Annotated in this window: 51 protein-coding genes (2 of these 51 only partly in view); 11 read left to right on the top strand and 40 right to left on the bottom strand. The window is 48.8% G+C overall.

What is annotated here, in order from left to right; all coding sequences use genetic code 11:
• The 7 genes from pfkA to HP570_RS09080 all read right to left on the bottom strand — a co-directional run.
• Positions 1 to 30, bottom strand: partial view of a 6-phosphofructokinase gene (gene pfkA, locus HP570_RS09050; protein ID WP_012685109.1) — the start only. Its footprint begins 930 nt before the window's first position; 30 of the gene's 960 nt are visible here — the first part of the coding sequence; its start codon is at positions 28 to 30; the stop codon falls past the left edge of the window.
• A gap of 221 nt (positions 31 to 251) precedes the next feature.
• Positions 252 to 1,208 (bottom strand): acetyl-CoA carboxylase carboxyltransferase subunit alpha, encoded by a 957-nt coding sequence (locus HP570_RS09055; RefSeq protein WP_173625513.1) that lies wholly within the window; start codon positions 1,206 to 1,208, stop codon positions 252 to 254.
• Complete coding sequence (gene accD, locus HP570_RS09060) at positions 1,175 to 2,119, bottom strand: acetyl-CoA carboxylase, carboxyltransferase subunit beta (RefSeq protein ID WP_173625514.1); 945 nt, start codon at positions 2,117 to 2,119, stop codon at positions 1,175 to 1,177. Before accD ends, HP570_RS09055 begins: the two co-directional genes overlap by 34 nt.
• 19 nt (positions 2,120 to 2,138) lie before the next feature.
• Entirely contained in the window at positions 2,139 to 2,321 is a 183-nt protein-coding gene (locus HP570_RS09065) for a hypothetical protein (RefSeq protein ID WP_012685106.1), read from the bottom strand.
• A gap of 81 nt (positions 2,322 to 2,402) precedes the next feature.
• Positions 2,403 to 3,074, bottom strand: coding sequence for a FadR/GntR family transcriptional regulator (locus HP570_RS09070; RefSeq protein WP_012685105.1), 672 nt, complete (start codon positions 3,072 to 3,074; stop codon positions 2,403 to 2,405).
• A 105-nt stretch (positions 3,075 to 3,179) separates the two neighbouring features.
• Positions 3,180 to 4,424 (bottom strand): NADP-dependent malic enzyme, encoded by a 1,245-nt coding sequence (ystJ, locus tag HP570_RS09075; protein ID WP_012685104.1) that lies wholly within the window; start codon positions 4,422 to 4,424, stop codon positions 3,180 to 3,182.
• A gap of 168 nt (positions 4,425 to 4,592) precedes the next feature.
• Entirely contained in the window at positions 4,593 to 8,021 is a 3,429-nt protein-coding gene (locus HP570_RS09080; RefSeq protein WP_173625515.1) for a DNA polymerase III subunit alpha, read from the bottom strand.
• Between the two features lie 169 nt (positions 8,022 to 8,190).
• Here HP570_RS09080 and HP570_RS09085 point away from each other — a divergent pair, with 169 nt between their 5' ends.
• Positions 8,191 to 8,502, top strand: a complete 312-nt coding sequence (locus tag HP570_RS09085; RefSeq protein ID WP_012685102.1) for a YtpI family protein — start codon at positions 8,191 to 8,193, stop codon at positions 8,500 to 8,502.
• 219 nt (positions 8,503 to 8,721) lie between these two features.
• Here HP570_RS09085 and HP570_RS09090 read toward each other — a convergent pair whose 3' ends face one another.
• Both HP570_RS09090 and HP570_RS09095 read right to left on the bottom strand, forming a co-directional pair.
• Complete coding sequence (locus HP570_RS09090) at positions 8,722 to 9,351, bottom strand: DUF2087 domain-containing protein (protein WP_064202471.1); 630 nt, start codon at positions 9,349 to 9,351, stop codon at positions 8,722 to 8,724.
• Positions 9,352 to 9,547: 196 nt separating this feature from the next.
• Complete coding sequence (locus HP570_RS09095; RefSeq protein ID WP_173625516.1) at positions 9,548 to 10,405, bottom strand: helix-turn-helix domain-containing protein; 858 nt, start codon at positions 10,403 to 10,405, stop codon at positions 9,548 to 9,550.
• 124 nt (positions 10,406 to 10,529) lie between these two features.
• On the opposite strand from HP570_RS09095, the gene HP570_RS09100 reads away from it, so the two are divergent.
• Positions 10,530 to 11,819: an MFS transporter gene (locus HP570_RS09100; RefSeq protein ID WP_173625517.1), complete on the top strand. Its 1,290-nt coding sequence runs from the start codon at positions 10,530 to 10,532 to the stop codon at positions 11,817 to 11,819.
• A 48-nt stretch (positions 11,820 to 11,867) separates the two neighbouring features.
• Here the strand turns inward: HP570_RS09100 and HP570_RS09105 are convergent, their stop codons facing one another.
• On the bottom strand, positions 11,868 to 13,178 hold the full coding sequence (locus HP570_RS09105) for a DRTGG domain-containing protein (RefSeq protein WP_012685098.1): 1,311 nt from the start codon (positions 13,176 to 13,178) through the stop codon (positions 11,868 to 11,870).
• Between the two features lie 214 nt (positions 13,179 to 13,392).
• Positions 13,393 to 14,550 carry a DUF445 domain-containing protein gene (locus HP570_RS09110; RefSeq protein ID WP_173625518.1) on the bottom strand — a complete coding sequence of 386 codons (1,158 nt, stop codon included), beginning with the start codon at positions 14,548 to 14,550 and terminating at the stop codon, positions 13,393 to 13,395.
• A 91-nt stretch (positions 14,551 to 14,641) separates the two neighbouring features.
• On the opposite strand from HP570_RS09110, the gene HP570_RS09115 reads away from it, so the two are divergent.
• The 5 genes from HP570_RS09115 (at position 14,642) to HP570_RS09135 (ending at position 21,092) form a co-directional block, all read left to right on the top strand.
• Positions 14,642 to 16,087, top strand: coding sequence for a YheC/YheD family endospore coat-associated protein (locus HP570_RS09115; protein WP_012685096.1), 1,446 nt, complete (start codon positions 14,642 to 14,644; stop codon positions 16,085 to 16,087).
• Between the two features lie 5 nt (positions 16,088 to 16,092).
• Positions 16,093 to 17,181, top strand: a complete 1,089-nt coding sequence (locus HP570_RS09120) for a YheC/YheD family endospore coat-associated protein (protein ID WP_012685095.1) — start codon at positions 16,093 to 16,095, stop codon at positions 17,179 to 17,181.
• A 3-nt stretch (positions 17,182 to 17,184) separates the two neighbouring features.
• A complete protein-coding gene (locus HP570_RS09125; RefSeq protein WP_012685094.1) occupies positions 17,185 to 18,561 on the top strand; it encodes a YheC/YheD family endospore coat-associated protein in 1,377 nt (458 codons plus the stop codon).
• Between the two features lie 41 nt (positions 18,562 to 18,602).
• Positions 18,603 to 19,910 carry a YheC/YheD family endospore coat-associated protein gene (locus tag HP570_RS09130; RefSeq protein WP_012685093.1) on the top strand — a complete coding sequence of 436 codons (1,308 nt, stop codon included), beginning with the start codon at positions 18,603 to 18,605 and terminating at the stop codon, positions 19,908 to 19,910.
• 336 nt (positions 19,911 to 20,246) lie between these two features.
• Positions 20,247 to 21,092, top strand: coding sequence for a hypothetical protein (locus HP570_RS09135; protein WP_173625519.1), 846 nt, complete (start codon positions 20,247 to 20,249; stop codon positions 21,090 to 21,092).
• Positions 21,093 to 21,149: 57 nt separating this feature from the next.
• Here HP570_RS09135 and HP570_RS09140 read toward each other — a convergent pair whose 3' ends face one another.
• From HP570_RS09140 to HP570_RS09190, 11 genes are read right to left on the bottom strand one after another with little or no spacing between them, the layout of a single operon-like run.
• Entirely contained in the window at positions 21,150 to 21,656 is a 507-nt protein-coding gene (locus HP570_RS09140) for a hypothetical protein (RefSeq protein WP_173625520.1), read from the bottom strand.
• Between the two features lie 58 nt (positions 21,657 to 21,714).
• Complete coding sequence (locus tag HP570_RS09145) at positions 21,715 to 23,394, bottom strand: hypothetical protein (protein ID WP_173625521.1); 1,680 nt, start codon at positions 23,392 to 23,394, stop codon at positions 21,715 to 21,717.
• Between the two features lie 3 nt (positions 23,395 to 23,397).
• Positions 23,398 to 24,264 carry a hypothetical protein gene (locus tag HP570_RS09150; RefSeq protein ID WP_231850571.1) on the bottom strand — a complete coding sequence of 289 codons (867 nt, stop codon included), beginning with the start codon at positions 24,262 to 24,264 and terminating at the stop codon, positions 23,398 to 23,400.
• A 47-nt stretch (positions 24,265 to 24,311) separates the two neighbouring features.
• Positions 24,312 to 25,334, bottom strand: a complete 1,023-nt coding sequence (gene glmU / locus HP570_RS09155) for a bifunctional UDP-N-acetylglucosamine diphosphorylase/glucosamine-1-phosphate N-acetyltransferase GlmU (RefSeq protein WP_012685088.1) — start codon at positions 25,332 to 25,334, stop codon at positions 24,312 to 24,314.
• Positions 25,331 to 25,537, bottom strand: a complete 207-nt coding sequence (locus tag HP570_RS09160) for a hypothetical protein (protein ID WP_012685087.1) — start codon at positions 25,535 to 25,537, stop codon at positions 25,331 to 25,333. The genes glmU and HP570_RS09160 overlap by 4 nt, the downstream gene beginning before the upstream one ends.
• A 55-nt stretch (positions 25,538 to 25,592) precedes the next feature.
• Positions 25,593 to 27,425, bottom strand: coding sequence for a glutamine--fructose-6-phosphate transaminase (isomerizing) (gene glmS / locus HP570_RS09165; RefSeq protein ID WP_173625522.1), 1,833 nt, complete (start codon positions 27,423 to 27,425; stop codon positions 25,593 to 25,595).
• A gap of 44 nt (positions 27,426 to 27,469) precedes the next feature.
• Positions 27,470 to 28,831, bottom strand: a complete 1,362-nt coding sequence (locus tag HP570_RS09170; RefSeq protein WP_012685085.1) for a nucleotide sugar dehydrogenase — start codon at positions 28,829 to 28,831, stop codon at positions 27,470 to 27,472.
• Between the two features lie 30 nt (positions 28,832 to 28,861).
• Positions 28,862 to 29,653, bottom strand: coding sequence for a response regulator transcription factor (locus HP570_RS09175; RefSeq protein WP_012685084.1), 792 nt, complete (start codon positions 29,651 to 29,653; stop codon positions 28,862 to 28,864).
• Entirely contained in the window at positions 29,650 to 31,092 is a 1,443-nt protein-coding gene (locus HP570_RS09180; RefSeq protein WP_142495342.1) for a glycosyltransferase family 2 protein, read from the bottom strand. Before HP570_RS09180 ends, HP570_RS09175 begins: the two co-directional genes overlap by 4 nt.
• Before the next feature lie 17 nt (positions 31,093 to 31,109).
• Positions 31,110 to 32,294: a HEAT repeat domain-containing protein gene (locus tag HP570_RS09185; protein WP_173625523.1), complete on the bottom strand. Its 1,185-nt coding sequence runs from the start codon at positions 32,292 to 32,294 to the stop codon at positions 31,110 to 31,112.
• A gap of 21 nt (positions 32,295 to 32,315) precedes the next feature.
• Positions 32,316 to 34,538, bottom strand: a complete 2,223-nt coding sequence (locus tag HP570_RS09190) for a hypothetical protein (protein ID WP_173625524.1) — start codon at positions 34,536 to 34,538, stop codon at positions 32,316 to 32,318.
• Positions 34,539 to 34,937: 399 nt separating this feature from the next.
• Between HP570_RS09190 and HP570_RS09195 the strand changes: the two genes are divergently transcribed.
• Complete coding sequence (locus HP570_RS09195; protein ID WP_173625525.1) at positions 34,938 to 35,852, top strand: NAD(P)/FAD-dependent oxidoreductase; 915 nt, start codon at positions 34,938 to 34,940, stop codon at positions 35,850 to 35,852.
• A gap of 108 nt (positions 35,853 to 35,960) precedes the next feature.
• On the opposite strand, the gene HP570_RS09200 is transcribed toward HP570_RS09195, so the two are convergent.
• The 3 genes from HP570_RS09200 to HP570_RS09210 are packed head-to-tail and all read right to left on the bottom strand — an operon-like array spanning position 35,961 to position 37,755.
• Positions 35,961 to 36,515: a peroxiredoxin gene (locus HP570_RS09200; RefSeq protein ID WP_173606856.1), complete on the bottom strand. Its 555-nt coding sequence runs from the start codon at positions 36,513 to 36,515 to the stop codon at positions 35,961 to 35,963.
• A gap of 45 nt (positions 36,516 to 36,560) precedes the next feature.
• Positions 36,561 to 36,809: a glutaredoxin family protein gene (locus HP570_RS09205; protein WP_012685077.1), complete on the bottom strand. Its 249-nt coding sequence runs from the start codon at positions 36,807 to 36,809 to the stop codon at positions 36,561 to 36,563.
• A 22-nt stretch (positions 36,810 to 36,831) separates the two neighbouring features.
• Positions 36,832 to 37,755 (bottom strand): NAD(P)/FAD-dependent oxidoreductase, encoded by a 924-nt coding sequence (locus tag HP570_RS09210; protein ID WP_173625526.1) that lies wholly within the window; start codon positions 37,753 to 37,755, stop codon positions 36,832 to 36,834.
• Between the two features lie 336 nt (positions 37,756 to 38,091).
• On the opposite strand from HP570_RS09210, the gene nhaC reads away from it, so the two are divergent.
• Complete coding sequence (nhaC, locus tag HP570_RS09215) at positions 38,092 to 39,444, top strand: Na+/H+ antiporter NhaC (protein ID WP_142495337.1); 1,353 nt, start codon at positions 38,092 to 38,094, stop codon at positions 39,442 to 39,444.
• On the opposite strand, the gene HP570_RS09220 is transcribed toward nhaC, so the two are convergent.
• The 9 genes from HP570_RS09220 to HP570_RS09260 all read right to left on the bottom strand — a co-directional run bounded on the left by HP570_RS09220 (position 39,441) and on the right by HP570_RS09260 (position 48,630).
• Positions 39,441 to 40,655 carry a sensor domain-containing diguanylate cyclase gene (locus tag HP570_RS09220; protein ID WP_173625527.1) on the bottom strand — a complete coding sequence of 405 codons (1,215 nt, stop codon included), beginning with the start codon at positions 40,653 to 40,655 and terminating at the stop codon, positions 39,441 to 39,443. The two genes, nhaC and HP570_RS09220, sit on opposite strands and share 4 nt — an antisense overlap.
• 27 nt (positions 40,656 to 40,682) lie before the next feature.
• A complete protein-coding gene (locus tag HP570_RS09225) occupies positions 40,683 to 40,997 on the bottom strand; it encodes a DUF3870 domain-containing protein (protein ID WP_007725309.1) in 315 nt (104 codons plus the stop codon).
• A 12-nt stretch (positions 40,998 to 41,009) separates the two neighbouring features.
• On the bottom strand, positions 41,010 to 42,422 hold the full coding sequence (locus HP570_RS09230) for an ATP-binding protein (protein ID WP_064202492.1): 1,413 nt from the start codon (positions 42,420 to 42,422) through the stop codon (positions 41,010 to 41,012).
• A 127-nt stretch (positions 42,423 to 42,549) separates the two neighbouring features.
• Positions 42,550 to 43,533 carry an N-acetylglucosamine kinase gene (locus HP570_RS09235; RefSeq protein ID WP_173625528.1) on the bottom strand — a complete coding sequence of 328 codons (984 nt, stop codon included), beginning with the start codon at positions 43,531 to 43,533 and terminating at the stop codon, positions 42,550 to 42,552.
• Positions 43,520 to 44,344: a carbohydrate ABC transporter permease gene (locus HP570_RS09240; RefSeq protein WP_173625529.1), complete on the bottom strand. Its 825-nt coding sequence runs from the start codon at positions 44,342 to 44,344 to the stop codon at positions 43,520 to 43,522. Before HP570_RS09240 ends, HP570_RS09235 begins: the two co-directional genes overlap by 14 nt.
• Positions 44,345 to 44,377: 33 nt before the next feature.
• Positions 44,378 to 45,271 (bottom strand): carbohydrate ABC transporter permease, encoded by an 894-nt coding sequence (locus HP570_RS09245; protein ID WP_087345079.1) that lies wholly within the window; start codon positions 45,269 to 45,271, stop codon positions 44,378 to 44,380.
• Between the two features lie 137 nt (positions 45,272 to 45,408).
• Positions 45,409 to 46,692, bottom strand: coding sequence for an ABC transporter substrate-binding protein (locus tag HP570_RS09250; RefSeq protein ID WP_173625530.1), 1,284 nt, complete (start codon positions 46,690 to 46,692; stop codon positions 45,409 to 45,411).
• A gap of 25 nt (positions 46,693 to 46,717) precedes the next feature.
• The gene (locus HP570_RS09255; RefSeq protein ID WP_173625531.1) at positions 46,718 to 47,755 is read right to left on the bottom strand and encodes a serine hydrolase domain-containing protein; all 1,038 of its coding nucleotides are present in this window, start codon (positions 47,753 to 47,755) and stop codon (positions 46,718 to 46,720) included.
• A gap of 17 nt (positions 47,756 to 47,772) precedes the next feature.
• Entirely contained in the window at positions 47,773 to 48,630 is an 858-nt protein-coding gene (locus tag HP570_RS09260) for a MurR/RpiR family transcriptional regulator (RefSeq protein WP_472301154.1), read from the bottom strand.
• A 218-nt stretch (positions 48,631 to 48,848) separates the two neighbouring features.
• Between HP570_RS09260 and HP570_RS09265 the strand changes: the two genes are divergently transcribed.
• A complete protein-coding gene (locus HP570_RS09265; RefSeq protein ID WP_173625532.1) occupies positions 48,849 to 50,141 on the top strand; it encodes an amidohydrolase in 1,293 nt (430 codons plus the stop codon).
• Between the two features lie 12 nt (positions 50,142 to 50,153).
• Here the strand turns inward: HP570_RS09265 and HP570_RS09270 are convergent, their stop codons facing one another.
• The 3 genes from HP570_RS09270 to HP570_RS09280 all read right to left on the bottom strand — a co-directional run bounded on the left by HP570_RS09270 (position 50,154) and on the right by HP570_RS09280 (position 52,832).
• Positions 50,154 to 50,612, bottom strand: coding sequence for a TspO/MBR family protein (locus HP570_RS09270; protein ID WP_173625533.1), 459 nt, complete (start codon positions 50,610 to 50,612; stop codon positions 50,154 to 50,156).
• 1,193 nt (positions 50,613 to 51,805) lie between these two features.
• Positions 51,806 to 52,501: a metal-dependent hydrolase gene (locus tag HP570_RS09275; RefSeq protein ID WP_173625534.1), complete on the bottom strand. Its 696-nt coding sequence runs from the start codon at positions 52,499 to 52,501 to the stop codon at positions 51,806 to 51,808.
• 133 nt (positions 52,502 to 52,634) lie between these two features.
• Positions 52,635 to 52,832: a hypothetical protein gene (locus tag HP570_RS09280; protein WP_041749292.1), complete on the bottom strand. Its 198-nt coding sequence runs from the start codon at positions 52,830 to 52,832 to the stop codon at positions 52,635 to 52,637.
• 273 nt (positions 52,833 to 53,105) lie between these two features.
• On the opposite strand from HP570_RS09280, the gene HP570_RS09285 reads away from it, so the two are divergent.
• Entirely contained in the window at positions 53,106 to 53,705 is a 600-nt protein-coding gene (locus HP570_RS09285; protein ID WP_173625535.1) for a MerR family transcriptional regulator, read from the top strand.
• Between the two features lie 75 nt (positions 53,706 to 53,780).
• Here the strand turns inward: HP570_RS09285 and HP570_RS09290 are convergent, their stop codons facing one another.
• The 3 genes from HP570_RS09290 to HP570_RS09300 all read right to left on the bottom strand — a co-directional run.
• Positions 53,781 to 55,847 carry an alkaline phosphatase family protein gene (locus HP570_RS09290; protein WP_173625536.1) on the bottom strand — a complete coding sequence of 689 codons (2,067 nt, stop codon included), beginning with the start codon at positions 55,845 to 55,847 and terminating at the stop codon, positions 53,781 to 53,783.
• 354 nt (positions 55,848 to 56,201) lie between these two features.
• Positions 56,202 to 57,389 carry a M20 family metallopeptidase gene (locus tag HP570_RS09295; protein ID WP_012685059.1) on the bottom strand — a complete coding sequence of 396 codons (1,188 nt, stop codon included), beginning with the start codon at positions 57,387 to 57,389 and terminating at the stop codon, positions 56,202 to 56,204.
• Positions 57,390 to 57,439: 50 nt separating this feature from the next.
• Positions 57,440 to 57,671, bottom strand: partial view of a Zn-dependent hydrolase gene (locus HP570_RS09300; protein WP_173625537.1) — the final stretch only. Its footprint extends 992 nt past the window's final position; only the last 232 of its 1,224 coding nucleotides appear in the window; its start codon lies beyond the right edge, outside the window — the gene reads right to left on this strand; its stop codon occupies positions 57,440 to 57,442.

Consider the following 57,671-nt stretch of genomic DNA (forward strand, 5'->3'; position numbering starts at 1 on the left):
ACCGCTAGTGAGAACTGCAAGTTTCCGCATGGAATCCACCTCTCCAATCGTATCGTCTTTAGCATGTCATTTAACGGAAACAGTATGTACCATACTTTGTATGAAACATGCTGTATCACTCAAATCCTCATATCTGTTATACACTCAAAAGATATGTGCCATACTTTTTGAAAGCTCTGATAACTCTTTCATTCGACTTCGATTGTAGCAGATTTTCCTCAGAGAAAAAAGAAAAAAACGCCCCCTGTTTCTTACAGGGAGGCGAATTGTCCGATCTGTTTAAACTTCTCGTAACGTTCCTGTATCAATTCATCTGGAGTTAAACGGCCCAGCTGTTCTAGTTGTTCCGCGATGACCGCCTTGACCATTCCTGCCTGCGCGATCAAATCACGATGGGCTCCTCCGAATGGTTCATCAATAATTCCGTCAATGACTCCTAATTCCAACAAATCAGGTGCCGTAATTTTCATCGTCTCCGCTGCACGCATACCCAAGCTGGAATCTCTCCAGAGAATCGCTGCTGCACTCTCTGGTGCAATCACGGAGTAATAGGAATTCTCCAACATATAGATACGGTTACCTACGCTGATCGCCAAGGCTCCACCGCTTCCGCCTTCCCCGATGACGATACAAATAATTGGCACGCCAAATGTCGCCATTTCACGCAGATTGCGGGCAATCGCTTCGCTCTGACCGCGCTCTTCTGCCGCTTTTCCAGGATATGCCCCTGATGTATTAATAAAGCAGATGATCGGGCGACCGAATTTATCCGCCTGCTGCATAATGCGCAATGCCTTCCGGTAGCCTTCAGGATGAGCCATCCCGAAATTACGCTTGATGTTGTCTTTTGTGTCTTTCCCTTTTTGGTGACCGATGACCGTAACCGTACGTCCATCCAGCTTGGCAATTCCACCCACAATCGAATGGTCGTCTCCGAACAGACGGTCTCCATGAACCTCGATAAAATCAGTAAAAAGTAGTTGTATATAGTCCAAAGTCGTTGGCCGTTCCGGATGACGAGCCAGCTGTACGCGTTGCCATGGAGTCAAATTGCCGTAGATTTGCGCAGCAAGCTCTTTTGATTTTTGTTCAAGACGCTGTACTTCTTCAGAGAAATCAATTCCCTTTTCTTCAGTAAAACGGCGCAATTCCTTAATCTTATCTTGTAATTCTACTAATGGCTTTTCAAAGGAGAGCTCGCCTGCCATGTTTCTACTCCTTCCCGAGACGTGTGCATCTCTACCAGTTTGGACAGCGTATTTCGCATGTCCTTACGGTGTACCACCATATCGAGCTGCCCGTTTTTTAACAAGAATTCCGCTGTTTGGAAGTCTTTTGGCAACTCCTGACGGATCGTTTGCTCAATGACTCGACGCCCAGCAAAACCGATCATAGCACCTGGTTCTGCAATATTGTAATCTCCCAACGAAGAAAAGCTGGCTGATACCCCACCATATGTAGGATTCGTCATGACCGAGACAAACAGTAAGCGTTCGCGATCCAATCGAGACAACGCTGCGCTGGTTTTCGCCATTTGCATCAGGCTCAATACGCCCTCTTGCATGCGTGCTCCACCAGATGCACTAAACAGAATGAAAGGCAAACGCCGTTCGATCGCTTGCTCAATTGCACGCGTGATTTTTTCCCCGACGACCGAGCCCATGCTCGCCATACGGAAACGAGAATCCATGACCCCAATCACAATGCGGTTCCCACCTAGGAAACCTTCGCCTGTAATGATCGCCTCGTTCAAATTGGTGTTGGCCATATCTTGCTCCAGTTTTTCCAAATAACCAGGAAAACCGAGTGGATTGGCTGTTATCAAATTGGCATCAAATTCTTCTTTCAGAACCCCATCATCCAGAAGCGCTTGCAGGCGCTCAGGAGCGGACATGGAATAATGGAACTGGCAGCCTTTGCAGACGCGCAAGTTCTTCTCCAAATCCTTCGAGTAGTGAATCGTCCCACAATGTGGGCATTTATTCATCAATCCCTCAGGGACTTCCTTTTCTTTCGTACCCGCTTCCTTGCTCATGTCGGTGGAAGCAGGGACACGTGCTAGTGTCTCAGAAGGAACTGTAGCGAATTTGCGCTTTTTCCCAAAAAGATCTTTAAGCACAGGTAACCCACCTTTCTCTTCAGTGAAGGATCGTGCCGAGTACATCCCGGACTTCGTTTAGTTCGCTCTCAGGCACGAGAATCTCGTATTGCTTGGAGACCTTGCCTTCGCGAATTTTTACCAAAAATCCTTCATCTGTCAAACGTTGCTGTATCCGTTCTGCAATTCTAGCGCTAGGAGCGATGTAGATGACCGTCCACATGCTGGCTTCCTCCTCAATCGTCCAATACAGGTCTGCATCATCATATCACAGCGCCAGCGCCCCTCGCAAATTAGGGGAAAACTATAGCTTACTGTTCTCCAAATGCTTTTTCATTCTCTCTAATGCCACGTTTACATCGCCTTCGCGAATGGCTTCCATAATCTGTCGATGCTCTACGAGTGCTGCACTCGCTCTACCTTCGCGCGACAGTGATTCAATACGAATACTGTTGCTGTACTCAACCAAAGGCGTCCAGATGCGATGCAGAATCGAGTTACGGCTGGAGCGACATATGACACGATGAAACTGATAGTCTTCCTCCGCAGGTACCTCGCCTCTTGCTACTCTTTCCTCTGCAATGGCCAGGATGCGTTCCATTTCATCAAAATGCTTGTCAGTCGCCCGTCTACAGGCTAGGCGGACAGCATCCAGCTCTAGCATTCGCCGCATTTCGATCAAGTCCTTCTTGGTTTTCGTATCCCGTAGGATAAAAAAGCCAAGAATATCGATCAGCCGATTGTGTCGGTAATGCTTGAGGAAGGTGCCTTCCCCGCGACGCGTCTCAATGAGTCCGAGCAGCTCCAGAGCCCGAAGAGCCTCGCGTACAGAGGAACGTCCTGCTCCCAGTTGCTCGGACAGCTCCCGCTCAGACGGCAGCTTGTCCCCGGGCCGCAAGTTTTGCTCCTGAATGATTTCATGAAGTTGCAGGAGAATTCCTTCGTAAACCTTTCGATCTTGAGAAGAGTCGAGCACGATTTTCCTCCTTACTCGTACCTTCAACGAGGAGCACCCTCCACGTTTGTAAAATACCTACGTTTTTTCGCGGAGGGTGTCATCGGTGCCTCGATAAAGAGTATTTTACGCTTCTTGGTAAGAGATAGCTGTCAATTTCATCGTTTTTTGTTTTACTTCTTCCGGATCAACTGTGATGCGAGCAACACCCGTTTCCATCGCTGCTTTTGCTACTGCCGCAGCTACGTTTGGCGCTACACGTGGATCGAATGCGGAAGGAATTACTTTATCCGCAGTAAGCTCCTCTGGCGTGATCAGGTCTGCGATTGCATATACAGCAGCCAGCTTCATTTCTTCGTTGATCTCCGTTGCACGTACATCTAGAGCGCCACGGAAGATTCCCGGGAATGCCAGTACGTTGTTTACTTGGTTCGGGAAGTCGGAACGGCCTGTACCGATTACTGCCGCACCTGCTTCTTTTGCCTCTTGCGGCATGATTTCTGGTACTGGGTTTGCCATAGCGAAAATGATTGGATCGCGGTTCATCGAACGAACCATGTCCTGTGTAACAGCACCAGCTACGGATACACCGACGAATACGTCAGCGCCCTTCATGGCATCAGCCAGGTCACCTTGCAGCATGCTGCGATTTGTAATTTTTGCCATTTGTTCCTTCACTGGGTTCATACCGAATGGACGGCCTTCGTACACGATCCCTTTTGTATCAACCATGATCACTTCTTTCACGCCCATGGAGATCAAAAGCTTCATGATCGCGATACCAGCTGCACCTGCACCATTCGCTACTACGCGGATATCTTCCAGCTTTTTGTCAACCACGCGCAGTGCATTGATCAGACCTGCAGCTGTAACGATCGCTGTACCGTGTTGGTCATCGTGGAAAATCGGGATGTTTGTTTCGCGCTTCAAACGCTCTTCGATTTCGAAGCATGCAGGAGCTGCGATGTCTTCCAAGTTTACGCCACCAAAAGTAGGCTCGAGCAGTTTTACTGTCTCTACGATTTTATCTACATCTGTTGTATTCAAGCAGATCGGGAATGCATCTACGCCTGCGAAGGATTTGAACAAAACTGCTTTCCCTTCCATAACCGGCATTGCTGCTTCTGGTCCAATGTTTCCGAGACCCAGTACAGCAGTACCGTCGCTGACTACTGCAACCAGATTGCCTTTCATCGTGTAATCGTAGACTTTGGACTTGTCATCAAAGATATCTTTGCAAGGTTCAGCAACCCCTGGAGAATAGGCAAGACTCAGATCGTAAGCATTGCGAACGGGTACCTTGGTCACTGCCTCCAATTTTCCTTGATGTTTTCTGTGAAGCTCCAGTGCTTCTTCTCTCAGGTTGGACATGAGATCCCACTCCATTTCACGATAATAGTTTCTATGATGGCTTGTAGGCAGTAAAAATGCCTGGGTTATTCCAAGTGGTCTGACCACTCATTGAGTTATGCTCTCAATATAATAAAAATCTGTTCTCCTGTAAACCTGCCGAAAACGGCGAAAAAGGGAGGACATTCCTCATCCTCCCCAATTTATAGGCATTTCTTTCCGAATTACGCTGTCAGGCCCCACAATTTCTCGCGCTTGCTCCAAAAATGACTCATCTACGTCTACCCAATTTGCTTCTGGCAGGCGAATTGTCTGTCTTTTTCCTTCGTAGAAAAGGATAACGGGAATCGTTCCTTTTTTTTCGACAAACAAGCGTGAAAGTTTTTGCAGCGTCGAATCGTGCTCTTGCTCTGCCGATATTTTGACAAACAATACAGTCTCAGACTTCGGCTGCGGCAGCGTTTGTGCATCCCAGACACGAGAAGCCAAGAGCTTGACCATGTCTTCCTGGTGATCGACTCGGGCTTCTGCCACGATGATTTGTTCGCGCTCGAGCAGTGGCGCATACTTCGCATACACCTGCGGGAAAACGACCAGCTCTACTGGTGCCGTTTTGTCCTCTAGCGTAATAAATGCCATCGGGTCCCCTTTTTTCGTTTGGATGCGTTTGGCTTCCGTTATCATTCCAAATACTTTTACCGTCTTGTCGCGCGGCACATCCCCCAACGAAGAGATCACTGTTACTTCCGGGCGACTTGCGACATGGGCAAACTGATCAAGTGGGTGACCGGAGATGTATACCCCGATCAAATCCCGCTCCTCTTTTAATTGCTGCGTATGTGAGAGTGGCGGTACCTCGGGATATTCTGCTGGTTCCCGCAAAGGTGCCGCATCTTCTTCTCCCGCAAAAAGATTGAGCTGGTTGGCGTCACGCTCGATTCTCTTGCTGTTTGCCTTCCCTACCGCTTCATCCAGCAATAGCAAAAGCTGATTGCGATGTCCTGGCAACGAGTCCAACGCGCCGCATAAAGTGAGCGACTCTACTACCCTGCGATTGACTAACCGTGCATCCACACGCGCACAAAAATCGAAGACGTCACGATACGGTCTGCCTTTGCGCTCTTTCACGATCGATTCAATGGCACCGTAGCCGACGTTTTTCACTGCGGCCAAACCAAATCGAATCGCATCCTGCTCCACTGTGAAGTAGGCCAAGCTCTTATTCACGTCAGGTCCGAGTACGGTAAGCTGCAGTCGCCGCGCTTCCTCCGTGTATTCGGCAATTCTCGTTTGGCTACCAATGGACAAAGAGAGCAGCGCTGCCATGAACGCAAGTGGATAAGTTGCTTTCAAATAAGCCATCTGATAGGCGATGATTGCATAAGCAACCGAGTGGGCTTTGTTGAAGCCGTAATCGGCAAAGCGCACGATCAAATCGTAAACTTGATTGCCCAGCTCATCTCCGTACCCTTGCCGGACACAACCAGCCACGAACTTCTCCCGCTGCTCCGCCAATAGCTCCCGTTTCTTTTTCCCGACCGCTCGGCGTAGAATATCTGCCTCACCAAGACTGAAGCCTGCCAGTGTCGAGGAAATCTGCATGATTTGCTCCTGATAAATCATAAAGCCGTGTGTCTCCCGCAAAATCGGCTCGAGAACAGGATGAGCGTACTGTACTTTGCTAGTCCCGTGTTTGGCGGCGATATACTGCGGGATGATCTCCATCGGCCCCGGACGATACAATGCGAGAACCGCAATAATGTCATCAAGGCTGCTCGGCTTCAAATCTCGCAGCACATTGCGCATCCCAGAGGATTCCAGTTGAAAAATGCCGGTTGTCTCCCCACGGGAGAGCATACGAAACGTTTTCTCATCGTCTGTCGGCAACTTATCCAGATCAAGCGATATTCCCTGCTCCTGCAAATGACGCAACGTCTCCTGAATGATTGTCAAATTGCGCAAGCCGAGGAAGTCCATCTTCAACAGACCGACTTCTTCGAGAATTTCCATCGGATATTGAGTAAGCGCCAAGCCTTCATTGCCCGTCTGTAATGGGACGTAATTCGTCAGCGGTTCACGCGAAATGACGACACCCGCCGCATGTGTAGAGGCGTGACGCGGCAAACCTTCTACACCCCTTGCCGTTTCGATCAGTTGCGCTGCCTGTTTGTTTTCCGCGCATAGCTTGCCGATATCCGGGTTGATCTGCATGGCTCGTTCAATCGTCATGCCTGGAGATTGCGGAATCATTTTGGCAACGCGATCCACGATGCCCAAAGACAAGCCTAGCGCTCGCCCAACATCACGCACCGCTGCACGAGCCGCCATCGTACCAAAGGTAATGATCTGGGCGACGCGATCATGACCGTACTTGCTCGCTACATAGTGAATAACTTCGTCACGGCGCTCTACAGAAAAATCGATATCAATATCGGGCATCGTCACCCGCTCCGGATTGAGAAAGCGTTCAAAGAGCAACTGAAAGCGAAGGGGATCGACATTCGTGATTTTCAAAACGTACGCGACCAGACTACCTGCCGCAGAACCTCGTCCAGGTCCAGTCGGTATCCCGTTTTCGTGAGCGTATCGCATGAAATCCCAAACAATCAGGAAGTAATCGGTGAAGCCCGTCCCTGTAATGATCGCCAGCTCGTGATCCAGACGCGCTTGTGCCTCTGGCGTAATCTCGCCGTATCGCTCCAGGCAGCCTTTTTCACACAGTTCACGCAAATACTGCGTCGAATCTTGTCCCTCTGCCAAGGGAAATTCCGGCAAAATATGCGCGCCAAAGGTAAGGTCCAGCTTGCACCTGTCTGCAACAGCTACCGTATTCGCTAACGCCTGTGGAGCAAAAGCAAAGAGCGCCGCCATTTCCTCAGCGCTTTTCAAATAGTACTGATCCGTCTCGTAACGAAAACGTTTTTCTTCGCCAATGGTCTTGCCTTCTTTGATCGCCAACAAGATATCATGCTGCTGGTGATCCTCTCTGTGGATGAAGTGAACGTTGTTGGTCGCAATCAGCGGAATCCCCGTCTCCTGGCTTAGTTTCACGAGACGAGTATTCAGCCTGCGCTCCACTTCCAATCCGTGATCAGCCAGTTCCAAATAAAAATGCTGTTCACCAAACATTCGCTGATACCGGAGGGCTGCTTCTTTGGCAGTGTCCGCTTCTCCAGCCAGTAACAGCTTGGCTACTTCCCCTTGCTGACAGCCGCTCAGTGCAATGAGGCCGTCCGTATGCTTTGCCAACACCTCTTTGTTGAGACGTGGAAGGATATAGTTGCCATCTGTATTCGCGATTGTTGCCAACCTCAGGAGATTGCGGTAACCCGTTTCATTTTCAGCGAGAACGATCAGATGACTAGGCGGCGGTGCATTTCGCACGCGATCTTGAAGATTCCCATCTATTACGTATAATTCCATCCCGATAATCGGTCGGATGCCTGCCTCCAGACAAGCTTTATAAAACGGGATTGCCCCGTACAAGTTGGCATGATCTGTCATTGCCAGTGCATGCATGCCCAATTCGCTGGCTCGCTTCACTAGCGTATCGATACGTGCTGCTCCATCCAGCAGACTATACTCCGTATGAACATGCAAATGGACAAAGGAGGTCATGATATTACCCCTCTCACTTTTCACGATTGAAACTTTCTCCCTTACATTATACCGGAAGTATAACGTATACGGATGATAAGAACAAACGTTCCTACCTGTATTTGACCGTTATCCCCTGATTTTGGTAGGATGGGTAATACCAGAATGGCTAGAAAGGATGAATCCATCTATGTGGTCTGCCTTTTACATGACCGGTGTTCTCGCCTCCCTAGTAGCCAGTGTCTACTATAGTATCCATGCGCGCAGGCGAGGCATCCATCCGCTTGAATCCCGTATGTTGCTGGGGAAAATGAATGTGTCATTGGGGATACTCGTCTCTTTGTTCGGTATCAATCAGTTTACTTTTGATTCTCTCGATACGCTCCGCATTGTCGTTGCGTTGATCATGCTGATTGTAGGGGTTATGAATTTATTTTTGGGAACTCGCAATTATTTCCGTTATCGTACGGCTTGGCAGGCAGAATTGAAAAAAGGGGTATAAAAAAAGGCATGGGAACAGCTTTACGTTCCGCATGCCTTTTTCATTTTTGGGAAAGGATGACTGGAAATACTTTTCCTCTATTCCCAGCCGTTTATCATACAAACTTGCTAGAGCTCTCGCTATAATGAGTTTGTGTGACATTCTATTGCTTCGACAACCTGAGCGGCAGTGCCGAAGGTTGTCCTTTTTTCTGTTCGAGTCAGGAGGAAACAATTCCCATTATTGCAGGTCTTCGGCTTTTGCCCACATTTCCTCTGGGTTCAGCTCGTAGATCCCCTCTTCCCGATACATATAATGATTCATAATGAATTCCCGGCGAATCGTTGCGTAATCCTCATGGAACTGACGGATATACTCATTGATCTCCGGTTCTTTGTACTTGCGCCCTTTTTCTAAACCGCGCACCATGTATTCAAAGACGATCAGCTTTTTCTTACGCTGGGACGGGATTTGTTTCAGCTTGCCATCTGGAGTAATGAAGCTGCGAATAACCTGCATTTTTTCGGCTGCCATCTGGTGCCTCCTCTGAACATGTAAGGTGTCTTCTGCAAATAACTCCTCTACTGACGTATCCTTTGCTTTTTCCATGACATTCACGATAGCCTGCGACTGTCGTTTTACATTGGCTTCATGCAGGTAAAAGTAAATGGTGTTTTTATCACGACGTTCGTAAACAACACCTGCTTCTCGAAGCTTTGCCATATGATGTGTGATGGTCGGAGGTGTCACGCCGAGCTTGCCTGCCAACGCCTGTCCATGTAGGGGGCCGTTTGCCAAAATTGCGAGAATGCGTACGCGCGTGGGGTCTCCGAGTGCTTTGTAAAAGGTGACGAGTTGGTCTAATTGCAAGTGGGACACTCCTTTCTTCGTTTACTCAATCTAATTAGATAATATCCTAATTAGATGATAAGTTACATTCCTTACCCTGTCAATTCATGGTTGACAAAGCTCCACGGAAAAGGGAAACCGCGTCCAAAGTAGTCATCCCAGTCGTGGTTGGCCCCATAGCCTCATCGCAATCCAACTTTTCGATATTTGTTCGCACCTACATGCTATTGCGGTAATCGAGCGGACTTACACTATATTTTTTTCTAAATGCCCTCTCAAATGTGCTTACACTGCCAAAGCCCACTTCAAAGGCGATGGCCGTAACGGCGAGCTTACTGTGTCGGAGCAACCAGGCCGCTCGGGTCACACGTTGATCTGTCACATATTGCGCCGGGGTGCGACCAATCTGCTCACGGAATAGACGAATCAGATGAAATTTGCTGATACCCGCAACCCCCGCCAGTGTATCCAGTGAACAATCTACGGTTACATCATCCTGAATGAAATCAGTCACCCTTTTCAGGACTGGATGGATCGATGCAGGGATGGCGGAATAAGGGGCTAGATGCTTGCCCCGCCATTTTTGCGTGTGCGATCCTTCCTGCACTGTTAACAACAAGGTGGCCAACTCCCATTCTAGCTGTTCAAGCGCAAGCTTTTCCACCTGCTGAGTAATCATTTGTGTACAGACTGTTTCCGCGATTCTTTGAAAACCATCCGTTTCATCCTCCGACCATGGGACAAATTCAATCGGTCCGCTAACAGCTTCCATTTTGTCAGCATAGACGCTCTCCAGAAGGCTTGGGCTGAGAAAGAAGAGCAACAACCGCATAGCCTCAGCTTCAGAAAAATGACGGTGCTGACACCCAGGTGATGCAACTAGACGCTGACGTCCTACCAACTTGCGAAATTGCTGTTCACATTGCACCAGCGGATTGCCCTGAAGCAACATGCTGATTTGAAAACAACAATCATGCTGATGTAGCTCATCAGAACCGCCTGCCTCTATCTGATAGATGGTAATAGCGCTATTCACATTCTTCAAGGATAACGGCTTGGTAATCTGGCTCATCATTCTCATCCCCACCTTCCGATGTCAATAATTGCTCATTCTAACAGCAAAATTTGCCGAGCTTTTTTTCCTGATCCCTCTACAATCAACCTATGTGTTTTGCCTAGAGCACTTGGAGGGATCAGCTATGAAATTTCATTTGTTTGCCAACCCGAATTTCTCATTGTTTTTGTTTCGCCATTCTACCAGCGAGTTTGGTACGATCTGCCTAAGCGTTGCCTTTGCCCTGTACATCCTGGCACTCACAGGATCAGCAGGAAAATTTGCTTCCATACTGGCGCTGGGGGTAATCCCGCAAATCCTGTTCGGTCCATTTGCAGGTGTATGGGCTGACCGACTGGACAAGCGAAAGCTGCTTTGCAGCATCGATCTCATTTACGGTATTTTTCTGCTTTCGCTGTTCTTTTTCTCGCTGTTTCAGCCCATCAAAGAGACGATAATTTATGTGGCCGTTCTATTTTTTTCTGTATGCAATCTACTGGCAGTTCCCGCGTATACTACACTCTTGCAGCATGTGGTGAAGAAAACAGAATTGACTGACGCTATCGCTCTGGATAGTACTATCGTGGAGAGCGTTCGTGTCCTCGCTCCACTCATTGGCACACTACTGTATACTATGAGCGGAATTGGAGCCGTCTTTTTACTAAACGCGATACTTTCCTTGAGCTCAGCAGCATCCACGTATTTCATGAGGCTTCCTTCGATTCCAAGAGCATCCAGTTCTTCTTCGATTATAAAGGAACTACAGGAAGGTTTACAGATTTTCACCACGGATCTTCGAATTAGTTCACTTGTACTAAACGGTCTATTTACCCATATCTTTCTCTTTCCTTTTGTCATGATTGGCTTCCCGTACATGATCAAACAGGTATTTGGTGGATCGGACATCGATTTCGGACTGGTCGAAAGTGCACAAACTATGGGCTCCGTCTGCTCGATTATTGGGGTGATCCTTTTAAAGAAACGCTTTTCCGTCTCCAATAGTATTGGTATCGGTCTGATCGGGATCGTTGCAGCGGTCTTTCCCCTCCTGCTCTTGGGCAGTAATTCTTTTTTACAGCACTTGCAAACCTCTCCGTTTGCCGTAGTCCTATTTTATTCATTGGTAAGCTATTTTCTGTTTTCCATGTTCAATATCTACGGTGTATTTTTCCGTACCTTCTATCAGCAAACCATCGAATCACATATGCTGGGACGATTTATTTCCGTCATGGTTATGCTGTTTGCTGTGGGTAGGCTGATCGGTTTTCAACTATACGGAGCGCTGTTTGACTCAATTGAATTGGTTTATGCAGTATTTGTTTTGGGCGTAGGCATGCTGGCTAAAATCTTCATTCACATCCCTTTTATGCGCATAGAAAAAAGGAGGCGCGCCTATTGCCCCAACTCAACGCAGAAAATGAATGACGGTTTATAATTGCTTACCAACTAAAAAAAGAACAGTCCCGAAGACTGTTCCTTTCTTTTATCGCTCAATAATTTGCGCAGTAATCATGGCCTGCCCCACGAGCTGATCGCCGTGGAATACGGATACTTCGACTTTTCCGAAGCGGCGGCTGATGTCTAATAGGCGCGGCTTTACTTCGATATGGCTTTCCATCTGGACTGGCTTTAGGAAATAGACGGTGATATTTTCCGGTACCATGTCCCCTCGACGATGGTGGCGCAACAGGTTACAAGCAGCCTCGACCATGACCGTCGTCATGATTCCGCTGGCAATCGTACCGAGATGGTTGGTCATTTGTGGGCTCACATCACCCAGATAGACCATCTCATCTGCCTGTCGCTCCTCCCTGAAATGGGACATGATCAGATTCGGAAACGTCTCACTCATCTGTGGTTGCTTCGCTGTAAATTGCAGCGCTTTTAACACGTCGTTGCGGCTCAAGACCCCTACGAGCTTGCGATGATTGTCTACGACAGGCAATAGCTCGATTCCTTCCCACACCATGGTGTGCGCAGATGACGCTACGGATACCCGCGGCGAGGTCGTAATCGGGTTCTTCGTCATGACCTTGTCGATTATGGCCGTCTCCTCATGACCGATGATGTCTTTGGAAGTAACAATCCCGATCAGGCGCATCTGCTCGTCAACAACGGGGAATCTCGTGTCCTGATACAACTCCGTATACTGATGCCACTTGGCAACAGAATCTGACGTCAATAAGACGGGCGTTTCTGCAAGCGGCTTCAAAATATCCTCTACCATTACGATTTCTTTTTTAATCAGGCGATCGTAAATGGCTCGGTTAATCATCGAAGCTACCGTAAAGGAGTCATAGCTGGAGGAGATGATTGGCAGCGCTAAGCGGTCAGCAAGCTGCTTGATTTCCTCGCTTGTATCGAATCCTCCGGTAATTAATACAGCAGCCCCTTGCTGCAAAGCGATTTTATGTGCCTGATAGCGGTTACCGACAATCAAGAGACTCCCGGCATCGATATAGCGCATCATGGCTTCGAGCTGCATGGCGCCTATTACAAATTTATTCAAGGTCTTGTGTAAGCCTTCACGTCCAGCCTGCACATGACCATCGACGATGTTCACAACCTCCGCAAAGGTCAAACGTTCAATATTTTCCTTCTGCTTCTTCTCGATTCTCACCGTACCGACACGCTCAATCGTGCTGACGTATCCTTGCGTTTCCGCTTCCTTGATCGCGCGGTATGCAGTCCCTTCACTCACATCCAGGTCTTTCGCGATCTGCCGCACGGAAATCTTCGAACCGATCGGAAGGCGATCAATATGTTGCAAGATTTGTTCATGCTTCGTTGCCATATTGCTATTCCCCCTTCCTTTTCTCCCACCCGTTCCATGTACGTGCGCTCCTTCGACCAATATACCCGAAGGCGGGGCAAAAAAAAAGGGTAGCTTTTTCGAAAGCTACCGACCAGAAAGTATATCATTAAGGGGGTTTTCATCGTGCTTTTATCATACCCAAGGAATATTACAGGATTATTACAACACAGTTACAGTTTCTTTTCAGTTTTGTTTAACTAACTAAATTTGCCAATATACCTTGGACAAGCCCAATAATCCCGCCAAGAATAAATCCAAGCACGGTGATCATGCGGAATTCCTTGCCTGAGATTCCGACTACCATCTCTTCAATTCTTTCAATCGGGAAACCCTCTACTTGCCGGGTAACAATATCCCGGATGGTCAGGCGCGAAAATATTCTCTCTATATTTTGTTGCAGCGTGTCCACCATCCACTTGGCCAAACGAGGAACGAGTTCCGTTGTCACCGTCTCAGAAATAGGCGCTGTCAAACGAGACAGAGGCTCGTCCACGATACGCAGGCTTTGCTCCTCCAGCTTGGCAAAAAGCTTTCGCGCCCAATCGTCCACTTGATCTCGCCCAATCCAGGCAACCACTTCGCCCACATTTTTGTCCAAGAGCTTGTCCGCTTCCTTATGCAAAAAGTAGTGCACGCGTTCCGAAAGCTCTCTGCTCTGCAAAAGCTCATCGAGATACGGGAGAATCTTGCCCAAAATCTTGTCATCCCCAAGAAACATCCCGACCAAGCCACCAAACATGCCTCCGCCTCCGCCGAGCAATCCGCGAACCATGTTTTGCAAGGTTTGCTGACCTTCCGGGGAATGCAAATATTCACGGAAACGTTTTAAGAGCAGTTCGCTCACACTGCCAAGTGCAGCATCCAGACGCTCGCGTCCGTTGTCCGTAACCAACTCTCGCAGTTTTTTCTCTTCATATTGTGCCAGAACCTGATCGACAAAGGTACCCCATTTCGCCTCGATAGGCGCGCGGACACCCTCACTCCACGTTCCGTCTTCCTTAAATAACTGTGGCATCACTGTGAGCAATGCTTGACGTAGACTACGCTCATCTGTCATCCAATCGCGAGCGATGGTGTTCATCCATCCTGTCAGTGTACTCTCCAAACCACTCTGGTTCAGCGCACGCTTGACCCCCTCTGTCGTCAGCAAATGTTCTTCAACGAGTCTGCCCATTTGTATCGCAATATCGTCCCGTCTTCTGGGGATCAATCCCGGAGTAAAAGGCACTTTCCACCTGCCTATATACCACGGTTTTACTGGTTTAAACAGCATTCGGATGGCTAACTCATTCGTCACTCCACCGATGACAGAGCCTACTGCAATGTTCACTAATACTATCCAAGCGTTCATAAATCCTAACAACCTCTCTTCTCTACATGGCACCAAACGTTTTGGATGCTCATACCATAGACTAACTTTGCCTGATGGGAAGGGGATACTCATGTCCTACGTTCCAACAATCGTTGTCGAAAACGAGATAATATCGGAAGTAGACCTTTACCTGCCCCAGGCGCACTTGCGCAAATGGAATCTTTCAACACCGTCCACCATTTCGGTCCAATTTGGGAACAAAACCGTTTCCGCACGCGTAGGCGGTTGGGAACGGGGAGGCAAAACCTCGGGCAAAACCTTCATTCGACCCTCTTTAGCTCAATCACTCTATCTACCCAAAGGCGTTCCACTCTTAGTTCGTTATGATACGAATCAGAAAACAATCGTTTTCGGACCGTATGTAGGTGTTCTTGTTTCAAACTACAATGCAGCATCCTCGCAAGGACCGTTTGGACACCTAAACAATTTCTTTCACGAGATGTCCGATATCACCCGTAAACGCGGAGGGATCCTTTGCGCATTTCGGCTTCAGGATGTCAACTGGGATGCAGGAACCGTGCGCGGCCTCGTTAGAAAAGGAGGCGTTTGGAGACAAACCTTACTTCCGCTTCCACAATGCATTTACAACCGACTCGTGTCCCGCCAACGCGAACGAAGTGAACAAATGGCCAACTGGGTTCAACGCTGCAAGGAAGCTTCCATTCCCTTTTTTAACGAGCGTTTTTTGAATAAGTGGCATGTGCACGCCGCTCTCGAGAATCAACCGACAGCCTCCGAGCATCTTCCCAGCATGGTTCGTTATTTGAATCAAGAAGACCTGCGACAAATGCTATCTACCTATCGCACGATTTATGCTAAACCAGCTAACGGCAGTATGGGACGCGGGATCATTCGAGTTCGCAGTTCACCCGGAGGATACCAGCTCGCGTTCCCCGGAGGATTCCGCAAATCATTTGCTAGCATTCAGGGCTTACATCAGTATTTGCAAAAAAGGACAAAAGGCACATCCTATTTGCTGCAGCAAGGGTTACCGTTAATCGGCATCCAAGGACGACCGACAGACTTTCGAGTATTGGTACAAAAAGACCGAAAAGGCGAATGGTCCGTCACTTCCATGGTCGCTCGCCTGGGATTAAACAGCATTGTTTCCAATATATCCAGAGGTGGGCAAATGATGACTCCCCTTCAGGCGCTGCGAGTATGTGGACCACGGGCGAGCACGATACGACCATCCCCTCAAACGTTACACACAGTAGCACTTAAGCTCGCGATCCTTTTAGAAGAATCACTGCCTGGGCATTACGGAGAATTCGGAATTGATTTGGGAGTCGATGTCCATGGACGGGTGTGGCTATTGGAGGTCAACAGTAAGCCATCCAAGTCAGCCAAAACAGTTCCGTTGCCTGAGGGTGCCGAAGAGCTGCCTCGGCGCGCTCGCCCTTCTGTCGTTCGCATGCTGGATTATTCCGCCTTTCTAAGTGGTTTTCCCCGGACCATTCAACCACAAAAGCCCATAAAAAGAAGACCGAAGCGCAACAATAACAGGCGAAGGTGACCTACATGACAGCATCCGAGAGAAGTCTTGGCATCATGGCCCGGTGCCAAGGCTCCCACTTTGTAGACAAAGGGTACTATAAAAAGCTTACGCTCTATGGACGCAAGCACGGCATACGTGTCTTCGTTTTTTCACCACGTCAGGTTAACTTTTCCACCCGTATGGTAAAAGGCTTCGAATATCGCAATGGGTCCTGGCACGCGAAAGAATTCCCAATCCCCGCCTTTATCTATGATCGTTGCTTTGTGGGCCCATCTTATCGCCACTATAAACCATTTGTGGAAAAGTTGCAAAACGATCGCAACATTACGTTTTTGGGGCATGGTCTGTCTGGAAAATGGCAGGTGCACCAGATGCTCGCTAAGTCTCCTCTTCTCGCCCCGCTGCTACCACCTACTGAAATATTCTCATATCCTGTGCTTCAGGCAACCCTGGAAAAATACGGGGCAGCCATCATCAAACCAATGGCGGGAACTCACGGTATTGGCGTCGTGAGAATCAAAGAAGTGCGCAGTGGCTATGAAGCTTCTGGACGAAACCGGGACAATCAACCTTTCACCAGGCGAATTCGTGACACTGCCGGATTAAAAAGTTTTGTGTCTGTCTTTACAGCTGGCCGCAAGTTCCTGGTACAGCCCTATTTGGAGTTGCATACCCCGGATGGTACCCCATTTGATGTCCGTGTTCTGGTTCAAAAAAACGGACTAGGTAAATGGGCGACAACTGGCAAAGCTGTGCGCCTGGGAGACAAACGCAGCATCACCTCCAATTTGCACGGAGGAGGGAAAGCAACACCTCTGGCCTCTTTCCTGCCCCTTCACTTCAAATCCGCAAAAGCGGCACGCATCGAGCAATCAATCAACCGAGTGGCGGAAGAACTTCCCCGTTTTTTGGAAGAGTCGCACGGCAGACTCGTTGAGCTGGGAATCGATATTGGCATCGACACCGCAGGTAATGTTTGGATCATCGAGGTAAACAGCAGACCAGGGCGAACAGTTTTTCGAATGATTGACGACCCAACTGCACAACTACATTCGATTACTCAGCCTGTTCGCTACGCCCACTATCTCATGAAAGAGCGTGTAGGAGGTTAAAGCATGGAAACGTTCAGAATGCGGCTTCGCTTCCTTTCCAACCCCCGTATCAGTGGGATTATTCTGCCAGCTAGTCTCTTCCAAAAGCTACAGCTACGGCAACGCCAGAAAATTAAAGTCTTACTGGGTAAAAAGGAAGTAGTCGCAACTGTCTTACAAGACAAACGCAATCCGGATGCGAATGTCATAAAAGTGACGACGCTATTGCAATCAGAGCTGGGCATTCCTCACCCTGGCTTGATCCAGCTCAAACTAGAGGGTTCCGCGCTCCGGATCGGTCCTTCAATCGGGATCGTTACGACTGGCATCAGACGAGATCCCAAGCAGCCAATTGGCCCACGCACCTCGTTTTTTCACAATTTGTTACAGGCCCAAGAAGGGAAAGGCGTTTTCTACTATATATTTTCCCCAACCGATGTAGACTGGGAATCGAATACGGTCAAAGCGTGGTTTTTGCGCAGAAACAAATCAGGCAGCTACTTTTGGAAAAAGCATGTTACCGCCATGCCCGATGTCGTCTATGATCGTATTCCCTCTCGTTCAGCAGAAAAACATGAAGCCGTTCAGGAATTCAAGTATCGACTCGCCAGTTACCCCAATTTACCGATGTTCAATCAGGGCTTTTTCAACAAATGGGGCGTGCACCAGCTGCTGTATCCGAATCCAGAAGTGAATGAGCATATCCCGGAGACTTATACCTCTCCTTCCCTTACAACAGTTCGAGACTTGCTGCGTAAATACCCTATCGTTTATTTGAAGCCCAAAAACGGAAGTCTCGGGTATGGCATTGTCAAAGTTGTTCGCCAGGCAGGCGGTGGCTTTACTGCCTCCTATCATACAGGCAGCGGCAATGTAAAAAAACAATTCTCCAAGCTGTCCAGCCTTTATCAGCATGTCTTCCGCAGTCGTCGCGTTAGTTCGTATCTGGCACAACAGGGCATTTCGCTCATGACATTCCATGGACGACCGTTTGATTTCCGTGTTCACTTGCATAAAAATCAACAAAACGAATGGGTCGTCTCCTGCACGGCAGCGAAGGTTGCCGGTTCTGGTAGCGTAACTACCCATGTACGCACAGGTGGAACTGTTATCCCTGGCGATGACCTGTTGCAGCACCTGTTTGGCAAACAAAAACCCCTCATGACTCAGCGCATTTCTGACGCGTCAATCCGACTCGCTACCGCAATTGAACTGGCAAAAGGGATTGATTTAGGAGAATTGGGGCTGGACATGGGGATTGATACACAAGGCCATGTCTGGATGTTCGAAGCGAATTCCAAGCCTGGCCGTTCTATATTCAAGCACGCCCGTCTCAAGCAGGCTGATCAGGAATCACGCAAGTTGCTCGTCGATTATAGCTGTTACTTGGCCAATTTCTAGTCGCACGCGATCTGTACCGTTTTTCAGGAAGGAGGAACACCATGCTTCAGCAGCGCTCCGGGTGGCTGACGATCCTCCCTAGCGGTAGATGGTTCGTACAGTTACCTCGGCTAGTCCTTAAACGCTCGCCAAAGCCACTGGTCGCCAGTCTCGGTCCCTTTTCTCATACGAAACGGATATACGCTGGTTTACCCCGCGTGCAAGCAAACCGTATTCGTACACGCATTAACTGGAAAATGGCGGACGACTCCCTGAAGCTTGGCCCATTATTTGGCATATTGACCGTTGGTGAAGGGGCAACATTTTTAGGAAATCGCGAGAACTTCAAGGATATTTCTCAATCGGGAAAGCAATGGGGTGCACTCGTATATGTGTTCACTCCACAAGGAATCAATTGGGAGAAGAAAAAGGTGCGCGGCTATTTGTACAACAATCGTCTAAACTCGTGGCAAGAGGTGATTCTACCTTTCCCCCATGTGGTTTACAACCGAATTCCGACGAGAAAAGCAGAACGGCGACCTGAAGTCCGAAGAACATTGAACCGCATCCATGAGATGCCAAATGTCACTTTGTTTAATCGCAGCTTTTTTGACAAGCAACAGCTGTTTACGATGCTTGAGTCCCATCTGGAAGTGCAAGCTTTTCTCCCGGAGACGAAACAGCTGGACACCTTGGCCCGCTTTCGAAGCTTTTGCACCGAACATCGCTTTGTCTACTTGAAACCTGTGCGCGGCAAAGCTGGTCAGGGAATCATGCGCATTGATTTCAAAAACGATAAGTGGTTCCTGCAACGATTAAAGGAGCATAAGGCCATTACTCGCCGCTTTTCCAATTTGAATGACGTATGGAGGCATATTAGACTTCATGTCAAGCAGCAGAAGTACATCATGCAGCAAGGCATCCGTCGTGCCCGCTACAACGGTAAACCTTTCGATGTACGCGTCCTCGTACAAAAAGATGGTGAGGGCGAGTGGAGCATAACCGGAGCTGGCATCAGAAGGGCTGGCTCGCAAAGTATCACTACTCATGTGCCACGCGGTGGCTCGATCCACTCGTTATCAACCGTTATGCAAGCCTTGTTTCATAATAATCACGAGCAAATGGAAAGACACATTCACGATACAGCGCTCGCCATCGCACGATCATTAAATGCAGAATGGACGGATTTGGCTGAGATGTCGATGGACCTTGGCTTGACAGAAGAAGGAAAGCTATGGCTCTTTGAAGCAAATGCAAAGCCGGAGAAATTCGATGAACCCTCGATTCGACAATTGTCGTTAGCGAATTTGATCCACTACGCACAGCATGTCTCCCATATGCAAAGCAAGCCAGGGAGTGCCGCAGGATAAGGGAGTCGAACAGCACTAGCTGATTCACAGACGACCTTGGTGCGATTTGCCCGTCAGGAAGGGGAACGGCGCGTCACCCAACAAACGACTGACTGACGCGATTGACCTCCAGGCTATTAGCTCATCATGGGTCAATCCTTCCTGGTTGTAGATAAACGCTACCGCAATAAGTAAATCGGCATCCTGGCTGCACGTGCGGGTAGCACTGAACAATGAGGCAAGTCACACATTTCGATCTAAAGGAACATGCCGTCTAGACTCCGGCATGTTTTTTTCGTTTCGAATGCATGACCTGATCAACCTTGGAAAAAATACTCCATGGAGGTGGTCTTAACCATGACCTACACAAATAACAATATGATGCAATCCCAGCAACAACCGCAATTCTTTGGAGCAGTAGGCCCTGCAGGTTCGATGTTCCAACCAGGCTTCGCCGGAACCAATGTACAAGAAGTACAATATTGGAACCAAGGCGGCCATGCACAATCGCTCGGAGCGCCTTCATTGGGGATGTCCTCCGGTGGGGCACAAGCGATTTTCTCCCCAGGTTTTGCAAATACGAATGTCCAAGAAGTGAGACAGCTAAATAACACTGGCTATCCACAACAGCAACAGAATTTCGGCTATGCTCAAAATCCAGCACTTCACTCCTTGCAAAACCAATCCACTGGCTATGCACAAGGCCAGCAAGCTGGCTACATACAAGCACAGCCTTCTTATCAGCAATCGGTTGGACAAGGCTCCATTTTCTCTCCGGGCTTTGCCGGCACGAATGTTCAAGAGGTTCAAGCCCGCAATCAGGTTGGCTATAGCGGCTACGGTGGACAAGCTGGCTATACGAATCAAGCAGCCTATCCGCCAGCGATGACTGGCAGTATTTTTTCGCCTGGCTTTGCCAATACCAATGTCCAGGAAGTTCGCCAGTTGAATAACACTGGCTATGGCATGTATGCGCAGCAAGGTCAGCTGCAGCAATCTCAGTTACAACAATCTCAGCTGCAACAATCTCAGCTGCAACCACAGGCATATGCCAATCAGGGGTACAGCAATCAGGCTGGCGCAGGAGCACAAGCAATTTTCTCTCCTGGCTTTGCAGGCACGAATACGCAAGAGGTTCAACAATTGAACACCCCAGGCCAAATGGCTCCTCACACAGGCTCCATTTTCCCTGGCACATTCTAAACGAGAAAAGCGTGACCATCCATCGCGACGGTCACGCTTTTTATTATGGGAGATGGTTCAGCGGTCTACCTTTTCCCAAATCGCCTGATACACGGCGTGCAAATCTTGCAAACTCTGTTCATCCACTGTAAAAATGATGCTGCCAAACACGTAGGCATCCTTCTGCACGCAGGACCATCCATCCCCGGTTGGTTGAAACTGTGCCTCCACACACGCCTCCGTCTGATCCAGCAGTTGCCGTACCGCTACATGCTTTTCCAACGATGGTCGATAGTTTTCCATCACTTGTGCAAGCCGTTCATCCTGACGCGCCAGCCGATACAGGGCAAGCTCAATCTGGAGCCAGCAGGTCACATAAAAATGGAACTCCAAAAATAACGTGTGTACAGCTGCACGGATTTTGTCATGGTCACCCGTTTCCAAGGCTGCACGTGCTTCCTGCTTTTTCTCCTGAATCAGATCAAAATGACTGACTGCTCCACGGTAAAACTTGCGCACCACGTTGTACAACATCTCTGGTGTACGCGGCGGAAGATTTCGATGTCGGTTTTGCACATCTCGCATGGCTTGTTCTCCTCTTTCCGACGCTCGTTTTCTTCTATTGTACAACAATGATGGCAGCCTACTCTTTCCCGTTTTTCCAGTAGTCATAGGCATGAATAGCGAGCCCCCAATAAGAGGAGTATCGATCCAGCACTTTTGTCACCAGATCCAGCTGCCGGTCCATTTCGCCCATGCCTTCCTCGTGAAAGGTAATCCCGTTCCCTTCGTGACTCTCTTTCGTTTCCACGGCGACGACCAGCTTTTTCTGGAGGCTCTCTGCGTACTTCATCTGATTTTCAACCAAGCCGATGATGCCAGGAGCGCGATCACGAAAGGCCATCAAGGTCGTATGATCAAGCTGTTTGATCATCCAATGCGAAAACGGCAATTCCGGCTGACCCGGAGTTGGTGTCTTGTCCAGCCATGCGGCGAGATCGACGCTTACTTCCAAGGATGTTTCTTTCTTGGTCTCTTCGACAAATGCTTCGATGTTACCCATCCATTGACGTAAGACTGCCTCTTTATCCTCGCGCCAGACAGGAAGGACATACGGCTCAATGTCTAAGTGAATGCCGTGAAATTGCTCTTCTGTCGAGACAGCCTCATTGTAGGCTTTCACCCAATTCACGAGCTTCATGATCTTGCTCCTACTTTCAGACAGAGCCCAAATCGGATGGCCCCCCATCGCATGAACCTCGATACCCGCTTCACGAGCCTCTTTCACGAAATCGCGATAATAGGAAATCGGCTGCTCCAAATCTAGACGCACATAGAGGAGATTCAACCCGTTTTGTTCTGCAAAGGAGAGAATTTCCTCCTTTTCCGTGTCAATCAATTCTGCACGCCATATGTAGGTTCCTTTGTAGCGTTGCTTCGTTGCCGGGGGCAATGGAGCCGCCTCCTTCCAGTAGCGATAATCGTGGATCGCGACGCCAGAGAAGGACGGATGCTGTGCCAAAAGGGCAGGTAATTGCTCTAATTGCTGTTGCATGAGAGCCGGACCTTCCTCTGCAAAAGAAGCGTGGTCTTCATCAAGCGGCTTCATATTCACAGCAACCAAGACACGCTTCTCTAATTCATCCGCTTCCTTCATTTCCTGATCAATCAAATTCAGGATGCCGTTTTGACCTGACAGTGTGTCACGATACGCCATGATACATACCGTATCAAACTGACCTATCATCCATTTGGACAGAGACATGTCTTCTTGTCCCGGAACAGGAATATCGTCCAGCCAAAATGGAATGGCTGCACTGGAAACCAATTCCTCATCTTCTGACACCTCGGCTGTGAACGCCTGCACATTGGCTTGCCATTCCCGAATAATCCGCTTCTGATCGTTCTCCCAAAACGGCAGGAGATACGGCTCGATGTCTAGCTGAATCCCGCGAATTCGCTCATTCTTCTGGGCTTCACGGTTGTAGCTTTTTACCCAGTGGACGATGTTCATCATCCGCTTTTCATTGCTTTTGAGTGCCCATGCGGGATGACCAGCAACCGCATGTACCTCGATTCCCATCTCTGTCGCTTCGCGGATAAAATCGCGGTAGTATTCATAGGGCTTGTTCATTTCGATTCGCAAGTAGACGAGATTAATATCGTTCCTTTTGCAGAAATCGAGAATCTCTTGTTTCTCTCTCCCGATCATTTCGGATTGCCAGATCCACGTTGCTTTACTCTTCTTCTCCGCGGGGGAAAAGCCGAACAGAAAGCCGACCGTCAGGCAGAGAACACTCAAATAGATGCGCGCAGCTTTCATTCGTCAAAGTTGCTCCTCTCGTTGACTTGCGTGCTTCCAGCTCTCGTAATCATGGATCGCACTTCCTGCAAACGCCGGATTGTTTGACAGCTCCTCCTGTAAAATGGCCAACTGGTTATTCATCTCTTTTGTGCCTTCTTCATAAAAGCTCACATGAGCGCCTTCCATCGTTTCCATGATGTTGACGCCTACGATGACCGACCCTTTTTTGCGTACATTGGCATCGTCGACGATCTTTTCTACGATTTCGACGATCCCATTTTGCCCAAGGGCTTGATTGCGGTAGGCCATTAATGTAATACTGTCGAGTCGCTGCACCATCCAGTTGCTCACTTTTTCATCACTGCCAGGAACGTTTACGGAGTCGATCCAAAAAGGCAAGTCGGCACCGACAGCAAGATCCGTATCCTTCTTCGTCTCTGCTGCCAAATAACTGACATTCTTCAGCCATTGCCGGACGATTTCTGCCTGGTCTTCCTTCCATGCAGGCAACAAATACGGCTCGATATCGACGTGAATCCCCGAAAATTGTTCATCTGGCTTGGCACTTCGATTGAACGCCTTCACCCAGGAGATGAGATCGTCGATACTCTGTCGATTTGCTGTTAACGCCCAATTTGGGTCACCGCCAAGCGCCTCTACCTTGATGCCTGCTTGGTTGGCTTTTTCAATGAAGGTACGATACGTCTCTGGCGCAACTGCTGCTGGTTCAACGTGAAGATAGATCAGGTTGATGTCATTTTTCTCGGCAAACTCGATCATTTCATCGGTTTGGGTCTTCATTTGCTTGGCATCCCATATCCAGGTTGCTTTTGTCAGGGCGGAGCGGGTGCTTGCCAACGACAGCATGATGATCGAAGTCACTGTCACAAGAAGCAATGCTATCCAAAGCCAGCTATATCGGCGAAGTACCTGCATCAGCGCTGGTCGATACCGTACTGCTGTGTCGTCGCTCCCACTCCAGCAAAAGCCCGCTCACCAAACGTACTACCGTCAACCGCTGAAAACGGCGGAATTCTCGTGTAATCCTCGATGCTCTTGTTTTTGACCAACGCGTTCGGCCCGATCTGGCAGCCTTCACCGATCTGTGTGTCACCAAAAAGGCAGGTTCCCGGATAGAGCACCGTATCACGCCCGATCATTACGTCCGAATCGATGTACGTCGAGCTCGGGTCTATCATCGTCACTCCGTTTCGCATATGGAAATCATTGATTCGCTTGCGCATTAGCTGTTCCAAATCTGCAAGCTGCACACGATCATTGACGCCATTGCCTTCTTCGGGATCATCCGTTGCAAACGCCGCTACCAAATGACCTTGCTCTTGCAATAGCCCCAGAACGTCCGGCAAGTAAAACTCCCCTTGCGCGTTTTCGTTTGAGACCATCGGCAGCATCGAGAACAGCTTTTGATTGTCAAAGCAAAAGATTCCGGTGCTGATCTCGTTCACCTTTTTTTGGCCCAAGGTCGCGTCTTTTTCCTCGATAATTTTCCGGACATCGCCGTTCTCGTCGCGAATGATCCTGCCATAGCCTGTAGGCTCGTCCACAATGGATGTCAAAACCGTGGCTGCTGCTTGTTTGAGCTGATGATACTCGAGCAAGCTTCGCAGCGTCTGTTCTTGTACGAGCGGTGTATCGCCATTCATGACAATCGTTATGCCATCCTGCGCCCCGAGAATTTCATGGCTCATCCAAACTGCATGAGCAGTTCCTAGCTGTTCCGGTTGATACGCATACTGAACACGGTTTTTCAGCTGTTCTTTGACCACTTCGGCTCCGTGACCGACAACGACGACTAAGTGCCGAAGTGATAATGGTTCCAATGTTTCTACGACATGCTCAATCATCGGCTTCCCGCAGATTGGATGCATGACCTTGTAGAGCGAAGATTTCATTCTGGTTCCTTTTCCTGCTGCGAGTACTACTGCATGTATGTTCATCCTATCGCCTCCGTCTTGGTCAACTCCCCTTTTGCAAGCTGACCTTGTTGGATTTGCTGATCGAAGTATGGTTTCAATTCATAGGTCAGTGTGTCAATCATCATGCTCAAATTAATGTCTTTCCTCTGCACGCCCAGCTGATAGGCCTGAAGCATAATCTCCAGTAATTTCTCCTGATTCAACGTCCGCTTCGAGGTGTTCATTCATCTTTCCCCCTTATTTGAATGTCTCTACCTTTCTTACGACAGACGTTTGTGTTTACTCAACTGTTACACTTTTGGCCAAATTTCGTGGACGATCTACGTCATTGCCGAGCGCAACAGAAGTGTAATAGGAAATGAGCTGGAGGGGGATCACGCCTAACACCGATGTAAACAAGGCATCTGTCTGCGGAATCAGGCATACATCATCAACCGAGCGATGCAGCTCTACATGTCCATCTAAGGTAATACCGAGAACCTTTGCTCCTCGGGCTTTTACTTCTGTAATATTACTGATCATTTTCTCATGCAGCTCATCCTGTGTAGCCAAGGCGATGACTCTCGTTCCCTCTTCGATCAGCGCCAGCGTGCCGTGCTTCAGCTCTCCTGCCGCATACGCCTCCGAATGAATGTACGAGATTTCCTTCAGCTTGAGCGAGCCTTCCATCGATACGGCATGGTCGAGTCCTCGTCCAATGAAAAACAGATGCTGCTCGTCCTTGATCGATTCAGCGAAATGACGTATCTCATCCGCATGTTGGAGAATATGCTCGACTTGATCCGGGAGCGCGGTCAGTTGTTGAAGCAGTGAGGCACGGGTGTCAGCATCCAGTGTACCCTTCGCTTGCGCCAAATAAATGCCAAGCAAGTAAAACGCAATCAGCTGCGACGTATATGCCTTCGTCGAAGCAACCGCGATTTCCGGACCTGCATTTGTCGTAATCACGTCATCGGCGTCACGGGCAATCGAGCTTCCGACTACATTGGTAATCGCGAGTACTGCTGAGCCGTTTCGTTTGGCTTCACGCATGGCTGCCAATGTATCTGCTGTCTCCCCTGATTGGCTGACGGCAATCGTGAGCGTATTGGGCTGAAAGAGTGGGCGACGGTAACGAAACTCCGACGCTACATCTACTTCTACCGGAATTTGTGCCAGTCGCTCGATCACATGCTTGCCGATCAAGCCTGCATGATAAGCGGTACCGCATGCGACAATGTAGATTTTCTCCACACGCTTGGCACTCGCTTCTGATAACTGAAGAGTAGGGAAAATAACCTTTTGCTCGGTAGTATCGATTCGACCTGTCATTGTATTGCGCAGGGCACGCGGCTGCTCGTAAATTTCCTTTTGCATATAATGCGCAAAGCCGTCTTTTTCCGCTTGTTCCTTGTCCCACTCAATCCGCACCAGCTCTCGCTCGATTGGCTCCGTGGTATCCAGACGCATGACGTGAACGGAATCTTTGGTCAGAATCGCCAGGTCTCCGTCTTCCAAAACGTACACATCACGCGTATGCTCCAGGATCGCCGGGATATCAGAGCCAATGAAATTCTCATTCTCCCCTACCCCGATAATCAACGGGCTCGCCATACGAACCGCAATCAGCTTGTCAGGCTCATGCTCCGTCATCACACCGAGGGCAAAGGCTCCGCGAATTTTGCCAGCGACCTTCTGCACTGCCGCAACCAGGTTGTTATCGTATTCCTGCGCCAAAAGATGTACGATGACCTCCGTGTCCGTCTCCGAAGTAAACGTCACGCCTTTTTCGATCAACTCCTGCTTCAGATCCAGATAGTTTTCGATAATGCCGTTATGCACGATCGAGAACTTGCCAGACTGATCAAAGTGAGGATGAGAGTTTTCGTCAGATGGTCGTCCGTGTGTCGCCCAGCGCGTATGACCAATGCCGATGGAGCCCTGCAAGCCGGACTTTTGGGTTTGGCTCTCCAGTACGTCAATTCTGCCTTTTGCCTTGCGAATGCCGATCGTTGCTCCGTCACAAATCGCAATGCCAGCGGAATCGTAGCCTCTGTATTCCAGCTTTCGCAGCCCATTGATAAGAATCGGCTGCGCTTCCCTGTTCCCGATATATCCCATAATTCCGCACATGTCTTTGGTTCCTCCCTTGTTGCGTATAATGTTGCGACTTTGTATTATGCGAGCAAGCTGACGACTTCCTTCTCCTGCTTGATAGCCACGGAGGTTCCGATGCGATACACATTCGGATTCGTGATGCCCTCAAACGCATTTCTTGTATCGATAATAGCCACTCCCAAATCCGCCAGCTCCTGATAGGCAAAGCATTGGTGATTCGTAATGAGCACCATGCAATCGTAAGTCTTGAACGCCTCGTAGTCATTGGCAATGGAATGGACGATCTCCCCTTTTTTATTCACAAAGCTCTGCGCATACGGGTCGTAATAGTCAACCGTTGCTCCGCTATTGGTGAATAGCTCGTAAATCTCCAGCCCAGGTGATTCCCGCAAGTCATCGACTTCCGGCTTGTAGGCCATGCCAAGAATCAAGATGCGCGAGCTGTTAATCGCTTTGGCGTAAATATTGAGTACCTGTGCTGTCTTGTTTCGCACATAGTCCGGCATGTTGTCGTTAATCGACTGGGCGATCTCAATAAATTGACTGTGAAAACGAAAGCCCTTGGCCTTCCACGACAAATACATCGGATCGAGCGGTATGCAATGCCCACCGATTCCGGGTCCCGGGTAAAATGGCATGAACCCGAAAGGCTTGGTCGATGCGGCCTTGATTACTTCCCAAACATTGATGCCCATTCTGTCGCACATCATCGCCATCTCATTCATGAAGGCAATATTGACGCTACGGAAGGTGTTTTCCAAAAGCTTGGACATCTCCGCCACCTTTGGCGAGGAGACCGGTACGACGGTTTTGACCAGACTGCCATACAAGAGTGTGCCTAACTCCATGCAACGTTCTGTCGTCCCGCCGATCACCTTTGGCGTATTGTACGTACTGTATTTGCGATTGCCTGGATCGACCCTCTCTGGCGAGTAGCAGAGGAAAAAATCGATGCCAGCCCTGTAGCCCAGCTTTTCAAATTCGCGCTGGATCAGCTCTTCCGTTGTTCCCGGATAGGTTGTGCTCTCCAGTGTAATGAGCATTCCTCTTTTCATGAATCGCTTGATTTGCTCGACAACGTTTATAATGTAAGAGGTGTCCGGGTCCTGATTGGGACTGAGCGGTGTCGGAACGCAAATGCTGATCGCATCTAGCTCTTCGATTACGCTATAATCAGTCGTCGGAAAAAAGCGGTTGGTCGCGAGGCATTCCTGCAAGGTTTCATTAGAAATATCCTGGACGTAAGACTCTCCTCTTTTCAGGCTCTCGATTTTTCCACCATGCAAATCGATTCCGATTACGGTATAACCGCTCTTGATCGTCTCTACGGCAAGCGGCAGCCCTACATACCCAAGCCCAATGACACCCACTCTCGCTGTCTTTCGTTGAATCTTCTGTTGCAGTTCCTCGTATCTCGCCATCCTCGTTTCTCTCCCTTTCTCTTTCTAGAATTATGAAATCAGCCTTTTCACCCTGGCTTCCAGCTCTACCGGAGAGAATGGCTTCGTAATGTAGTCAGATGCTCCCATCGCAAACGATTTTTGCACATCTTCTTCCAGACGTTTGTCTGTAAGCACCATAATCTTGCTCATGGAAGCGCTGATATGCTTGATTTTTTCCATGAGCTGGTATCCATTGAGGATAGGGAGATTCAGGTCGGTAATCACGAGATCAGGAGCGACCTCCTGATATTTTTCCATGCCATCCATCCCGTCATTGGCTACTGTAACGAGATACCCTTTGCGCTGAAAGTAGATGCTCAAAAACTCGTTGACAGTCTCATCATGGTTAACCAGCAAAATACTTGCCGGCTCTTCTCTTTGAGCGGGATTCTGCTCGTAAATCTTGATCTCCCCGTGAGCGCCTGGCTCTCTCATCTCTTGGATCATCCGCATCAGCATTTGACCGGACGAGCGGGAGCTTTCGGGAAAACTCGCAATCAACAGGCTGCCCGCAAGCAGTTTGTGCTCTTGCAAATAGTCTTTGACACGCAAAGCATAGAAATGAGTGTTCGAAAGCTTCTGTCCTTCAAGCAGGATTCCGAAGAGCTGCTTGTTTTTGTCATACACGTAGTGCAAAGCAATCTCGGAGCCGTCTCCTGAACTGGTGCCCAGGTCTTGCTTGATCAGCTCCATTGACTCTTTTGTGAGGTTTTTGCAAGCCGCTAGAATAACCCCACACGCCAATTGTTTCTCTTCCATCTTGCTCAGATGCTCGTAAAAAACAGGTACGAGATTACTCATGATCTAGCCTCCAAACTTGAAATGTTTTCGCTGCCCTTCGTCTGCCAGCTCGTCCGCGTCATCGTTCCCCAGGAGTTGTTGTTGCGCAAGTATTCAATATGACCGAGGAATCTCCAGATGACGCCGATTTGCCGATAGCCGAAGAACATCAGAATCGTATAGAAAAGCATTTTGACGATGTCCTGAAAGCGTGGATACCGTCGAAACGCGATTTCCTCCAGCAATAAGGAGCCAATACCAAGCAGCATGCCATACAGCACATTGAGCAAGCCGTAGAGTAAGAGGACATAGCCGTTGGTCATATCCAGTAAGGTGTAACCGATGAGAGCCAGTAGACCCGTGATGCGGAAGTATGGATTCAAGGTTTCAAACAGGATATTGAACGGTAGCGTGAGCATCCCGAACAGCTTGTACTTGGGGCGGAACGCCATATGTCTGCCGTACTCAATCATGTTTTTCAGATTGCCGCGTCCCCATCTGCGCCGTTGACTGCCCAAAATTTTGAGTGTATCCGGCGCTTGCGTCCAGCAGACCGCATCGGGGCAGAATGCCACTCGGTACGGCAGCTTGTTTTCCAGCATGTACTTGTGCAACTTGATGATGATGTTCATGTCTTCACCCGGATACCCCTCGCGATAGCCGCCTACCTTGATGATGTAATCCTTGCGAAAAACACCGAACGCACCTGAGACGATAATCAATCCGTTGATTGCACTCCAGCCGATCCGTCCCCCGAGAAACGCCTTGAGGTATTCGACAGATTGCATCATCGGTAAAAACTTATCTGGCAAACGAATGTCTTTCACGACACCGTCTTCGATCTTGCAGCCGTTGGCAATGCGGATATCTCCGCCGATAGCCACTGTTTCATCCGGGTTTTCCATATACACCTTCGCAATCCGAATCAGCGCGTCTTTTTCCAGCAAGGAATCTGCATCAATGGATGCGATCAACGGATAGTGGGAGAGATTGATCCCCGCATTGAGCGAGTCAGCTTTTCCCCCGTTCTCTTTGTCGATCAAATACAGATTCGGAAAAGCCGGATTGTGGTAGATTCCCCTGATGTTCGACGTATGCAAAAGCGGCTGCACCGGCATGTGCTCGGAGTAAACCAGCGAAAACTCGTCAATCAGTACCTGCAAGGTAGCATCCTTCGATCCATCGTTGACCACGAGTACCTCGTAGCGCGGATAGTTCAAGGATAAGAGCGACCTCACATTTTCAATAATCGTCAGCTCCTCGTTGTACGCTGGCACGAGAATCGAAATCGGCGGAACGTGCTCAGAGCCTGAAAGTGTCTGGAATCTCGAATAGATGGAGCTTTTTAAAATTCCCATGATGCTCTTGAACGAGAACAGCATGATGATGAAGTACAAAGAGTTGATCGCGATGACGTAATAGACCGCAAACACCCCGTAGTAAAGTAGAAAATCTCTCATGGCAGCCTCCTTTCGCTCTATCTTTCCAGCGCCTGAACCGTGGAGATCGTTTTGCGATACGACTTGCGGTACAGATGCAGCTTTTCGTTGTATTGCAGGAGCTTCTCTGTCGCTGTCGCGCTTTGTAGAACCAGCTTCTCTTTTTCCAGCTCCTCCTGGATCACTTGATGAGCCATCTCGCTTTTATGACCGTTTCTCTCTTCCTGCAAAATTTCACACAGGGCAGCAAAGCCTTCGACCTCCAGCTGCGCCAAGCTGCGTGCACTGTGATGACGAACCCACCAGTTCGCATCGCCAACCGCCTTTTTTAGCGAGGGAATGTACGTATGCAATTTCAGTGAGCCAATTGCCTTCGCTGCCATTGCCCGAATTTCCCAATCCTTGTGATTCATAAAATCCGTGAGTGTCTGCTCATTCATATAGCGGATATCCCGACACATGAGCTTGACTGCCTTGATTCGGACTTCCTTGTCAGGCGATTGAATGAGCTGGTATAGCGCAGGCTCAATGCCAGGCTGGGCATGCACGGCGTAGCCAATCAGTCCGATTTTGACCAGTTCAGCATCGGAATCTTGTAAAAACTGTGCAAAAAGTGGTGCTGTATCCACCTGCGAATCACTGATGATGTCCACGATGAGCTGGTGGACATTGTTCTTCGCTCGGACAACGTGGGTCGCCATTTCCCGCAAATCTTCAGTATTGCGTGCACATTTGGCGACGGAGCGTGCAATGATAAAAACACTGGTGTCATTCGTGTTTTTTTGCAGGAGGGTCATGAGAGCTGGTACGGCGAGCTTGGAGCGCATGATCCCCAAATTGTAAGCGGCATCCACTCTCGTCCATTTCCACTTGCCATTTAGTCTTTGCATATCCAGCTCTACGAGTCCCATATCCTCGCAGAGCCAGATCAGCTTGTCCCGATGAATGCCTGTGAAGCACTCCATCAGCTCAAACAGCTTTTTCTGAATGATTTGCTTTTCTTTTTGCGTCACATCGCCATAAGGCACCTGCAAGCGCTCCTCTTCTTCCCCGTGTGCTTGCAGGTAAACGAAGTAATCGCGATATTTTTCCAGACAGCGCATGGTCTGTTTCTCCACCGAAATGTTGCGTAGCTTCAGTGCGAACAAGACAAGCAAGCCTAGTACTGTCAATCCACATAGCGCGTACAGAAAAACAATTGCCGTCGCCAATGGTGTTTGCACGTTTGCCACTCTCCTATCCAATCAAGGCTGAGTCCCGGTCTTCACCGGAGCCTCAATCTCGTGGAATGCTTTTTTTAGTATGGAATAGCTCTGTTTTTTGCGTTCGTGATAACCGACCTGCTCCCAGCCTTGCCATGTATACATCGGGAGCTTCGTCACTGCATAAGCGTTTTGTCCGACGATTTGCTTCGTCGCTGTATCCACGAGGAACGGCAGGATACGTATGCCTTTCGTCGTCTTCGTCGTGAAGCTTTTGCCTTCATCCTCATAGCTCATGACGGACAAGGAGCTCGGGTCTGTAAATCCAAGCAGCATCCACGGTACTCTCAGCTCTACCACTTTTCCCTTCGCTTGCCACGAGGTTCGTGAGTCGTACTGCGGGTCTTGGGCATCTGTCGTTCCCCGGATCAGCTTGCCGACCTCGACTTCCTCCAACGGATAGTACTTCTTGCTGTCTGGCGGCTCCATCTCGAGGCTAACGGCCAGCTTCCACGGCTTGAATATCCCGGAATCGTCTTTTTTCTCCTCTTCCTTGACTGCAAGCATGCCGTAGCGTTTTCCGTATAAGCGTGCATGAAAGTCGTAATTGGCAGCGATTTGAATCTGGCTTTCATCTGCTTTTCCCAACGCGATCAACGTCTCTAGCCCCTCATCCAGTGTCAGGCCGGGAAGCTGCACAGCATGCTTGTTCCCGCCAGGAAGCGTATCAACACCTACATAGAGCTGTTGTTTAGCCGGGTCAAACTCTTCCTTCAACTGAGCAAGGAAATAGACGTACCCTTCATCGTGTGTCATCCAGATTTCGTCGACACCCGGAACTTGAACATCGAGACGTTGCTTCTCTTCCGGCAAGAGCTGATCCCAATCTGTGCGATTCCCATCGATGGTCAGCACGCCTTCTTTGTTCGGGTACATGCCGAGGACTCCAAACAGAGACTCGTTGGTCAATACGTTGATCCACAGGGAGCGCCGATCTTCCGGCAACTCAAAGCGCATCGTGTTCCATGTTTTTTTGAACCACTCGTCCTGCCAGACAAATACGATTGCTCCCGCATACCCTTCTTGATGGATTTCTTGCAAAAGCTCGGCATCAATCTCTCCCTGCTGCTTTTCTGAATGACCACCCTGATTGCGCCCCAAATTTCCCAGATGGGCGACTCCCACCGATGCCGGGACCCCGAATTCCGTCACCATGATCGGCATGTTTTTGTGATACTGCTTCAGTTGTCGCAAATACGCTTTGTACGTATCGATTTGCCCTGCATCGTTCTTCAACTGTTGCAGGGTAGCGTCGTAACGGAAGAAATCCGGATAATACGGGTACACGTGATAGGAAGCGAAGTAGCCTGCCTCCCACTGTGTTGGCTCTATATGGGTAGAATCGACACTGACCAAATCTTCATGATGGATCGGCTCTCCCGGATGCGATAAAGGGTCTGTTGTCACCCAATTGGTGAAAGTCATCGGATGCTGCCAACCGTATTTGCTCTCCTCCGTTGCGACGGTATCCACCATTTCAGCAATCCATGTCTCAAAAGCGGTTGCATTCGGTGTCGCGTGGAAGTACTTCCCTTGATAGGGTTCAACTTTTTGATGCAGGCGGTTGGTGTTTTTCACCATCACGGGGTCCCACTCGGTCCCTGTGTGCCAGCCGATCAAGTATTTGCCCGCATTGGCACGGTATGTACCACTTGCCTTTCCCGGTTTTTCCGGTAGGGTGATGTCTCCGTAGACAGCGCCGACTGCATCCTTGATTTCCTGTCGAAACTCCTCGCGAATCTCTGGCAAATAGGCGTCTTTCTTTTCAATCAACAGCTCTTCTGGACTCCAAATGCCCTGCATCAAATAGAGAGGATCCCCTTCTTTTCGCCGATTGTAATCAACCAGTGCTTCATAAAAGACAGGAGAATGGATCGTATACACACGAATGACGTTCGCTCCCATCTCGTCGATCATCGCGAACCAGCGCATGTAATCCTCTCTCGTTATGGGAAGCTCACCCGGATAATGACCCGGTAGCGATGCCCCCAGATTGACACCTTTCGCAAAAAAGGGCTGCCATTTCTGATTCTGATAGACTTCGAACAGCTCACCATTCGTACGAAATTTTAATTGAGCACCTGTAGTCGTCTCCATGCTTTCGACACGATCTGCTGCCCAAAACCACCAGAAGGCACTTGCCCCCACCACGATCAGCATGGTCAAGCTCATCCAGCGCCATCTTTTCTTTTTTGTTGGCTCCATTTCTCGTCAACCTCCGATATGTTGCCACGTCACAGTCATTGTAAACATAGGGAGCAAATCGTTCCCATAGACAAAATTCACTATAGTGTCTTTTTCAGATTTGTCATGAAAATGTAATATTGGGACAGATTCGCCTCCATTGTCCTACGTTTTTTGGAGGGAAGTCCTGCAACCGGGACGGTCTTCTGACCCACATTTTTTGCCAACTAGGTACATTTACTCCTTCCTTTTTTTTCCTTTTTGCTTGTAAAAATAGTAGGTTGCTACTATTTGAAAGGCGTTGAATTTTTCCAATTTAAAGGATTATTTACAAAAAGAATACAAAGTGTTTCGCAGCTTGATTCTGAAGAAGGTTTGTTTATAATAGACATAAAAGATCTATAAAGGTGGTAAACAAACATGAATCAACTTATCGATGTAGGGATTATTGGTGGAGGACCAGCAGGCATGAGTGCCGCTCTCGCACTTGGCAGAGCAAGAAAAAGAGTCGTCGTTATCGATGAAGGCCGTCCGCGCAATCGTGTTACACGTGAGTCGCATGGCTTTCTTACGAGAGACGGCATCACTCCGAGCGAATTTCGTCGCATTGCAAGAGAGCAAATCAGCGCCTACCCTTCCGTTCACTTTGTGGAGGATACAGCGGCAACGATCACGGGGCACGATGGAAATTTTCTCATAACGACTGCACAGGGAACGACTTATCAAAGCAAAAAGCTACTGTTCGCAGTGGGAATGAAGGATCTTCCTTTACCTGTTAACGGATTAGCAGAAGTGTATGGAAAAAGTGCTTTTGTCTGCCCTTATTGCGATGGATGGGAATTACGCGACCAACCACTTGTCTTGATAGCAAACGGAGAGAAAGCATTGCACTTGGCAAAAGTGCTATCTGGCTGGACTAATCATTACACCCTCTGCACCAATGGACCAGATGAATTCACGGAAGAACAAAGAATGGAGCTGTTGCAGCATCGCGTTCCTGTCTTTGACTCCCCAATCGAACGGATTGTATCTATCGATGGGATGGTGCAACGTATTGAGCTTACAGATGGCAATAGCATTTCGTGCACAGGGATCTTTTTTGCCCCAAAACTCGTCGCTGCATCTGACTTGCCACAAGCATTAGGCTGCCAGGTAACGGAAGCTGGAACGGTTATCGTCAACAACTTTGGGAAAACGAGCGTACCGGGTGTCTACAGTGCAGGCGATGCAGCAACTACACAATACCAAGTGATAACTGCTGCTGCTCTAGGCTCTGCGGCTGGAATGAGCATCAACAACGAACTGCTTGTAGAGGCATGGAATCGTCAAAGCTAGCTCTATCCCTCCGCGTTCTTTCTATAAAAAAGGACAATCCCTCCGACTGCAATAGACGGGTGGGATTGTCCCTCTTCTTTCTATATAGAAGCAATGCTCTTTCTTTGATTACAGCGTCTTCTGTCCTGGCTTCCAATTCGCCGGGCACAGACCGCCAGCTTGCAGGGCTTGCAAAATACGAGTTGTCTCTGTCACGCTGCGGCCCACGTTCATGTCCGTTACCACTTGGTAGCGCAGAATGCCGTCTGGATCGATGATGAACAAGCCACGATGAGCTGCACCGGTCTCTTCATCAAGAACGCCATAAGCCTGTGCCGTCTCTTTTTTAAAGTCGCTCGCGAGCGGGAAGTTTACTTCACCAATGCCGTTTTCATCGCGCGGTGTTTTGATCCATGCCCGGTGCGTATGTACACTATCCGTGGATACACCCAATACTTCGCAATCCAAATCTTCGAACTCTTCCATGTTGTCACTAAACGAAGTTACCTCTGTCGGGCAAACGAATGTGAAGTCGAACGGCCAGAAGAACAAAATCAGCCATTTTCCTTTGTAATCAGCCAGCGACACACGTTCTTCCAGTGTCTCGAGGTTTTTGGTCGTGAGCATGTGAAAGTCAGGTGCCGGTTTTCCTACTTGAAGTTGGACAGTTTGCTGTGTTGTCATTGTTGTCATGATACATCTCTCCTTTTATATGGTAACTGATGAAATTTACTTCGCAGCCTCTTCCAATACTGCCAGTGCTTTTTTGATACGGGTCGGGTTGAAGCCCAAAATTTGCTTTTCACCAATGACTGTCAAGGGAACAGACATCACGCCTAAACGGCTCAGCTCCTGGAAGTACTCTTCTTTTTCATCGATGTTGCGCTCTTCGAAAGAAATGTTTTGTTCTGTCAAATACGATTTTAATTGCTGGCAGAAGTTGCAATGTGTGCTGGAGTATACGATTGCTTGAGCCATGTTTGTTTCTCTCCTTTTTCTTCTATTTGTACTGTGGAACAACTTTGGAGCGCTTGTTGATGTATTTGTCTACAGCCATAGCCGCAATGGCACCGTCTGCCGCAGCGACTACTGCTTGCTTCACAGGTGTTTTGCGCACCTCACCCGCTCCAAATACGCCTGGAACAGAAGACTGCATGAACTCATCTAAAATCATAAATCCTTCCTCATCGAGGGGAACTTGCCCATCCAAGAAATCGGTACCCGGCTTGCTGCCAGACAGGAAGACGAAAACCCCGTCTACGGACAGCATTTCTTCCGTTCCTTCTGCTGTGCGAATGCGCAACCCTTCGACTGACTTCTCCCCCACAATTTCTAATGGGCGGGTACGAAAATGCATTTCCATGTTCGGCAGCCGAGGTAGTTCATCTACCCCTTGAAGATCAGCGCGAGGCACCAAGAAAGTGATTTTGTCCGTAAATTTGGTCAGCGCATACGCTTCTTCCAATGCTTCCTCCGTATCACCGATGACCGCAACATGCTTGCCTTCATAAAAAGCTCCGTCGCATGTCGCGCAAGTGCTCACGCCTCGTCCGAGCAATTGCTCTTCTCCTGGAAGCATACGGTTACGTCCTTTGGAACCAGTCGCGACGATCACGGCCTTCGCTTGGAAAGTACCATGAGCCGTGAAAATGCTTATTTCCTCATCCTCTACATCTACCGCAGAAATCGTAGTCTGAATGAATTCTGCACCGAAGCCCTCCGCTTGTCTGCGCATTTTATCCAATAGTTCTTTCCCTGTCATCTCGCCTTCTACCCCTGGGTAGTTGGCGATTTTATGTGTCAGGGCAAGCGCACCAGTTCCGGGTGCCTTATCAATGACGAGCGTCTTTAGATTTCCACGAGCTGTATATATGGCAGCAGAAGTACCAGCTGGTCCTCCACCGATGATGATGACATCATACATGAACGGCCCCCCTTTTCTTATTATCACATTATAATTATTATCAACTAGGAACAATTATCATTGTACTTGATATAATTTTAAAGTCAATATCTTTTTATAATAATTTTAAATAAGGCTGATAAGATTCATCTCACTCAGCACCTGCATACTCGTCTGTATTATTTTACGATTCCGAATTCAACCCATTTCGTTGACGAAACAAGTAATTCAGGTTAAAGTACCACTAATACTTGAACGCACAAAAGCACAAAAGCAAAGAAGCAAGAAAGCACAAAAGTACGAAAGCGAAATATACTTTCTCACTGCTTTAGGCTGATTTAACAAGGAGTTGCCATTATGAACAAGCCATTATCTTTTTCGCAAAGTATTTGGGTGCTTGTCACCGTATTCGGAATCTTGTTTCCTGCCCTTTTTTGGGGCAAAGTTGAGCCGCATATGCCGCTCTTCCTCGCAACCATAGGAGCTGCCACTCTTCTCTTCCTGTTCGGCGTTCCGTGGAAGCAAATGGAGGAGGGCTTGATCAAAGGAATTCAAACCGCGATCGCCCCCATGCTGATTCTTTCCTTAATTGGAATTTTGATCGGGGTATGGATGATGAGTGGAACCGTTCCGATGATCCTGCACCTCGGCATTTCGCTGATCTCACCGGAGTACTTCACACTCTCCGCCCTGTTTCTGACGGTGATCGTCTCCACTGTTACAGGGAGCTCTTTTACCACGATTAGTACGGTAGGGGTCGCTATGATGGGGGTCTCGACAGCACTCGGACTTGATCCGTTGATTACAGCTGGGGCCATTATTTGTGGAGCTTGCTTTGGGGATAAAATGTCGCCGCTCTCCGACACGACCAACTTTGCAGCAGCCATTGCAGGCGTTTCCTTGTCAGAGCACGTCAAGTTCATGTCACGTACTGCTGTTCCAGCCCTTGTCATTACCGCGATTTTCTTCGGAATTCAAGGACAAAGCGCCAATGTGAATCTGGACGCCATTCAAGAAATCCAGCATGCTTTGGAACAAAACTTCTCGCTTAGCCTCTTATCGCTGCTGCCAGCATTCGTCGTCCTGTTATGCTCAGCGCTGCGAAAACCGATTTTGCCTACATTGGTCTTCGGGATTTTGAGCGGGATTGTCACAGCTGCTCTTTCCGAAGGAGTTACCTCTCCGGTCCAATGGATGACTGTCATGCAAAAAGGCTTCACCAGCAATATCGCCAATGAAGCCGTTGCATCGATTGTGGACCGCGGTGGACTGTTGTCGATGACCTGGTCCCTCGCCTTGATTTTGATTGCCTTGTCTTTAGGCGGCATCCTGCAATACAGCGGTGTGTTTCATGCACTCTTTTCCGGATTCATCAATCGAATCAAACGAGACGCTGAGATGGTTGGACTTGCCGGATCTTCTTCTATTCTCGTGAATCTGCTGACAGGAGAACAATATTTGTCTATCCTGCTCCCTGGGCAGATGTTTCGTGAAGCATTCACAGCTCGCGGAATGGCGGGCAGACGACTGTCTCGTACTCTCGAAGACTGCGGGACACTCGTCAACCCACTCATTCCATGGGGGGTAAGTGGTGCATTCTTTACCGCTACCTTGCACGTATCTACAGTGGAATACTTGCCTTATGTCATCTACCTGTGGATCTCGCCCGTTTTGACGTTTCTATTCGCCATGCGTCGGCAAAAAGCTTAGCCGGCTGCATACACGGTCGTACAGTTTTTCCCTTTGCGCTTGGAGCGGTACAGTGCCTCATCTGCTGCCCGCTTCAAGCTATCTGCCGTGTTTGCGTCTTGAGGGTAGCGTGCAATGCCAACACTGACCGCAATCAAGATGCAGCAATCGTCCTGTGTTAAGGGGCGCAAGCGCAAATATTCCCGAATGGCACTCGCTTTTTCCTCCGCCATCTCCATCGACGCCCCCGGGCAGAGCAGCATGAATTCGTCTCCCGCATAACGATACGCCGTATCCTCTGGTCCCGCTACTTCTTTCATCGCTTCGGCAATTTGCTTAATCAATGCGTCCCCTGCATGATGACCAAAATGGTCGTTCACCGCTTTTAGGCTGTCTGAATCCAGCATGATCAAAGAGACAGACGCATCCTCTTCACTCAGCAGCTTTTCCAAATCACGATGGAAAGCACGATAATTCGCAATCCCTGTCAGCTCATCCTGAAACGACATCTGGTACATTCGCTCATACAAGCGCGCCGTTTCAATAGCACTTGCTACCTGAAAACCAATGATTTTCAGTAGTTCCTCGTGCTCTTTTTTATAGGCGAATTCCCGATAAGACTGGGCAGAAACAACGCCTTTGATCTGATTCCCCAGCATGAGTGGTACGAAAATGCATGTATTCGTATCCATTTCCGGGCTTCCCCAGCGGAACATTTCTGGCTCGCTTGGCTCATTCTTCATCGTCTTGATATGAATGGTTTCCCGTGTATCAATCACTTTGGACACCATCGCTTGTCCATAGGGAATCGTGAGCGGACCGTAATTGACCCCATTATCGATGCTAATCGGAATTTTGATCTCACTGTCGCCCTCATCATAAAAGGCAATAAAGAAAGCATCTGCACGCATCACGCGCGAGACCAGCTCAAATGCTTTCCACAAAATTTCGCTTTCCTCAAACGTTTTCGCAAAAATGTGGCTGAGGTCATGTAAAATCTTCATGTGCTCGGAGATCCACATCATTTCGGTTACCTTATTTCGGAGCTCCACAATCTGCTTCAGCAGTTCTGCATGCAGGACACTGTCCTGTTCCGACAGCATACTATCTACCTCACAAGATAACGCTTCAACCTCGCCAAGCTCGACTGCTTCTATATTGCCAAGCCATTGGCTATAACGCTCCAACAACTGTCTTGCATACGCTTCTCTAACGTCGTGCTTCTCATGCATATTCAACCCTCCGGCTATTGGGTAGCTTTACGCTTTTTTTTCATGATATCGCTCAATAGCTGCACGGATGGCTTGCAAGACAGCTCCCTGACCAGGTGCTAAAAAACGTTCTTGGATCGCCTTCGTGATCTCCTGCATGCCATCTGCAACTGTCTTGCCTACAAGCAAGCTAACCAAAAACTCACTCGTCTTGTCCATGACAAAGGTAAAGCTGGCGTCGCAAATCACTTCGGCGTCTACATCAATGATGAGTACACAGCCTACCATGGTTGAAACCTCGTACAAGGTAGTTCCCTTGGGGATTTGGGCGAAGCCTGCTGTCAGTACCGTATTTTTGTTCATCCAGTCGTCCTCCTAGCTGCTGATCGGCAAGCATACCTCGACTGCCGTTCCGTTACCTGGGGTGCTTATTAACCGCAGTGTCCCCCGATGGTTCTCGATGATTTTGCGGCTCACCATCAATCCCAGGCCCGTCCCCGTTTCCTTCGTCGTGAAAAAAGCCTCTCCCAATCTCGCCATCTGATGGGCCGGGATCCCCACTCCGTTGTCTTCAAACCGAATGACAACTCGATCATCTTCACATCGCAGTCGAATCACAATTTCTCCATTCCCTGCGGTCGCTTCGATCCCATTTTTCAAAAAGTTAATGAAAGCTTGCTTCAACTGATTCTCATCGCAATGGATCAAAGGGACTTCCGATTCGAAAACGACCTGAATCATGACCTTTTTCAAAATCGCCTCCGTCTCCAAGAGCGTAACCACATGCGTGATCAGGTTGGACAGATCGCGGGCTTCAAACACAGCCGTATGTGGCTTCGCCAAGACCAACAGCTCTGAGACAATCATCTCAATTCTTGCCAATTCCGAGCTCATGATCGAAAAATACTCCGGCTTTCTCATGCCATCCTTTTGCATTAATTGCACAAAGCCTTTTAGCGAGGTAAGCGGATTGCGTATCTCATGCGCGATCCCTGCCGCCAATTGTCCGACCAGCGCGAGTTTTTCCGAGTTTTGCAAAAATTCTTGCGCTCGTTTGCGTTCCGTGATATCCCGGATCAGAATGTACATGGAGAGCTTGTCCAGCATCGTCATGGATGTTCCACACACTTCTACCTCCGTCCGACTGCCATCCAAACGGATTAGCTCGACCTCAATTGGCGAGGCTGTTTCCCCTTCTTCCAAAGTGCGGATGAGGCCCTTGATCTTTGGTACATCACGGGGATGGAAAAACGACTGAAATGGATACCATAACAGCTCGTCCAAGCCGGAAGCTCCAACCAGTTGCATCCCTGCTTGGTTGACGTATTGAAGCTCCCCAGCACGGAAAATGAACGCACCTTCACCGGAAATATCCAATACTCTGCACTGTTTGGAACCATAGCTGTCACCAAACGGGGCCGGGAGCCTCTGCACCATCGCATAATACCCAATTGATGTGCCTTCCTCCCAAAAAGCTCCATATGTAATATGCACGGGGATACTTGTGCCATCCTTATGACGAAAAGCGGTGAAAAAAGGTCTCGGATCACCATTCATCGCAAATTGTGTTTGAAGGCGTACCATCTCCTGTTCTTCCGAAATAGCCAGCTTCCAAAATGAGGCTCCTTCCCATTCTTCTACGGAGTAGCCAGTCAACACTTGGCAGGCAGGATTGCCTTTAAAAACTCTACCAAATTGGTCGAGCAGAAAAGTGGCCTGAATCATTTGATCAAAGAAGGAACGATAGAGATGACCACTTCTCCATCCACTGTCCAATAAATTTTTCATCGTGCCCCTCCCTCCTGGGACGAGAAAACGGCTACTCCAAATTACGGAAATAGCCTACAACGTTCTCAAATCCTATTCTCACCCAATTTTACCCTATTCGTTCTGTGGTTTCCATCCCTCGGAAAATTTAATTGTGTGATTTCTCTTCCAGTACCTCTGCACTGACTCGTAGTTGCTCTGCCATTTTTTCGTCAACAACGAAGCCGAGCTTTGTGAAAGCCGCTACCAGCGCTCCGACGACAGGGGGTACCGTGGGAATGATCGTTTGAAACGAAGCTCTCCCAATTAGTTGTTCGCGCAGGATTGTACTAGAAGTTAACAATCCTCCGGCTAAAACGACTGGAACAGGCTCCTGAACCTTTTTTAAGCAAGCATCAGCCAATTCTAGCAAATCCTCTACTGCTTGCATGATCAATGTATTCGCCACCGGATCGCCTAGTGTCGCGGCTTGTTCTACGAGCTGACTCGTTTTTGCCAGCTCCATTCGCGGATTGCTTCCCCCGTAGATCAGGCTGATCAGTTCATCAGGACGCTCAACGCCATAGTGGTCCATAAACAGTTGTGTCAGCACTGTCGATTCACCGCGCCCATCGTATTCGCGCAATACGGCGCTTGCCGCTTTTTTGCCCAAATCAAACCCGCTGCCCTCATCTCCTACCAGATACCCCCATCCGCCTACACGGTGCCGCGTCCCCTCGTTTGAAAAGGCACAGGCAATCGAGCCCGTACCAGCAAGGAGTACGATGCCTGGCTGCCCCCACGTCCCCGCGTAAAGGGCTGCGATGACATCGTTATCAATCAATAGCCGTTCTCCCCACTCATCGGCAAAGGCATACTGAATTCTTTCCTTGATCTGCGGACGATCTGCACCGCCAAGCCCAATAAACAGACCGGCTATGTCCTCTTCCTTGGCACCTGCCTTTATTCTCACAGCATCCATGAGTTGGCGTAGTGTAGCTTCCACATCCCCCCAGCTTCTGGAGAGCGGGTTTGATGATTCCCCCACCACGATTGCCCCCACCTGTCCTGCCTCATTGCAGATGGCTGCTCTGGTTTTGCTTCCGCCCCCATCGATCCCGATAAACCACTTTTCCCCATTACTTGACTGCACCTGCCGTCAACCCCTCCATAAACTGCCTCGATGCCAGCAAAAACACGATGATCATCGGTAAAGCAGACAACGTGAGCCCTGCAAACAACAGGCTCCAATCCGTTTCATATTCTCCAAACAGCACCATCATGCCTACCGGGATCGTCTTGAGCGATTCCTCCTGAATGAAAATCAACGGGAAGAAAAAGTCGTTCCACGCATGGATGAAATTAATAATGACCACCGTAGCCAAGGCAGGACGAATCAGCGGCAAGAGTATGCGCCAAAACACCTGAAAATGGCTGCATCCATCGATCCGCGCCGCTTCCTCCAGCTCAATCGGCAACGTCCGAAAGAAGCCCGTCAAAATAAAAACAGAGATCGGAATCCCACTCGCCGTATAAATCAGAATCAGCGACCACAGAGAATTCAAGAGGCCGAGATTCTTCATGAGCAAAAACAAGGGAACGATCCCCAGCTTGATCGGAATCATTAGACCAATAATGAAAAAGAAGTAGAGCCCCGCTGTCCATGTAAAAGAAAAGCGCGACAAGTAAAAGGCCGCCATCGCTGAAAAAACCGTAATGAGCAAGACAGACAGAGCACTGACGAATACACTGTTCCATAAAAAGTCGGCAAACGGCACGGCTTCCCACAGCTTTTTGTACGTATCCAGACTAAACGTCTTCGGAAGGGAGAGCGGACTCGCAAATATCTCCCTATTCGTTTTCAAGGAAGAAGAAATCATCAGTACGATCGGATATAGCGCGAGTAACGCAAATAAATACGCCAGCACATAAGATATAGCTCTCCCACCCACAGTCATCTTCACATCGCATCCTCCTTTCCACTCAGGAACACGCAATTAGTGTTGGACCTCTCGTTTCCTCATCAAATAGAGCGACAACGCCGACACAGATCCGACGATAAAAAACAACACGACAGCCAATGCCGAACCGAGTCCAAGTGTCACATCCCCAGCTCCGCTGCTAAACGCCATGCGATAAAAGTAAACAGCCAGCGTATCCGTCGAATAAAACGGCTCACCCATCGAGCCTTGCATAGCGTAGACGAGCTCGAACGCTTCAAACGCCTGAATGAACGTAAATATCGTCATAATCGTAATGGCTGGCATGCACAGCGGCAAAATCATTTTCCACAGCATCCGCAAGCCTGTTGCCCCATCCAATCTCGCCGCCTCGATCAAATCCTCCGGGATCGACTGAAGTCCCGCCAAAAAGATTAGCATGGCAAAGCCTATGCCAAACCAAGAGTTAATCAAAATAATCGCGAGTAGCGCTGTATCCGGGTCACCCAGCCATGGTCTGGCCCATTCTTCTAGACCGATTTTTGCCAAAATGCTATTGAGTGCACCGTAATTCGGATTTAAAATCAACTTCCATAAAAAACCAATTACAATAACAGACAACAGCCTTGGCATGAAATAAGCAATCTTGAGAAAGCCGGAACCTCGTATTTTGCGATAGATGAGAAAAGCCAGACCGAAGGCAATCCCATTTTGCACAATCATTTCGACCACAAAGTAGAAGACGTTATGCCGAAAAGCATTCCAGAACATTTCGTTGAAAGGCTCTACCGTAAACAGCGTAATGAAATTTTGCAGTCCGACAAAAACCCCGCGCTTGATGCCATTCCAGTCGTACAGGCTGTATAAGAATGCCGAGAAGATCGGGTACACGACAAACAACGTATAAATAACAAGCGCGGGCAGCGGAAACAAGTGAATCAACCAGCGCACCTGCCCCTTTGTTCGAATGCTTTTTTGGTTTACCGTCTCGATGATACCCACCCCTTTTTACGAAAATCATCGCGGCCTGTTCAGAAGCCGGGAGTGAACCCAACTCAGGTCCACTCCCCCTTTCCGTCTGCTATTTTCTACTTTTTAAAGGGAGGGAACCAGGTAGCCGCCGACTTTTGAACTTCTTCTACGACCTGCTCAGGGGTGAGCTTGCCTAAATACATGCCTTGGAGAGCGTTTTCCAATGTTTGCTTCGTGGTCGGTTTTCCTTCCGCGAAGCTGACGACCATCAAATAGGGTGTGGCGCTTGATTGGGACAGCTCTGCCATCTTGTTTACCAACGGATCGTCAGTCGATACACCTGGCACCGCGCTGATTCGTTTGAACTGATTGGCGAATAGCTCCCCAAACTTTTTCGTCGCCATGAATTCCATGAACTTCAATGCCTCTGCTTTGTGTTTGGACTTGGCGTTTACAGCATAGGAGCCATCGACCCAGGTTGTCAGGACTTGTTTTCCGTCATCGGTTGGCATCGGGAAGAAATCAAGCGGCAAATCAGGGTTCAGCTTTTTGATGCCTTCCAGTTCAAAGCTGCCATTGATGAACATTGCTGCTTTTTCCGTGGCGAACAACGTCCGCATATCATTCAATTCGAGACCCACATAATTTTCCGGGAAATAAGGGATAAGTTCTTGCATACGCTGCACGGATTGGAGGAACTCGGCGCTTTTTAAGTCACTTTCTCCTTTTAGCAGCTTGTCGAGATAGTCCGTACCGCTATAGCTAGCTGGAGCAATCACACCATGACTAAGAGAGAGGAGCCAGCCTTCCTTTGCTCCGAAAGAGATCGGGACGATTCCTTTCTCTTTCAATGTTTTGGCTGTCACAATCAGCTCATCCCAGCTTTTCGGTGCCTGGAGGCCATTTTGCTCGAAGATTTTCTTGTTGTAGTAAAATTGCGTGGAGTTCAGGGATAGTGGAACACCGTAGACTTTACCATCTTTACCTGTGGCGGCTGCGAGGACGTCTTTTGGGATGGTAGATATGCCTGGCACATTGTCGAGAGGCTCCAAATGTCCAGCTTCAGCCAAGGCAATCCCCGGAGCGTAGGGACGTAGCTGCAAAATATCTGGGCCACTGTCGCTTTGGAGCGCCGTGTTGAGGATGGTATTGTACTCCGTTGCTTTGAATGGCTTGAAGTCGATCTTGATATTCGGATGGTCTGCCTCAAAAGCTTTGATGATGGCTTTGTAGCCCTCCGTGTCTTCTACGCGCCAACTATGCATGGAGAGTGTTACCTGCTGTCCTCCACCTTGTCCGCCGACTGACTCTGTTTCGGTTCCTCCACTGCTACATCCTGTCACCACCATAACCGCCGTCAACACGAGAGAAGCTACATAGCGAAAACGAAATTGCTTCATGCGAAACCCTCCCCTTTTTCTTCCCTTAGGTCTGCAAAAGCTGGGCCGTAACAGCATCGTGCAAAATCGGTCGTAATTGCCGAAGCTGATGATTACGGCCTAGATGAACGGCGTTAGTGAGAAAGATGACAGCAAACTGCTGCTCTGGGTCAATCCACATACTGGTTCCAGTAAAGCCTGTATGCCCAAAGCTCCTACGATGAAAGCCGCTTCCACAGCTCAAAGTGGTGGATGCTTGATTGATCTCCCAGCCATACCCTCTACTCCCCCCTGCTTGCTCTGTATGATTGCGAATCGCCAGTTCGTACCATTCACTAGCAAGTATTCGAGGCTCTTGGTACAACCAGCTCATCGCATATCGGCACAGATCGTCAGCTGTTGAGAAAAGTCCAGCATGTCCCGCAACCCCTCCCATCGCAAATGCTTTCTCATCATGAACCTCTCCTGTGATGTAGGCGTTGGTGAGACTACAATATTCAGTAGACGCAATATTCCGATAAATCTGTTCGTTCGGACAGAAAACAGTATGTGTCATGTCCAAAGGGGTGAAGATGCGCCGAGTAACAAACTGATCCAAGCGCTCTCCTGTTACTTGCTCGATAACGAGGCCCAACCAGATCATGCCTAAATCACTGTAAACGACCTGGGCCCCAGGCTCGTGAATCAATTGTTGCGCATACAATAGCTCTGGCAAATGGATCTCGCTATCGCGCCTTCTCTCTGCCAAATCTGCCGGCATTCCTGAGGTATGCACAAGCAGCTGTTCGATTGTGATCCGCTTTTTGTCAGCGGGACAATCGGGAAAAAATTGACCAATCTGATCATCCAGCGCTACCACTCCCTCCTGCACGAGCAAGAGGATAGCAGGTAGCGTCGCCGTCACTTTGGTGAGCGACGCCAGGTCAAACATGGTATTCGGCGTCACTGGCTTGTCTTTGGCAATACTCGTCGTTCCGACATCACACGCATACCAGATACGACGATCACGCACGATTCGCAAGGCAGCTCCTGGGAGCAAACCGCTGTCCACCCATCCTTGCAAAAGCAGCTCCAGATCGTCCATGTCTTCCCTCCCTTCTCCTACGTCGAGGAGCGTTTCGTTCGACTAACAGCAAGCCTTGATTTTTCCAACAGGGGAATGACTCGCTCTTGCATCCTGCTGATCATGGTAATAAACAAAATATCGATGACGTTCAATTGAGCAATGCGCGAAGCCATGGCTCCGCTACGAATGCTTTTTTCTACCGAGCTGGTGAATAACCGAATGTTGGCTAGTTCGGCTACTGGCGAGGGACCGAATTTGGTCAGGGTAATGATAGTCGCGCCCTGCTGCTTGGCCTCCGTCAACGATTGAATAATGTCTTCGGTCTGTCCTGAATAAGATATGCCGATGACCACGTCTTTTTCCGTTAAAGTGACTGCCGATGTCAATTGTGCGTGAAAATCCGAATAAGCCTCACACCACAAGTTAATCCGCGAAAATTTTTGCCGGATATCGTCAGCAATGACCGCCGATGCACCGACACCGTAAACATCGATCTTCCTGGCTACCGACAGCACGTCGACTGCTTTCTTTACTTCTTCGTTGGACAAGACTGAGAGCGTATCCTGAATGGATTGAATATTGTTCCAGCTAACCGCTTGCATAATCGATTCAACTGAACCCTCCATCATGATCTCCTGATAGCTGCCCATCGCCGTCTGTTTCGTCAAATCTCCTGCGACGCGCAGCTTTAGCTCCTGATACCCCTTCATATTAAGAGAACGAGCCAAACGGATGATCGTCGCCTCGGATACCCCACTATATTCCGCCAATTTTTGGACAGAGAGCTTCACGACATCTTCCGGGTGAGCCAGGATATAATCGGCGACTTTTCGCTCCGAAGGCTTTAATTGATCCAAGATTGCTTGCAGGCCGACAAGCCCTCCATTTAACATATGTGACATCACTTTCTTCCCCCAAATCTTATCTACATTTTATGTAGCATTATTTCTCTCGTCAATTGTTATCTAATAAACAATATTTCAAAATCACGAAGCTCAGCACAACGCTTCTGAATTTGTTCTCTCTTTTTCATAAATTCCCTCCTTGACTTTCTCGCGGCGTTAAGCTTTACGCTTGCATCGCTACCAGGAAGAAAAAGGAGGATTTTCCCATGAAAACGTTACTGATTAAAGACTGCATGATATTGACGATGGTTGAGGGAGAGAAGCCATTTCTCGGGGATATTTGGATCGCGGATGGTCGAATCGCCAAAATTGGACCATCCCTTGAAGAGGAGGCAGACCGTGTCATACTGGCTAAAAATAGGGTAGCGATGCCCGGTCTCATCAACGCTCACAACCATGCCAGTATGTCCTTGCTGCGTGCTTTTTCCGATGACCTCAAGCTGATGGATTGGTTGGACAAAAAGATGCTCCCGGCTGAAGCCCGAATGACAAGAGAAGATGTCTATTGGGGAACGACACTCGGGATTGCAGAAATGATCGCTTCTGGCACGACCGCTTTTGCCGATATGTATGTGCATATGGATGCAGTTGCCCAAGCCATACTTGATTCCGGGATACGCGCTTCTTTAACACGCGGAATGGTCTTTCTTGAGGATGACGGGGGTCGACGAATGGCCGAAGCCTTAGACCTTATCGACAGCTGGACGGGGGCTGGCGATGGCAGAATCACGACGATGCTCGGCCCGCACGCTCCCTATACGTGCCCGCCGGAGTCTTTGCAAGGAGTCATCGAGCTTGCCCGCAAGCGCCAAATCCCTCTCCACATCCATCTGGCAGAAACGATTGAGGAAGGAGAGAAAATCCGGGCCAAGTACGATCAAACACCCACGGAGTATTTGCATGAACTGGGCATGTTTCACGATACGCACGTCTTGCTCGCGCATGCTGTTCATCTGAATGAATCCGATGTCGCGCTTCTTCGCGGGATGAGAGGCGGTGTCGCACATAATCCTGTCAGCAATTTGAAGCTCGGCTGCGGCATTGCCCCTGTCAGAGAGCTGATCGAGGCCGGGGTTACTGTCGGGATGGGAACAGACGGTGCCGGCAGTGCTACGACCCTCGATATGTTTGCTGAGATCAAAGCCGCGACTTGGATGCAAAAGCTCAAGCACGGCGATCCGACGGTACTGCCTGCCGAAGCGGCCTTGCGCATGGCTACCATCGAAAGTGCGAAGCTGCTTGCGATCGATCACGAGGTCGGAACCCTGGAAGCCGGGAAGCGAGCTGATCTCATCCTGATCGATCTGGATAAACCACACCTGTTGCCTGTCCATGACATCCATGCCCTGCTTGCATACAGCGCGACGGGCGCCGATGTGGATACAACCATTGTGAACGGAGAAATTTTGATGCATCAGCGCCAATTCCAAACCCTCCATTGGGAGGAAATAAAGCGAGAAGCGACAGCGCGAGCCAGCCGACTCGTCGAGGGCCTGTAATTACTTTTGTACTCACAGGTTGAGCAGGCAGAAGCCAATTGCTAGACACATAAAAAACACGCTCCACATGAAATAGGGAATGAGTAGCGAGGATGCGATTTTGTGGTGGGGACGAATGGCGCGAATGAGTACCCATGTGGAATACATCACTAGAATGGTATCCAGCGCAGCCAACACGTGCAATTGATAGCCGATAAACAACACGAAAAACAGTTGATGAAAAAACCAATTGATCCCATAGAGGAGCACAAGCTCGCGGTCTATCTGTTTTGTTCGAATCAAAATCACGAACGACCATGCTATGAGTGCGTATAATATGAGCCAGATGATGCGAAACAAGTAGATTGGCGGTGTTCCATCGGGCTTGGCAAGGGAATCATACCAGGCTCCACCGTCTGGAAAAGCGATACCACCCAGTGAATAGAGGACCACTCCCGCAAGAAATAGAAGACTATTGTGCACCAATCTCATCCAGGTAGTCACCCTTTCTTCTTCTTTCTCTTCTATATCTATGAGTGGTCCTGCTCTTTTCATGCTAGTTTCAGAGATTTATAAAAAACTTTTTGGAACGTTGCTGTAGTGCTGGGGAGGAAACAGGAGAAAACGCTCAGATTCTAGGGCCACCCGCTGGGGGATTGACTGCCCGGCTTCATGAAAAAAAGCGAAACACGCGTCCAAAGTTGTCCATTCTGGGAGCGTCTCAGAGGTGGACGCTAAGAGCTTGTTTCTCTTTTTTTCATTGCGCCTCGGGCGGTGTCCCTAAGATCTTCGCTGTTTTCTCCTGTTTCCTCTACGAGCTTTCCGTGCTTAAACGGGTCTTAAAAGCTTTAAAAGATGGAAGAACCTTATCAGTTACGCTAGAGAAGAATATTTCCAGACGTAGCGACTTGTGGAGTCCTACCCAGCGTAGAGGGATTTGCGGGCAAAAGAAACGCAACCCTGCCCGTACGACGAAGCGGCTACCACTTTTGCGTTTCCCCGCAAATCCCTTCGGAGCGGACAGTCCCAACCCTCAGCGGGACGGAGCACTGAGCCTAGACTGGAAATATTCTTCTCCCCACCGCCAGCCACATAACTAGAGACCTTATGTTGTTGCTGTAGTGCTGGGAGGAAACAGGAGAAAACGCTCAGATTCTAGGGCCACCCGCTGGGGGATTGACTGCCCGGCTTCATGAAAAAAAGCGAAACCCGCGTCCAAAGTCGTCCATTCTGGTAGCGTCTCAGAGGTGGACGCTAAGGGCTTGTTTCTCTTTTTTTCATTGCGCCTCGGGCGGTGTCCCTAAGATCTTCGCTTTTTTCTCCTGTTTCCTCTACGAGCTTTCCGTGTGATCCGATTTTTTAATGCCTTAAAAGAATGAAGAACGTAATCAGTTATGACAGAGAAGAATATTTCCAGACGTAGCGACTTGTGAAGTCCTACCGAGCGGAGAAGGGATTTGCGGGCAAAAGAAACGCAACCCTGCCCGTACGACGAAGCGGCTACCACTTTTGCGTTTCCCCGCAAATCCCTTCGGAGCGGACAGTCCCAACCCTCAGCGGGACGGAGCACTGAGCCTAGACTGGAAATATTCTTCTCCCCACCGCAGCCACATCCAAAAGAACTCCATAAAAAAACCGCTAATCTCATCTTCCGTAGATTAGCGGTTCTATGTATCTAGAGCGAGTTATGGCAAACGCAATGTCTCCCCTGGCTTCAATGCCTTGCCTCTGATGTCTTTCTCAGCCAGCTCGGCTACGAATGCTTCCCCATCCTGTTTGATCGGCGGGAACGTATTATAATGAATAGGCACAACAAAATCGGCTTGTACCCACTCGGCAGCCACGAGTGCATCCTCAGGTCCCATTGTGAACACGTCTCCAATTGGCAGGAACGCCAAATCGATGTCATGACGCTCTCCGATTAGCTTCATGTCACCGAACAGTCCTGTATCCCCTGCGTGATAAATCGTTTTTCCACCCAGCTCGATCACAAAGCCTCCTGGCATTCCCATGTACACGATTTGTTTCTCATCATCCAGCACGACACCAGAGCTGTGGAACGCTTGTGTCATTTTTACTTTTCCAAATGGAAGTTTTACAGAGCCTCCCAGATTCATCGAGATGGTCTTGACTCCCTGCCAGCTCAAATAGGTAGCAAGCTCATGGGTTGCAACGATTGTCGCATCGTTTTTCTTGGCCAATTCTACTGCATCCAAAATATGATCTAGGTGTCCGTGTGTCAGAAGGATGTACTGAACTGAGATGTCTTCCAGCTTGGTTGCTGCCACTGGGCTTCCCGAAATAAACGGATCAATCATGATTGAATGCCCTTCACTTGTTACCTGCACGGCCGAATGTCCGTGAAATCGAATATCCAACATAGTGGTACCCCCTCTATTCGCAGCGTTTTTTCAGTCCCTTTTATGTTACCATGCCGCAGGGTGTAAAGAATAGGAAAGGCCGTCGATCACTCGACAGCCTGAGAAACAAATCCTATTTTTCTACAATCAGAACTTAGCAATCGTCGCCGTCATGCTCTGTAACGGCAATAATTTTCGAGTCACGAATAATGGTGCGGCGATTACCATTGCGCTCTTCCAAAATAATGGTGGTCGATTTTACTTGTACCAGACGACCGAAAAAAATACCTTCTACAGTGGCAACCCTAACATTTTTCCCTTCGAATTTTTTTACCTGGTCTTTGAATGCCATGGTTAATCCCTCCTTCTCATGCATCGTATGAACATTTGGCATAGCCCTACTGAGCAAAAGCGGAGTCAAAGAGAAAATGTACTTGTACCCGTCCGTCATTTGTCCTCATTTTTCTCAACAACTTTGTCGACTGGTGACAAATTGACGCCAAACCAGCACGTTGCTTACGAACACTGTGAGATTTTGTCGCACGATTCCAAAAGGAAAACCTTTTTCACGTACAGAAACGGTATAGCAAGAGATGAGCGGACTTACGCCAGAGGAGGGATTTCCATGGGAGAGGTTATCGAGTTATTGGCACGGGAGAGAACATACAGTGGCAGAGATGTGGCGGGACTGTTAGGTATTGGGGCCAGCACCTTGCGCAAGTGGAGCATGCTCTTAGAACAGCACGGCTACTGGTTTTTGCGGGATAGCCAGAATCGTCGGGAGTATCGGCAGGCAGATATTACGTGTCTTCAGCGGTTTTATAGCTTAACAAAGGATCAGCTCATTCCGCAAGATGAAGCTGCCCGAATGGTTGCTACGCAGAGCTCACCTGAACCCGCCCGAAAGGAGACGGCCGTTGCGGTTGCATTCCCCCCTGCCCCTGTTTCCGCACATCCGGCTTTGAACCATACTGTTGTCCTCGAAGAGCTGGATGAAAAGCTGCATGCCTTGGCTTCCCATGTCCAGCAACAAGACGCCTCCTACTTAGCGCTGTTAGCGCGTGTAGAAAAGCAGGAAGCCTATATTACCAACAATCTGAAGGAACGAGATCGCCGCTTGACAAAAGCAATGAATGACATTATGGATGCCAAAATCGAGTTGGCAAAGATCAAGGACGCGAGTAGAAAAACTTCCTTTTGGCAAAAGCTGATTCGTCTGTACTAGTTGCGTTGTCACTAGCTAGAAAGAAAAAAGTTATCCCCTATTACACCATGGTGGAATAAGGAATAACTGGTCTTTTTACTCGTTGTCTTGAAACAACCCTTCTGGAATTTTAGCATCCCAATTTGCTGGCAATTCCAACCGAAGCGCATGGGCTACTACGGCGGCAGTGTCAATGTTTCCTACCTCTGAGAGCTCTGTACCAGGCGTGATGGAGCCACCTTTTGCCGCCCAAAAAATCGTCTGTTCTCCCGGTGAAGAACCCCCATGCCCTGTTCCTTTCCCACCGTGGTCAGTCGTAACGATAATCAGGCTATCCTCCATCAGTCCTTCCTCTTCTAGTGCCTCGAGGATATTCCCTACATACTCATCTGCTTTCTGGAGCTTTTTATAAAATGCCGGTGTGAAATAGCCTTGATTGTGGCCAGCCCCGTCCACTTCATCTAAATGAACGAAAATGTTACGAGTATTTTCACCCTCTTTTTTGATATAATCGACTACTTTTTTCGCAGTCTCTTCATCCGACTTGCTATTTTGCTTGTAAGAACCTGCTGAATCTTCAATGATACCGATATTGATCGGGCCCCATGTAGCGAAGGAAGCTTGCTGGAGTTTAGGACGCTCTTGTTTCAACAGTTTCAAATAGGAAGGATACTCGCTTTTCTCCGGATAAGGAGTAGCCGCTACGCTATCGTTAGTCAATTGGTGCTTGTCAGGAGTGACGCCGTGCAGGATAGATCCCCAGTTTTGCGCACTGATCGTGGGCAGCTCTGCTTTCGCTTCAAATGTTCCAGCACCTTCTTCGATCAGTTTCAAGATATTCGTCGCCTTTGCTTCCGGATCTTTGACTGCATTCCCTGCACCATCGATGCCGATAACCACGACACGTCTGTAAAGGAAATCGTTCTCATAAGGAGCCAGCTTTTCTTTCATCATCTCCACATCTGCTTTGTCCACTTTCTTGTCATTGTTAATATCCGCATGTTGCGCTTTTTCCCAACGCCGATCACCGAAGCGGCTTTTCTGGTTGTCCATGATGACGTTCAAATCTTCCTCGGTTAGGAGACCGTCTCCCGATACGTCAATCGAATTCGTAACGGTTACTTCAGCTTTCGCTGTTTTGCCTCCATCGACTGTTTTCACCGTAATTTTTGCTTTGCCCGGCTTGCCTGCTACAACAGTTGGGCGTCCATTGATCATTTCGACCTTCGCGACCTCTTTGTTGTTGGAACTCCATCTGACATCCTGATCGGACGCTTCTTTTGGAGAAATCTCGACTATAATAGGCATCGTTGCTCCAGCCTTCAATTTGAGCTCCTTCTGATCCAATGAAAGGCTCTTCACTGGAATCTTCGGAGCACTTGCGTAACTATCAGCTACTTCTTTATCTGTAACGGTGCGACTCAGAATCTGCAACTGGTCCAACTGCACGTCATAGCGATTTCCAAAATGGTTTCCAGCGCCATCTACTCCAATCTTGGTAGTGAAGCTAGTGTCGATTGTTCCCTTGGATTGGCTGATATCGATTGTTTTTGCTACTTTACCGTCGACGTAGATCGTTGCCAGTTCATCCCGATCATGAGAAACGACGACATAGTGCCATGCATTATCCGCAATGTTTGGAATCGTTGCATCGAGACGGGAGCTATCGGATGTGCGCCAATTCCACTTTAACGTAGAACCTTGCAGTCCGATGAACCACCCCACGTTACCACCGCTTGACCAGTTTTTATTGGAGATAATGCCAGGATCAGCATCAACGCCAGGAGATTTCACCCAGAAGGCAATGGTGAAATCTTGTGTTTCCCCAAACTTAATCTCGTCATTTTCACCTAAATCTATCCAGGTTGCATTATCTTTTGAGGCAGACTGGAAATGAATGGATTTCCCCAATCCTGCACGTCCTTCCACGAACGTTGGTGTTCCGGACACTTGCACAGGATGGTGAGATTCTGAGCTATCCTCTATGCTATTTTCAAACAGGAAACGATAGAGTTGCTTTTCAGATGAGAGTTCTTTCGCCTCCTTTGCTGCGGCATAAACTGACGAATTCAGAAAGGGAGCTTGTACGATGACTCCACCGGTAACGAGAGTTGTAGCTGTTAAAAGCGCAGCAATTCCTTTTGGGTTCAGGATTTTTTTCATGGTGTCTCTCCTCCTCGGATCTCAATTCATTTTCTTTTCATCGTCTTGATTTTGCTTCATCACTTGTTTACGTAATGATCTAGCCTCCCTTTTCTGTCCCGATCCCTATCACTTAGAAAGAATCCAGATCTGTTTGCATTCATTTTATAGCTGCATTGTTGAGGGTTTATTAAAATCAAAAGAAAAAACAATGAATTCCAGGTTAAATACACAAATCCTCAACCTTAAACACAACTAAATACACTTTACGTACCACAACTTGAGTCCCAGATTAGAGATAAACGTAAAAAAGCAGCTTGCCGCATTGACAAGCTGCCTTACTTTTGGATTAGTTTACGCCATTTTTCATTTTGCCTATTCCATCACGATTTTTCTTGCCGCGTTGACGAACATTTTGACGCCGACTTCGAGTGCATCCTCGTCGATTGTAAAACGTGGATGATGGTGCGGATATGTGATGCCTTTTTCTTTGTTTCCGGCAGCGACGTAGAAGAAGCAGCCTGGCGCTTTTTGCTGGAAGGCCGAGAAATCCTCGCCACCCATGGTTGGGCGCATATGCTCTACCCATTCTGCTCCCAGTGATTCCTCCACGACCTCTTCCATCCATTTCGTCACTTCGGCATCGTTGATAACCGGGCGATAGCCAAATTCGTATTTGAACTTATATTCCGCGCCATGTGCTTCTGTAATGCCTTTGATCACGCGTTCCATGAGTCCTGGAACAGACTCGCGTAAATTTTTGTCAAAGCTGCGGACTGTCCCGCAAATCTCTACCGTACCCGGAATGACGTTATGTGTCGTTCCCCCCACAAATTGCGTGACAGAGAGAACCAGATTATCGAGCGGATCGGCATTGCGGGATACGATGTGCTGGAGATTGGTCACCACTTGTGCCGCAATTGCGATGCTGTCGATCGTTTCATGTGGGAGCGCCGCATGTCCGCCTTTTCCAAGAACAGTAATCCAGAACGTATCAGGAGCGGCCATCATCGGACCTGGGCAGATACCTACTGTCCCAAACTCCATCGTCGACCACAGATGCGTACCAATTACCATGTCTACGCCGTCCATGACGCCTGCCTGTACCATTTCTTCCGCTCCGCCCGGGTATACTTCCTCCGCGTGCTGAAAGAAGAAACGAACCTCTCCCTTGATCTGATCCTTCATCCCAGACAGTAGCTTTGCCGTTCCGAGCAGCATGGACGTGTGACCGTCGTGTCCGCATGCGTGCATGACGCCAGGATTTTTCGATACGAATTCAAACGTATTCTCTTCCGTAATCGGCAATGCGTCCATGTCAGCCCGCATGGCGAGCACTTTCCCAGGCTGGGAACCGATCAATCTGGCCATCACACTGTTTTTCGTCGGTCTGGATATTTCCAGATTGCCAAAAGAAAGAAGTGTCTCGTATACAAACTGTGCTGTTTTTTCCTCATGGAAGGATAATTCAGGGTTTTCGTGCAAATACCGTCTCCATGCGATTACCTGATCCTTGATTTCTTCGACCGCCTTATTAAGCGTTACCACTGCCGTTGCTGTCATGCCGCTCTCCTCCTGATTTACGTGGCTCCCCCACTTACTATCTCTTATGCCTATTTTGCTAAGGATAAAACGGTGCGGTACAGTACCTGTGCTCCGTTCGCACAATCCTCTTTTGTCGTGAACTCTGCCGGGTTGTGGCTAATGCCATCCTTGGACCTGGCGAAAATCATGCCAACCGGGCACAGCCCAACGAGTTGCATGCAATCATGCCCTGCGCCACTCGGCAGTCTAAATGCTTCCAAGCCTTCTGCCTCACACGCTTCGGCTACAGCATGCTGGATA

Source organism: Brevibacillus sp. RS1.1 (genome assembly GCF_013284365.1).
Lineage (GTDB): Bacteria > Bacillota > Bacilli > Brevibacillales > Brevibacillaceae > Brevibacillus > Brevibacillus brevis_D.

What these genes read in the sequence shown, in the direction of transcription:
- HP570_RS09055 (WP_173625513.1), bottom strand. Translation starts at nt 1,208, where the DNA reads ATGGCAGGCGAGCTCTCCTTTGAAAAGCCATTAGTAGAATTACAAGAT.
- HP570_RS09210 (WP_173625526.1), bottom strand. Translation starts at nt 37,755, where the DNA reads ATGTATGATGTCATCATCATCGGTGGAGGACCAGCTGGTACTTCTGCT.
- HP570_RS09130 (WP_012685093.1), top strand. Translation starts at nt 18,603, where the DNA reads ATGCTTCAGCAGCGCTCCGGGTGGCTGACGATCCTCCCTAGCGGTAGA.
- HP570_RS09080 (WP_173625515.1), bottom strand. Translation starts at nt 8,021, where the DNA reads ATGACCTCCTTTGTCCATTTGCATGTTCATACGGAGTATAGTCTGCTG.
- HP570_RS09295 (WP_012685059.1), bottom strand. Translation starts at nt 57,389, where the DNA reads ATGACAGCAACGGCAGTGGTAACGCTTAATAAGGCGGTCGAAGAAATC.
- HP570_RS09135 (WP_173625519.1), top strand. Translation starts at nt 20,247, where the DNA reads ATGACCTACACAAATAACAATATGATGCAATCCCAGCAACAACCGCAA.
- HP570_RS09260 (WP_472301154.1), bottom strand. Translation starts at nt 48,630, where the DNA reads ATGTTAAATGGAGGGCTTGTCGGCCTGCAAGCAATCTTGGATCAATTA.
- HP570_RS09255 (WP_173625531.1), bottom strand. Translation starts at nt 47,755, where the DNA reads ATGGACGATCTGGAGCTGCTTTTGCAAGGATGGGTGGACAGCGGTTTG.
- HP570_RS09275 (WP_173625534.1), bottom strand. Translation starts at nt 52,501, where the DNA reads ATGTTGGATATTCGATTTCACGGACATTCGGCCGTGCAGGTAACAAGT.
- HP570_RS09180 (WP_142495342.1), bottom strand. Translation starts at nt 31,092, where the DNA reads ATGAGAGATTTTCTACTTTACTACGGGGTGTTTGCGGTCTATTACGTC.
- HP570_RS09145 (WP_173625521.1), bottom strand. Translation starts at nt 23,394, where the DNA reads ATGAAAGCTGCGCGCATCTATTTGAGTGTTCTCTGCCTGACGGTCGGC.
- HP570_RS09175 (WP_012685084.1), bottom strand. Translation starts at nt 29,653, where the DNA reads ATGAGTAATCTCGTACCTGTTTTTTACGAGCATCTGAGCAAGATGGAA.
- HP570_RS09250 (WP_173625530.1), bottom strand. Translation starts at nt 46,692, where the DNA reads ATGAAGCAATTTCGTTTTCGCTATGTAGCTTCTCTCGTGTTGACGGCG.
- glmS (WP_173625522.1), bottom strand. Translation starts at nt 27,425, where the DNA reads ATGTGCGGAATTATGGGATATATCGGGAACAGGGAAGCGCAGCCGATT.
- HP570_RS09230 (WP_064202492.1), bottom strand. Translation starts at nt 42,422, where the DNA reads ATGAAAAATTTATTGGACAGTGGATGGAGAAGTGGTCATCTCTATCGT.
- glmU (WP_012685088.1), bottom strand. Translation starts at nt 25,334, where the DNA reads ATGAACATACATGCAGTAGTACTCGCAGCAGGAAAAGGAACCAGAATG.
- HP570_RS09205 (WP_012685077.1), bottom strand. Translation starts at nt 36,809, where the DNA reads ATGGCTCAAGCAATCGTATACTCCAGCACACATTGCAACTTCTGCCAG.
- HP570_RS09105 (WP_012685098.1), bottom strand. Translation starts at nt 13,178, where the DNA reads ATGGCAACGAAGCATGAACAAATCTTGCAACATATTGATCGCCTTCCG.
- HP570_RS09200 (WP_173606856.1), bottom strand. Translation starts at nt 36,515, where the DNA reads ATGACAACACAGCAAACTGTCCAACTTCAAGTAGGAAAACCGGCACCT.
- HP570_RS09065 (WP_012685106.1), bottom strand. Translation starts at nt 2,321, where the DNA reads ATGTGGACGGTCATCTACATCGCTCCTAGCGCTAGAATTGCAGAACGG.
- HP570_RS09140 (WP_173625520.1), bottom strand. Translation starts at nt 21,656, where the DNA reads ATGCGAGATGTGCAAAACCGACATCGAAATCTTCCGCCGCGTACACCA.
- HP570_RS09225 (WP_007725309.1), bottom strand. Translation starts at nt 40,997, where the DNA reads ATGAACAAAAATACGGTACTGACAGCAGGCTTCGCCCAAATCCCCAAG.
- HP570_RS09120 (WP_012685095.1), top strand. Translation starts at nt 16,093, where the DNA reads ATGACAGCATCCGAGAGAAGTCTTGGCATCATGGCCCGGTGCCAAGGC.
- HP570_RS09125 (WP_012685094.1), top strand. Translation starts at nt 17,185, where the DNA reads ATGGAAACGTTCAGAATGCGGCTTCGCTTCCTTTCCAACCCCCGTATC.
- ystJ (WP_012685104.1), bottom strand. Translation starts at nt 4,424, where the DNA reads ATGTCCAACCTGAGAGAAGAAGCACTGGAGCTTCACAGAAAACATCAA.
- HP570_RS09100 (WP_173625517.1), top strand. Translation starts at nt 10,530, where the DNA reads ATGAAATTTCATTTGTTTGCCAACCCGAATTTCTCATTGTTTTTGTTT.
- HP570_RS09290 (WP_173625536.1), bottom strand. Translation starts at nt 55,847, where the DNA reads ATGAAAAAAATCCTGAACCCAAAAGGAATTGCTGCGCTTTTAACAGCT.
- HP570_RS09170 (WP_012685085.1), bottom strand. Translation starts at nt 28,831, where the DNA reads ATGGCGAGATACGAGGAACTGCAACAGAAGATTCAACGAAAGACAGCG.
- HP570_RS09190 (WP_173625524.1), bottom strand. Translation starts at nt 34,538, where the DNA reads ATGGAGCCAACAAAAAAGAAAAGATGGCGCTGGATGAGCTTGACCATG.
- HP570_RS09110 (WP_173625518.1), bottom strand. Translation starts at nt 14,550, where the DNA reads ATGAACGCTTGGATAGTATTAGTGAACATTGCAGTAGGCTCTGTCATC.
- HP570_RS09270 (WP_173625533.1), bottom strand. Translation starts at nt 50,612, where the DNA reads ATGAGATTGGTGCACAATAGTCTTCTATTTCTTGCGGGAGTGGTCCTC.
- HP570_RS09280 (WP_041749292.1), bottom strand. Translation starts at nt 52,832, where the DNA reads ATGGCATTCAAAGACCAGGTAAAAAAATTCGAAGGGAAAAATGTTAGG.
- HP570_RS09115 (WP_012685096.1), top strand. Translation starts at nt 14,642, where the DNA reads ATGTCCTACGTTCCAACAATCGTTGTCGAAAACGAGATAATATCGGAA.
- HP570_RS09085 (WP_012685102.1), top strand. Translation starts at nt 8,191, where the DNA reads ATGTGGTCTGCCTTTTACATGACCGGTGTTCTCGCCTCCCTAGTAGCC.
- nhaC (WP_142495337.1), top strand. Translation starts at nt 38,092, where the DNA reads ATGAACAAGCCATTATCTTTTTCGCAAAGTATTTGGGTGCTTGTCACC.
- HP570_RS09195 (WP_173625525.1), top strand. Translation starts at nt 34,938, where the DNA reads ATGAATCAACTTATCGATGTAGGGATTATTGGTGGAGGACCAGCAGGC.
- HP570_RS09220 (WP_173625527.1), bottom strand. Translation starts at nt 40,655, where the DNA reads ATGCATGAGAAGCACGACGTTAGAGAAGCGTATGCAAGACAGTTGTTG.
- HP570_RS09160 (WP_012685087.1), bottom strand. Translation starts at nt 25,537, where the DNA reads ATGAACACCTCGAAGCGGACGTTGAATCAGGAGAAATTACTGGAGATT.
- HP570_RS09285 (WP_173625535.1), top strand. Translation starts at nt 53,106, where the DNA reads ATGGGAGAGGTTATCGAGTTATTGGCACGGGAGAGAACATACAGTGGC.
- HP570_RS09095 (WP_173625516.1), bottom strand. Translation starts at nt 10,405, where the DNA reads ATGATGAGCCAGATTACCAAGCCGTTATCCTTGAAGAATGTGAATAGC.
- HP570_RS09265 (WP_173625532.1), top strand. Translation starts at nt 48,849, where the DNA reads ATGAAAACGTTACTGATTAAAGACTGCATGATATTGACGATGGTTGAG.